The organism is Lewinellaceae bacterium (genome assembly GCA_020636135.1).
Taxonomy (GTDB): Bacteria; Bacteroidota; Bacteroidia; order Chitinophagales; family Saprospiraceae; genus JAGQXC01.
The window spans coordinates 1-57671 of record JACJYK010000001.1; the positions used below are offsets into that span (position 1 = coordinate 1).

At 46.1% G+C, this 57671-nt stretch carries 39 protein-coding genes; 33 read left to right on the plus strand and 6 right to left on the minus strand.

Annotated elements, in window-relative coordinates; translation table 11 throughout:
- Positions 1 to 263: 263 nt before the first annotated feature.
- The 28 genes from H6570_00005 to H6570_00140 all read left to right on the plus strand — a co-directional run bounded on the left by H6570_00005 (position 264) and on the right by H6570_00140 (position 45436).
- A complete protein-coding gene (locus H6570_00005) occupies positions 264 to 1055 on the plus strand; it encodes a GHKL domain-containing protein (GenBank protein MCB9317632.1) in 792 nt (263 codons plus the stop codon).
- Between the two features lie 125 nt (positions 1056 to 1180).
- Positions 1181 to 4897, plus strand: coding sequence for a GHKL domain-containing protein (locus H6570_00010; GenBank protein MCB9317633.1), 3717 nt, complete (start codon positions 1181 to 1183; stop codon positions 4895 to 4897).
- Between the two features lie 711 nt (positions 4898 to 5608).
- Positions 5609 to 6904, plus strand: a complete 1296-nt coding sequence (locus tag H6570_00015) for a GHKL domain-containing protein (protein ID MCB9317634.1) — start codon at positions 5609 to 5611, stop codon at positions 6902 to 6904.
- Between the two features lie 1034 nt (positions 6905 to 7938).
- The gene (locus H6570_00020) at positions 7939 to 9246 is read left to right on the plus strand and encodes a hypothetical protein (protein MCB9317635.1); all 1308 of its coding nucleotides are present in this window, start codon (positions 7939 to 7941) and stop codon (positions 9244 to 9246) included.
- 54 nt (positions 9247 to 9300) lie between these two features.
- The gene (locus H6570_00025; protein MCB9317636.1) at positions 9301 to 10983 is read left to right on the plus strand and encodes a hypothetical protein; all 1683 of its coding nucleotides are present in this window, start codon (positions 9301 to 9303) and stop codon (positions 10981 to 10983) included.
- A gap of 2957 nt (positions 10984 to 13940) precedes the next feature.
- The gene (locus tag H6570_00030) at positions 13941 to 14933 is read left to right on the plus strand and encodes a GHKL domain-containing protein (GenBank protein MCB9317637.1); all 993 of its coding nucleotides are present in this window, start codon (positions 13941 to 13943) and stop codon (positions 14931 to 14933) included.
- A 63-nt stretch (positions 14934 to 14996) separates the two neighbouring features.
- Entirely contained in the window at positions 14997 to 18497 is a 3501-nt protein-coding gene (locus H6570_00035; protein ID MCB9317638.1) for a hypothetical protein, read from the plus strand.
- A 156-nt stretch (positions 18498 to 18653) separates the two neighbouring features.
- Positions 18654 to 21269, plus strand: coding sequence for an SUMF1/EgtB/PvdO family nonheme iron enzyme (locus H6570_00040; protein ID MCB9317639.1), 2616 nt, complete (start codon positions 18654 to 18656; stop codon positions 21267 to 21269).
- Positions 21270 to 21421: 152 nt separating this feature from the next.
- A complete protein-coding gene (locus H6570_00045) occupies positions 21422 to 22159 on the plus strand; it encodes a hypothetical protein (protein MCB9317640.1) in 738 nt (245 codons plus the stop codon).
- Positions 22160 to 22192: 33 nt separating this feature from the next.
- Entirely contained in the window at positions 22193 to 22834 is a 642-nt protein-coding gene (locus tag H6570_00050; protein ID MCB9317641.1) for a hypothetical protein, read from the plus strand.
- Positions 22831 to 24108, plus strand: coding sequence for a HAMP domain-containing histidine kinase (locus H6570_00055; protein MCB9317642.1), 1278 nt, complete (start codon positions 22831 to 22833; stop codon positions 24106 to 24108). The genes H6570_00050 and H6570_00055 overlap by 4 nt, the downstream gene beginning before the upstream one ends.
- 97 nt (positions 24109 to 24205) lie before the next feature.
- Entirely contained in the window at positions 24206 to 25507 is a 1302-nt protein-coding gene (locus H6570_00060) for a Zn-dependent hydrolase (GenBank protein ID MCB9317643.1), read from the plus strand.
- 70 nt (positions 25508 to 25577) lie between these two features.
- Positions 25578 to 26345, plus strand: coding sequence for a prolyl oligopeptidase family serine peptidase (locus H6570_00065; GenBank protein ID MCB9317644.1), 768 nt, complete (start codon positions 25578 to 25580; stop codon positions 26343 to 26345).
- Between the two features lie 22 nt (positions 26346 to 26367).
- Positions 26368 to 27507 carry an FIST C-terminal domain-containing protein gene (locus H6570_00070; protein MCB9317645.1) on the plus strand — a complete coding sequence of 380 codons (1140 nt, stop codon included), beginning with the start codon at positions 26368 to 26370 and terminating at the stop codon, positions 27505 to 27507.
- Positions 27508 to 27587: 80 nt separating this feature from the next.
- Complete coding sequence (locus tag H6570_00075) at positions 27588 to 28751, plus strand: FIST C-terminal domain-containing protein (GenBank protein MCB9317646.1); 1164 nt, start codon at positions 27588 to 27590, stop codon at positions 28749 to 28751.
- A gap of 7 nt (positions 28752 to 28758) precedes the next feature.
- Positions 28759 to 29520 carry an SDR family oxidoreductase gene (locus tag H6570_00080; protein ID MCB9317647.1) on the plus strand — a complete coding sequence of 254 codons (762 nt, stop codon included), beginning with the start codon at positions 28759 to 28761 and terminating at the stop codon, positions 29518 to 29520.
- 68 nt (positions 29521 to 29588) lie between these two features.
- Positions 29589 to 30476, plus strand: a complete 888-nt coding sequence (locus H6570_00085) for a dienelactone hydrolase family protein (GenBank protein ID MCB9317648.1) — start codon at positions 29589 to 29591, stop codon at positions 30474 to 30476.
- 1247 nt (positions 30477 to 31723) lie between these two features.
- A complete protein-coding gene (locus H6570_00090; GenBank protein ID MCB9317649.1) occupies positions 31724 to 34885 on the plus strand; it encodes a glycosyl hydrolase in 3162 nt (1053 codons plus the stop codon).
- A 65-nt stretch (positions 34886 to 34950) separates the two neighbouring features.
- A complete protein-coding gene (locus H6570_00095) occupies positions 34951 to 35829 on the plus strand; it encodes a sugar phosphate isomerase/epimerase (protein MCB9317650.1) in 879 nt (292 codons plus the stop codon).
- Positions 35830 to 35916: 87 nt separating this feature from the next.
- Positions 35917 to 36960 carry a two-component sensor histidine kinase gene (locus H6570_00100; GenBank protein MCB9317651.1) on the plus strand — a complete coding sequence of 348 codons (1044 nt, stop codon included), beginning with the start codon at positions 35917 to 35919 and terminating at the stop codon, positions 36958 to 36960.
- Positions 36961 to 36966: 6 nt separating this feature from the next.
- Positions 36967 to 37338 carry a response regulator gene (locus H6570_00105; protein MCB9317652.1) on the plus strand — a complete coding sequence of 124 codons (372 nt, stop codon included), beginning with the start codon at positions 36967 to 36969 and terminating at the stop codon, positions 37336 to 37338.
- A gap of 2 nt (positions 37339 to 37340) precedes the next feature.
- A complete protein-coding gene (locus H6570_00110) occupies positions 37341 to 38381 on the plus strand; it encodes a response regulator (protein ID MCB9317653.1) in 1041 nt (346 codons plus the stop codon).
- A gap of 192 nt (positions 38382 to 38573) precedes the next feature.
- Positions 38574 to 41264 carry a bifunctional acetate--CoA ligase family protein/GNAT family N-acetyltransferase gene (locus tag H6570_00115; protein MCB9317654.1) on the plus strand — a complete coding sequence of 897 codons (2691 nt, stop codon included), beginning with the start codon at positions 38574 to 38576 and terminating at the stop codon, positions 41262 to 41264.
- Between the two features lie 145 nt (positions 41265 to 41409).
- Positions 41410 to 41994, plus strand: a complete 585-nt coding sequence (locus H6570_00120; GenBank protein ID MCB9317655.1) for a hypothetical protein — start codon at positions 41410 to 41412, stop codon at positions 41992 to 41994.
- 82 nt (positions 41995 to 42076) lie between these two features.
- Positions 42077 to 42655: a DUF502 domain-containing protein gene (locus H6570_00125; protein MCB9317656.1), complete on the plus strand. Its 579-nt coding sequence runs from the start codon at positions 42077 to 42079 to the stop codon at positions 42653 to 42655.
- A gap of 45 nt (positions 42656 to 42700) precedes the next feature.
- A complete protein-coding gene (locus H6570_00130) occupies positions 42701 to 43060 on the plus strand; it encodes a GIY-YIG nuclease family protein (protein ID MCB9317657.1) in 360 nt (119 codons plus the stop codon).
- 127 nt (positions 43061 to 43187) lie between these two features.
- Positions 43188 to 43700 (plus strand): gluconate 2-dehydrogenase subunit 3 family protein, encoded by a 513-nt coding sequence (locus H6570_00135; protein MCB9317658.1) that lies wholly within the window; start codon positions 43188 to 43190, stop codon positions 43698 to 43700.
- A gap of 35 nt (positions 43701 to 43735) precedes the next feature.
- Positions 43736 to 45436 carry a GMC family oxidoreductase gene (locus tag H6570_00140; GenBank protein ID MCB9317659.1) on the plus strand — a complete coding sequence of 567 codons (1701 nt, stop codon included), beginning with the start codon at positions 43736 to 43738 and terminating at the stop codon, positions 45434 to 45436.
- 58 nt (positions 45437 to 45494) lie between these two features.
- Here H6570_00140 and H6570_00145 read toward each other — a convergent pair whose 3' ends face one another.
- From H6570_00145 to H6570_00165, 5 genes are all read right to left on the minus strand, one after another.
- Positions 45495 to 48554 carry a glycoside hydrolase gene (locus H6570_00145; GenBank protein ID MCB9317660.1) on the minus strand — a complete coding sequence of 1020 codons (3060 nt, stop codon included), beginning with the start codon at positions 48552 to 48554 and terminating at the stop codon, positions 45495 to 45497.
- Between the two features lie 235 nt (positions 48555 to 48789).
- Complete coding sequence (locus tag H6570_00150; GenBank protein MCB9317661.1) at positions 48790 to 49029, minus strand: hypothetical protein; 240 nt, start codon at positions 49027 to 49029, stop codon at positions 48790 to 48792.
- Entirely contained in the window at positions 49029 to 50036 is a 1008-nt protein-coding gene (locus H6570_00155; GenBank protein ID MCB9317662.1) for an FAD binding domain-containing protein, read from the minus strand. The genes H6570_00150 and H6570_00155 overlap by 1 nt, the downstream gene beginning before the upstream one ends.
- A 10-nt stretch (positions 50037 to 50046) precedes the next feature.
- Entirely contained in the window at positions 50047 to 52371 is a 2325-nt protein-coding gene (locus H6570_00160) for a xanthine dehydrogenase family protein molybdopterin-binding subunit (GenBank protein ID MCB9317663.1), read from the minus strand.
- 1 nt (position 52372) lies between these two features.
- On the minus strand, positions 52373 to 53005 hold the full coding sequence (locus H6570_00165) for a (2Fe-2S)-binding protein (GenBank protein ID MCB9317664.1): 633 nt from the start codon (positions 53003 to 53005) through the stop codon (positions 52373 to 52375).
- Positions 53006 to 53160: 155 nt separating this feature from the next.
- Here H6570_00165 and H6570_00170 point away from each other — a divergent pair, with 155 nt between their 5' ends.
- The 5 genes from H6570_00170 to H6570_00190 all read left to right on the plus strand — a co-directional run bounded on the left by H6570_00170 (position 53161) and on the right by H6570_00190 (position 57206).
- Positions 53161 to 53823 carry an epimerase gene (locus tag H6570_00170; protein MCB9317665.1) on the plus strand — a complete coding sequence of 221 codons (663 nt, stop codon included), beginning with the start codon at positions 53161 to 53163 and terminating at the stop codon, positions 53821 to 53823.
- Positions 53824 to 54030: 207 nt separating this feature from the next.
- Complete coding sequence (locus tag H6570_00175; GenBank protein ID MCB9317666.1) at positions 54031 to 54753, plus strand: ABC transporter permease; 723 nt, start codon at positions 54031 to 54033, stop codon at positions 54751 to 54753.
- 59 nt (positions 54754 to 54812) lie between these two features.
- The gene (locus H6570_00180; protein MCB9317667.1) at positions 54813 to 55541 is read left to right on the plus strand and encodes an ATP-binding cassette domain-containing protein; all 729 of its coding nucleotides are present in this window, start codon (positions 54813 to 54815) and stop codon (positions 55539 to 55541) included.
- On the plus strand, positions 55538 to 56560 hold the full coding sequence (locus H6570_00185) for an MCE family protein (GenBank protein ID MCB9317668.1): 1023 nt from the start codon (positions 55538 to 55540) through the stop codon (positions 56558 to 56560). The genes H6570_00180 and H6570_00185 overlap by 4 nt, the downstream gene beginning before the upstream one ends.
- A gap of 58 nt (positions 56561 to 56618) precedes the next feature.
- A complete protein-coding gene (locus H6570_00190) occupies positions 56619 to 57206 on the plus strand; it encodes a hypothetical protein (GenBank protein ID MCB9317669.1) in 588 nt (195 codons plus the stop codon).
- A 24-nt stretch (positions 57207 to 57230) separates the two neighbouring features.
- On the opposite strand, the gene H6570_00195 is transcribed toward H6570_00190, so the two are convergent.
- Positions 57231 to 57635, minus strand: coding sequence for an SRPBCC family protein (locus H6570_00195; protein ID MCB9317670.1), 405 nt, complete (start codon positions 57633 to 57635; stop codon positions 57231 to 57233).
- Positions 57636 to 57671: the final 36 nt, after the last annotated feature.

The window sequence follows — 57671 nt, forward strand, 5'->3', positions numbered from 1 at the left end:
AACGGGACAGCACACTGAAATACCTGGAGTTGGCATTCACTACACGAGACAGTCTAAGCCAGGAGAAAATAGCAAACCTAACTCAGTACCAGAATATCTCTTTTGGTGAACAATTACGACTCGAAGAATTGGAAAAGGGAAAGCTACTAACCCAAAACAGGATAAGATTTTATTCACTATTTGCCGGGTTGATTTTTATTCTGATTGTGGCACTTATTCTTTACCGCAATGCCCGTCAGAAACAAAAAGCCAACACCATCTTGATGACCACACTACATGAATTAAAAGCAACCCAATCCCAACTCATCCAGTCCGAGAAGATGGCCTCCCTGGGTGAGCTCACAGCCGGTATCGCGCATGAGATCCAGAATCCCTTGAATTTTGTGAATAATTTCTCAGAGGTGAATACGGAACTCCTTGAAGAGCTCCTGAGTGAAAGGACTAAGGAAAAAGATGAAAGGGACGAAACGGTGGAAAGTGATTTACTCCAGGATATCCGGGAGAATGAGCTCAAGATCAACCTGCATGGTAAACGTGCAGACGCCATTGTAAAAAGTATGCTGCAGCATTCCCGTACCAGTTCGGCTGAAAAAGAACTGACGGATATAAATGCATTGTGCGATGAATATTTGCGATTATCCTACCATGGGATGCGGGCCAGGGATAAATCGTTTAATGCCGATTTCAAAACGGATTTCGATGAGAGCTTGCCGAAAATAAAAGTGATACCGCAAGATATCGGAAGAGTGGTGCTGAATATTTTCAATAATGCCTTCCAGGCGATTCAGGATGTAGAAAACCCAACCGTTTCGGTTTCAACAAAATTACTGGATAACCGGATTGAAATCCGCATCACCGATAATGGTCCCGGAATTCCGGAAAATATCAGAGACAAGATCTTCCAGCCTTTCTTCACCACCAAGCCTACCGGGCAGGGGACCGGATTGGGATTAAGTTTGAGCTATGACATTGTGAAGGCACACGGGGGATCGATCGGGGTGAAAAGTCACGAAGGCAAGGGTAGCGTATTTACCATCCAATTACCTCTTTCCTGAATCATTACCTTCTACCGGTTCGGAGTGGATGACGAGACAGCCCGAGTGAAAGTGATGGTTATCAGTACTATTTACGATATTGTATCAGCAGAGGAGTGATCTAAATGCAAAAGCAATTAAAAAGGTTGGCAACGGTTCTACAGTTTATCTTCCAACAGACAAGTCACAGGTATGGCATCCTGTTGCCTTTATTATTTTTATTTATTTCGATATTAAGTTCTGCACAGGAAAGTAATCTCTTCTTTAAGAAATACGGTGTGCCTGATGGACTGCCTGAAGGAAATATCCAGGATATCCTCCTGGATGATCAGGGATTTGTCTGGTTTGGTACACAAGCCGGGCTGGTGAAATACGACGGTTATGAATTTCAGGTATTCAAAGGCAAGCTGGATAAATCAGATACCTCAGGGGCCTATCTTTCCGGTTGTAATGGTGGAGTCATCAAAAGCCGGGACGGTAAAATTTGGATCGGTACCGAAGATGGCGTAATCACCTCTTACGATCCGGTCATGGAGAAGTTTTCCAACTATTATCCATTAGATAAAAAGGGGGGGTACGCTTCTATTCTCTTTGATGATCCCCGGGGCAATATCTGGTTTAAGGCCTATGAACCCAATTCGGATAACTTTCATTTTGGTTGTTTACATCCTGAATCGGGTAAATTCAGTTTCTATCCGGACCTGGCCGATGGAAATTATTCCCGTTATGGTTCCTACAGTTATGGGGAAGACCATGCGGTGGCCGATTATGGTTTATGGATGCTTGATAAAAGAAAAAATTTATGTTTTCTGGATACGGTGACTGACCAGTTTGAAGTCATTCTTCTGGTAGGTGAAGCACTGACAGCTGCAGGCCTTACGGATACCATTCATTTTATCACCAGAGGACTTGGCGCTTCCTTGCTCCTTACCGGTGATCTTGGATTTTATGTCTTTGATATGCAACAAAGAAGTATAAGCAAAGCATACCTGAACAGTGAAAAATCAAAGAGCCGCCTGGTTGCCGAATGGCCCGTGTTTGCCATTCAGGACTACCATGGTAACTACTGGGTCTCCCATTGGGGAGGAATTCTGTCAAAGGTGGATGGCGCATCGGATCAGGTGACTACCTATCGCTATGGCGACGGAATGCTGACGTATGATCAGGGGCCTCCTGAGATCAATTATTTTCTGCCTATGTTTGATGATTCTACAGGTAGCTGGTTTCAATGTGTTACCCCAAACAGGACCAGGACATTTTTTCTTTATTACGACCTGGCGACAAATGCATTTCGTTATTACGATAGCAAATTCAATAACCGGGAAAATCCTCCTTTACCGGGTAATGTGTTTTTCCCTAACCTCAAGGACCGGACGGGTCTTTGGTGGATAGGGGCAAAGCCCGGGTTGTTTAAACAGGCTCCTAAAAACCATCAGATGGACCTGTTTCGATTTGATTACGAGGACCCCAATACCCTGCCGGATGACGATATCAAAGCGGTATTTGAAGACAGCAATAACAGGTTATGGATAGGTACAGCAAAGGGAGCGGCTATCTACCGGCCAGAACAACTAAATTTCCTGCGTATTCAGCACAAGGCTACCGATCCCGGCACGCTGAGTAATGATTTGATCACAACGATTCATGAAGATTCCCAGGGTGGGGTTTGGATTGGTACGGATAACGGGTTAAATCTATGGCAGGAAAAAAGTCATCGGTTTGAGCGGTTTTTCGTCGAAAAAGATGGCAGGAATCCTTGCCAGTATATTTACACCGACCCATCGGGTCGGCTTTGGGTGGCGATGAATAAGGAGGGCCTGATGGAATTAGCCCCTGGCACAGGTAAGCTGATAAAAAAGCTGTCTCCGGTATGGAATCCACGAAGGGGTACGCGGGATTTAGTTGCCGCTATTTTCCAGGATTCCAGGCAAAAACTATGGGTGGGTACCCGGTGGGACGGACTCTTTTGCCTCAATGAAGAAGAAAACGGATTCATACCGTATAAAAATGTACCTGGAGATTCCAATTCCCTCGGTTCAAATATGATTCGAATCATAACGGAGGATAGCAAAGGTCGCCTCTGGTTCGGAATCAATATAGGTGGTTTGAATCAATTTTTACCTGACGAAAATCGATTCATTAAAATGTCTTCCGAAGTTCGAATAGGTTCTATACAGACTTTTGCCTACGACCAGAAAGGTTCGTTATGGTTAGGCACCTACTCCGGTGTGGGATTGACCAATTTTGATGATGCAACAGGGGATTTTGTTTATTATGGGGACGAAAAAGGGCTCCTGCACAATGATATCGTTTCCGTGGGACCCAATCTGGGTCTGGCGGTAGACCGATCCGGAAAATTCTATATTCCTACCCAGAGAGGATTATCCATTTTTGATCCTGAAACCAAAACATTTTACTCCTATTATGAAAAGGATGGTTTTCAGCCATATAGCTTAGACTACTACGAAATCAAAAGAAAAAATGGAGAGATTTGGATAGGAGGGAATTTTGGACTGAATCGCATCGTGCCGGAAAACTTATTTGGCCGCGACGCTACAACGGGAGATGTGGTTCTTACAAAAATGACCATCAATGACTCATCGTATTCCCAGCCTGACGGTGCTATTTTTAGCAAAGCCGTGTCCTATACCGATGCCATCAGGCTCAAGCATTGGCAAAAGGATATCACCTTTGAATATGTCTATTTGCATTATTTGCGGTCAGAAGATAATCTGTATTCCTGGATACTGGAAAACTACAATGATACCTGGTCGGCGCCATCAACTTTAAGGAAAGCGACCTTAACCAATCTTTCTCCCGGCACCTATATTTTTAAGGTGAAGGCCGCCAATGCCGATGGTGTCTGGATGAATGAGGAAGATGCCAGGGCCATCAAGATCACTATTGCTCCTCCCTGGTGGCGAACCTGGTTGGCGTATGGAATTTACGCATTGCTATTGTTATTGCTCGGAAGGCGCATTCTTTTGTATCAGCAAGCCAAAGCCATGAGGTTGGAGCGGGAAAAAACCCAAGCCCGCGAGTTGGAACAGGCCAGACAGATTGAAAAAGCCTATACCGAATTGGAGCAAACGCATGAAAATCTGAAATCCACCCAGGCTCAGCTCATCCAGTCTGAAAAAATGGCATCACTGGGAGAACTGACCGCTGGCATCGCACATGAGATTCAAAACCCGCTGAATTTTGTCAATAACTTTTCGGAGGTGAGTCAGGAGCTTTTGGATGAATTGCAGGAAGAAGTCAAAGAAGGTAATCTGGAAGAAGTTGTTGCGATTACATCTGATTTGAAAAGTAATCTGGAAAAGATCAATCATCACGGGAAACGAGCGGATGCCATTGTCAAAAGTATGCTGCAGCATTCCCGCATCAGTTCCGGGGATAAGGAGCCTACCGATATCAATGCATTGTGTGACGAATACTTGCGGTTAGCTTATCACGGAATGCGGGCTAAAGACCAGAGCTTTAATGCTGAGTATAAAACAGAATTCGATCCCAACCTGCCCAAAATCAAGGTGGTCCCTCAGGATATCGGAAGAGTGGTGCTGAATATCTTCAACAATGCCTTCCAGGCGATTCAGGATGTAGAAAACCCTGCCGTTTCGGTTTCAACAAAATTACTGGATAAGCAAATTGAAATCCGCATCGCCGACAATGGCTCCGGCATCCCCGATTCCATCAAAGACAAGATCTTCCAGCCCTTCTTCACCACGAAACCTACCGGACAGGGAACGGGATTGGGATTGAGTCTGAGCTATGATATTGTGAGAGCACATGGAGGTGAAATAAAAGTAAATACAAAAGGAAATAAAGGAACTGAATTTGTGATTCAAATGCCCCTCAATTAGGTTAAGGTTATAAAACAAATTTTGAAAAAAAGCAAAAGATTAAAAATGAAAACATTTCATTTTATCTTATTAGTCTTCCTTATTCAGGTAAAACATGCAAATTCGCAGGAACCCGTTAGGGACAGTTTATTCAAAGCATTGCAACAGGCAGTTGATGATTCATCAAAATATAAAATTCAGGCTCTTTTAGCTGATTTTTATGTTGAGGTTGACAGGGATTCGTCAATTTATTTTTCAGATGCATGCATTGATTTGGCAATAAAAAATCAAATGTTCTTAAATGCGGCTGCTTCTCTAAGTGAAAAAGGGCATGCATTGACTCATCTGGATAAATATTCCGAAGCCTTTACCTGTTTCACAGATGCAATTAAAATTGCGAATAATAATTTATATAATGGTAAAAAATGGAAAAGCGATAATAACACTATTTCAGGCGAAAGAGAACGTTACCTGGTTCTTACGAAAGTGTACCAGGATTTTGCAAATTTAATGGCCAGCACCGATAACAATGAAAAATCAATGGAATTACTGCTGACTGCAAAAAGCATAGCTGAAAAGAATAATTTTCCTGCCAATTTGGGCTATATCAACCTGGACCTGGGTCATAAATATCTTAATCAGAATATCATTGATACAGCATGGCAGTTGGAAAGACAGGCCATGCAATTGTTAACAGAAGCGGGGGACAGCAAGCCTTTAGGATATTGTAATATGCTGATTGGTATGATTTCGCTCAAAATGAATCATATCGATTCGGCACTTTTTTATTTCAGAAAAAGTATTGCTATCAGTTCCTATTTTAATAATCTTACCAATTTGAATGGTACATTCAGACAAATGACCTCCTTTTATTTAAATGTACAAAAGGAACCCGATTCTGCAATTCTCTATGCAAATCGAAGAATATTGCTTCATGGCGAAGGAAATTTGGGAGAAATATTTTTTGACCTTGCAGAAGCATATAAACTGAAAGACAATAAAGACAGTGTTATAAAATACCAAACACTGGCTATAATAGAAAAAGACAAGGACTTTAGTCGGAGAAGTATTGCGTTGAATAATCTGAAAAACGGTGTAATTAATGAACAGGAAAAATCGATGAAACTTAAAGAAAGGGAAGCAGAATACAGAAGTCGATTACGATTTACTTTAATTGCAAGCTGCCTCGGTATAGTTGGTCTGGTTTCAGTTATCTTATATAGAAATAATTTAAAAAAACAAAGAGTCAATAAGAAGTTAGAAACAACATTATCCCATTTGAAGTCGACACAGGCCCAGCTCATCCAGTCTGAAAAAATGGCATCACTGGGAGAACTGACCGCTGGCATCGCCCATGAGATCCAAAACCCGCTGAATTTTGTCAATAACTTTTCAGAGGTCAGTCAGGAGCTTCTGGATGAATTGCAGGAAGAAGTCAAAGAGGGTGATCTGGAAGAAGTTGCTGCGATTACTTCTGATTTAAAAAGTAATCTGGAAAAGATCAATCATCACGGGAAACGAGCGGATGCCATTGTCAAAAGTATGCTGCAGCATTCCCGCATCAGTTCCGGGGATAAGGAGCCTACCGATATCAATGCATTGTGTGACGAATACTTGCGGTTAGCTTATCATGGAATGCGGGCGAAAGACAAGAGTTTCAATGCAGGGTATAAACTGGAACTGGACGAAAACCTGCCTTTATTAAAAGTAGTTCCTCAGGACATAGGACGGGTCCTTTTAAACCTGATCAACAATGCTTTTCAGGCTGTGACCGATGTTGAAAAACCTGAAGTGGTTGTCTCCACCCAAAAGCTGCTGGATAAAATTGAAATCAAAGTATCCGACAATGGCTCTGGCATTCCTGACAATATCAAAGACAAAATTTTCCAGCCTTTCTTTACGACCAAGCCGACGGGGCAGGGAACTGGGCTTGGATTGAGTCTGAGCTACGATATTGTGAAGGCGCATGGAGGAGAAATAAAAGTGGAAACAGGAGATGGCGGTGGAACTGCGTTCAGTATTTTTTAAAGCCAAATCTTTAGTGCATGAAGCTATTCCTCACACTACTCTTCTCCATAATGGCAGCCTGCCTATACAGCCAAAGTAAAGTCACTTTTATTGTAAATGAAGAAACACGGATAAAACACGATTCGATTTTCCTGGCAGGCACATTTAATAACTGGGATGCAAATGCAAACCCCAGGTATTTATTAAAGCCATACGGTAACAATAAAAAAGCCATTACGATTGATGTACCAAATGGAGCGATAGAATATAAGTTTCACAGGGGTAACTGGGCCTCCGTAGAAAAGGCTTTTAATTTTGATGAAATTCCCAACCGGATCATTAATATTGAACATGATACCACGCTGGAGGATAAAATAATGGAATGGCAGGATGAGTTCCTGGTAAATAAATGGTTTGCCATCAGCAACTCAACTGAAGATTCAACGCTGCTCTTTAACTACGCTGCACTCGCCAATACGTATCCTTATTATGCCGACTTTTATAACGCTGATTCTGCTATCTATTACGCCGGTAAAGCGAAAGAAGTCTTTGATAAAATAAAATCATCCGGAAAGTATAAAGATTGGTTTAAGGATGATAATAAAATTTATTTCCTTTTTAATATGCAGGAAGTAAATGCTACCATATTCCATACAGCCGGCAATTATTCGAAGTCACTTGAGATCCGCCTCGACAATCTTTCTTTAGCCGAAGGCTCAGCATTAGCATACATGAAATCGGATGCGCTACGTTCGCTGGCAATATTGTATGCCTCCATGAAGGATTATAACAGGATGCTGGATTGCGGGTTAAAAATGGATACCGTATTAGCTGGCATGGATGGTAGTAAGTCTAATTGGTACACCTATTACATCTATAGCACAAACTATACAATAGCGAGCGCCTATTTTAAACTCAATAAACCTACCGAGGCTTTGTTTTATGCAAAAAAACTCGAAAGACTAAATATGAATGTGGCAACTGAGTTGTATGCTTTAAGAACCCAGCTCCTGCTTGGCGATATTTATGCTTTGCTTGATGATAGCAAGGCTGCCATGAATAAATACGATTCCATTTTATTGGATATTCCTGAAACAATCCATCATTTCGGGGCATTAGCATGGCTGGGCAAGGCTAAACTATATCAAAAAAATAACCAAACAGATTCAGCACTTATTTATGCTCAAAAGGCATACATGTTTTTTAAAACGAATAATATCGATGCTCTTATTTCCAGCGGCTGGGGCGAAAACTCAAACTATTACCTGTCTGAGATCAGCCCTTTGGTGGCTAACTTATTTTCCGCCACAGGGTATCCCGATAGCGCATATAAATATTTGCAATTGTATGTTTCTCTAAAAGATACCTTATTTAATAATGAAAAAGCTACCCAGTTCCAGGCCATCATTTTAAATGAAACATCGAGGCAACAGAAGGAGGCTATTGAAAAAAGCTATTTGCAAAAGCAATTTCAAAGTCAGCTTAAAGTATATGGCCTCATTGCCTGTATACTGTTTTTTGTGGTGTTGGCATTCACTCAATTTAGAAATATCAAACAGAAACAAAAAGTTAATAGCTCACTCAAAACAGCTTTAAAAGAATTGAAGTCTACGCAAAGCCAGCTTATACAATCCGAAAAGATGGCTTCACTTGGAGAGCTTACAACAGGCATTGCACACGAGATACAAAACCCATTAAACTTCGTCAATAATTTTTCTGAACTAAGCAATGAGTTAATCGATGAATTGAATGAAGAATTGGATAAGGGTGATGTGGATGAAGCAAAAGCAATAAGCAGTGACATAAAAACCAATCTTGAAAAGATCAATCATCATGGTAAGCGGGCAGACGCCATCGTAAAAGGGATGCTGCAGCATTCAAGAAAAAGTGAGGGGAAAAAAGAACCCACCGATATCAATGCATTGTGCAATGAATATGTACGTCTGGCATACCATAGTTTGCGGGCCAGGGATAAATCCTTTAATGCTGATTTAAAAACGGATTTCGACGAGAGCTTACCGAAAATAAATGTGATCCCTCAGGATATTGGCCGGGTGCTATTAAACATCATCAATAATGGTTTTCAAGCCGTTCAGGGCACGAAAGACCCGACCTTGTTGGTTTCAACAAAACGTGCCGGGGACCATATTGAAATAAAAATAACCGACAACGGTCCCGGCATCCCTGACTCCATCAAAGACAAGATCTTTCAGCCTTTCTTCACCACCAAACCGACCGGCCAGGGAACTGGGCTGGGATTGAGTCTGAGCTATGATATTGTGAAAGCACACGGGGGAGAACTTAAGGTTACATCGATTACTGGAGAGGGAGCAACTTTCACGGTGTCGCTGCCGGTGTGGTAAAGTTCCTACCGGTTTGTGGCCAAATGCATAACTTCAGAAAAAACGAAAACAACGATGAATTACCGTCTTCTCTTACCTGTGCTGTTATTCCTGATGTTCGGCTGCCAGCCCGTGAGTCAGGATCAAACTTCAGAATCAGAATCTTCCAAATACGAAGGCCTGGTGAACCTCTTTCAGGAATGGAGAAGCTTTGAAAAACCGCCATTATTGGAAGGCGCGCCGGATTATTCAGCTGCAACTTTTGCTCGGCGGCGCCCTGCATTTGAACAATTGCGGCAACGGCTCATGGTGATGAATGACACATCCTGGCCGGTTGCCCAGCAAGTGGATTGGAACATCGTCCGGGCCGAAATGAACGGCTATGACTTTAATGACCGCATTCTTCAACCATGGGTTCGTGATCCTGCTTTTTATAAATCGGTCTGGATGGAACGCAGCGATGTACCTGCCCACGAAGGCCCCACGCATCACGCAATCACTGAACTGTGGACGTACGTATTTCCCCTTACTACCGAAGAAAAAGAACGCTTGATTCATGACCTGCAAGTAATCCCACCCCTCAATAAACAGGCCATGCAAAACCTCTCCGGTAATGCCAGAGACCTGTGGGTCACCGGTATCCGCGATATTCGTACCCAGGCCGCCGACCTCCAGACCATCCTGGGTCTCCCCGGTGTGACAGGGGATGATGAATTGGTAACGGCGATTCAAAATGCGAACACCTCCACCCTGGAATTGGTGAGCTGGCTGGAAGGCGAGGCTCCTATGAAAAACGGTCCCTCAGGCATCGGTAAAGAAAATTATACCTGGTACCAGCAAAATGTCCACCTGGTTCCGCTCACCTGGAACGACGAAGTGATCCTGTTAAAGCGGGAACTTGCCCGGGCATGGTCAGCCTTGAAGCTGGAAGAACACCGCAACCGGGATTTGCCCCAGTTGCAGGCCGTAAATTCCCCGGAAGCTTATGATTCCCTGGCTGAACAAGGTGTCCGCAGCCTGATGGATTTTCTGGAGAAAGAGGATATTGTTACAGTTAAGGATTATTTTGAACCAGCTATACGGGAGCATTTGGGCTCGTTTGTACCGGCGGAGGAACGCAATTTCTTTTTGATCACTGCCCACCATGATCCCCGGCCGCTCTTTTCTCATTTTTACCACTGGTTTGAGCTCGCCCGCATGGATACCGAACCCCATCCAAGTGTGATTCGTCGCGGACCGTTGCTTTACAATATTTTCGATTCCCGTAATGAAGGCACGGCCACTGCGGTCGAAGAACTATTCATGCAGGCCGGGCTTTACGATGATTCACCTCGCACCCGCGAGATTGTATACATTATGATCGCCCAGCGCGCTGCCCGGGGCCTTGGCTCCCTCTATGCGCAGGCCAACGAAATGACCATGGAAGAAGCCGGCGGCATCCATTCCGAATATACGCCGCGGGGCTGGATGAAGACCGAGAAGGAGTTGCGCATTTTTGAGCAACATTTGTATCTCCGTCAGCCGGGTTATGGCACCAGCTACATCACCGGTAAATATTTATTGGAAAACACCCTGGCACAATTTGCCCGTAAGCAGGAGGCTATCGGTGAGCCCTTCCAGTTAAAAGACTTTTTCGACCGCCTGAATGCTATAGGTAATATTCCGATATGGTTAGGATCCTGGGAAATGACTGGAGATAGGACAGACGTCAATCAGCTTTTGAATGGAAATCAAAACGAAACCATTCCATTGAAGTAAGGCATAAAGGTGAGGTGTCCGACAACCTGAACCTTGCTTTGCTCGGATTGGCTTTTCAATAAATTCAATGCATTCATGAATGTAACGAATCAATCACAGACTCTGGTTTTGCAGCTTACTGGTATATCTAGCTAATAAATTTTATCTTCAGCAAGGATAGGTCGGAACGCCAATCAAAACACCCTGCCACAAAAAACCAATCAGATGCACTGGCTTAATGCCCGATACATTCCAATTGATATTTATCGTTTAACCGGCATTCCCTGGCTTCCAGTCATTGCTCAGGACCTGAAATATGGCAGCTTGCATCACAGGTGGTTGGGATGGATTCCTCAGGGAAAAGCCTTTATCATCCATTTACCTAAACTTAGATACTATTTCAACACGAATTGAACCGGGTAATTATGACCAGTTATAAACGCCATTTCTTTTTATTCCTTTCTTTGATTGTATTGCTGTCCTGTAATAGAACATCTGATCTACCCGATGCTTCGGTTGAAATACAAGTAAACCAACGGGCCAAACCATTCACTTTTTCAGAAGAAAAGGAGATCGTGTGGGAAGAAGTGGATCCCAAGACCATTCAACCACCCAAATCCTATCCGCTTGATTTGGACAAACTTCCAGTACGGCCGTTTTCCATGCCCCAATACCAACCGTTGCGAAAGCCGTTGGAAGCGCATCTTCTCGATTGGGACAATATTCCCAATCAAGCCATTGTATTTGACTCCGCCAGTATACAGCCATTTATATTAACTGTAACTGAGATCCCAGGACCAGTCATCAAAGAAATCGATCCATTTAATCCACAAGAAGATCTGACGTCAGGTTTCATTAATTTTTCTGTTTCTGAAGGTCTACCGGATGTAACCGTCCTGGATATTATCTCTGATGGGGCTAACGGGCAATGGCTTGCTACCACAACTTCACTGTGTCATTTTGATGGTGAACGCTTGCACATTTATCCATATACGGCGATCGAGTCCCTGCTGTTGGATGAAGAGGGCCGAATCTGGACAGTCAGTGATAAACAAGGCATAAATATCCTGGATATTGCCAACAATAGGGCCTATCACTACGCTTCCGAAGAAAACTATATGGAAATATTTATGGATCATGAAGGCCTGTATTGGGTGGTTTCCTCCAGTAATTCTGGTATTTTTCAAATTGATTATAACGCATCTACAATCAAACAGTATCCGCTAAATATAAAGCAATCTGTCACCGGACTTACGGATAAGGAAAACAATATTTGGATTGGCACCCAAGATAAAATAGTGGTAATTGACCAAAGCAGATCCTATTATAAAACACTGGAATGGGATGATTTCAATATCAACTGGATAACCGGTCTGTACGAAGATAAAAATGCAAACATTTGGGCCACAAATTGGGGTGGAGGTAACATAGCCAAAATAAATATAGCTAAAGACTCTGTCTACTACTTAAGGGAATTCACAGGTGGTACCGATCTATCCGGTCAATTTATTGAAGACACCTCGCAAAATCTTTATATCTCTCGAAATAATATGTTGAGCATCCTCAATCCAGAGGAGACAATGATCAAAAAAGTACCAATAAATTCAGCAGTGATTAGTACCTGGCAAATATGTCCGCTCTACATCGATGACCGAAATGTACTTTGGATCGGCACCGACGGCAGAGGCATTTTATTGAAAGATCTGAATGACCTGGATATCCAATACCTGGATAAATCGAATGGTTTAATGAATCTCGAAACATGGGAAATCATGGAGAGTTCATCAGGTGAGACCTGGCTGGGAGGTTATATTGGTATAGATATTATTTCAAAAGATAAAAGCCAAATTAAGACGATTACCCGTAGCATGTTACGGGCCTCAAATAACGATGACATTCAATTTTTCAAAGAACTTAACGATGGTATTTATTGTGTTGGGGCGGGAGTTGGATTTGATTTGATTAATACTCGTCAAAAAAAACTTACACGCTATTCGAATGAGCAACAAATCGACTCTGGGATTAATGATCTAATGATTGATGCGCATGGTCTTTACTGGTTAGCCCTCAATAAAGGTCTTTACCAATTTGACCTGAATCATGGAACGCTTAAGATAATTAATGAAAAAGGAGGTCAAATACCTGGTAATAAGGTTGAAAATGTAATTGCGGATGCATTTTCGCAGTATTGGTTGGCTACTACGGAAGGCCTGGTCGTCATCGATCCGACCAGGAATACTATAAAACATCTCACAAAAAAAGAAGGCTTGATTGGAAACGATATTATGGACATCATTTTAGTTGAGAATGATATCCTGTGGGTAGCGACAACGAAGGGATTATCAATCATTAATATCAAGGATCAGCTCATAACGAATTACGGTGATGAAAGCCTTCATTCCTCGGAGCTTTGGGACTTGGTAGAAGGAAAAGATCAGATGTATGTAGGTTCGACGAATGGTCTTATGGTCATGAGTAAAGAGCCTCTGGAAAATGGAGATTATTCCATTTATGATCTTGGGCCATCTCAGGGTTTTTTACGCCCGGATTACCATCAAAAATCAAGCACAAGGACTAAAAGTGGTGAGGTATGGATGGTAGCCGGTCCAAATCCTAAAGTAGTCGTTTTTAATGACAAGGATCCGGTGCCTGGATCAGGTCATGAGGTTCATATTACCGGAGTCTCCATATTGGATAAGGCCTTTAATTTTAGTGATTCGTTGTCAGCTTCCTCCGGATACGATTCCAGGATCAATTGGACAGCGTTAAAATATCCATACAATATTCCCATTGGCTTGCAACTGCCCAGTGACCATAACTCCATTAGCTTTAGTTATGCCACCAATGATCTATTTAACCAGGACAAAATAAACTACAGATATCAGTTAACAGGGAGCGACAAGGACTGGATTTACGCGAAGAGCAATCCCAAAACGCTCAACTATTATAATTTAAGTCCCGGCGACTACACGTTTAAAGTGAGTGTAAATGAATTCAATGGTTCCTGGAGTAAACCAGCAGAATTCACTTTCGAGATTCTGCCCCCCTGGTGGCTAACGTGGTGGGCATATATTTTGTATGGCATCCTGTTATCCGGGTTGATTACACTTATAGTAAATTACCGTTCGAGGATATTAAAAGAAAAAAATAAACAGCTGGAAAAGACGATCGCTGAAAGGACCAAAACATTACGTGAGACCATCGAAAATTTGAAATCAACCCAATCACAGCTAGTCCATTCTGAGAAAATGGCCTCGCTGGGTGAGCTAACTGCCGGAATTGCCCATGAAATTCAGAATCCTTTGAATTTCGTGAATAATTTTTCGGAAATCAACTCGGAGTTGATTGAAGAACAAATAGAAGCACTTGAGAAGGGTCATCTGGAGCACGTCAAATCACTTGCTGATGAAATTGCCGCGAATGAACAAAAAATAATTCACCATGGGAAAAGGGCGGATTCTATTGTAAAATCCATGCTGCTGCACTCCAGGAACAGCTCAGGTGAAAAGGAACTGACGGATATTAATGCGCTTTGTGAAGAATATTTGCGGTTGGCTTATCACGGTATTCGTGCTAAACACAAATCTTTTAATGCCGCGCTTAAAACAAATTTTGATTCCAGTTTGCCGAACATAAAGGTGGTGCCCCAAGATATTGGAAGAGTCGTTTTGAACATCATCAATAACGCCTTTCAGGCAATACATGATGTAGAAAATCCATCAATTTCAATTTCAACGAAAAGGTCGGATGGTCAGATCGAAATTAGGATTACAGACAACGGACCTGGAATTCCAGATAATATCAAGGACAAGATCTTCCAGCCCTTCTTCACCACCAAACCGACGGGTCAAGGGACGGGGCTGGGATTAAGTCTGGCGTATGATATCGTAAAGGCACATGGAGGGATGATCACTGTAGAGAGTCACCCAGGTGAGGGGAGTGTGTTCGTATTACAACTGCCAATAGTATAAGTATATGAAATGAAAATTCATTTCCTGATCTTGACTTTGATAATAAGCTCACTTTTATCCTGCATGAAAAATCAACATGTACAGGATATTGCCGGGCCGGGGTATGCCAGGAAATTAACGGGCGTCCTCAATCCGGTAAACAATCCTCCAGAAGCATTTTTATTGACAGGATCACGTGCACCTAAAAGAATTACAGCGGGAAAGCCTACCGTAACCTCGAATCCAAATGCAGATGGCCTGGGTGATCCGGATTTTACCATTTATAATACGTTAGACGGCCTGGGGCTTGATTTCGTGCAAAATGCCCTTCTGGATAAAAAAGGCAATTTATGGTTTAGCACCCAGGGAGCCGGATGCAGCAGATATGACGGGAATAAATTTACCACTTACGCCGCAGTAAACGGTCTGGACAATGGTGTTTACAGTATGGTTGAGGATACTGCCGGAAACATCTGGACCAGCTCAGGAAATTCCGGGAACGTAAATATTCTGTATAAATACAATGGATCGAAATTTATTTCTTCGGCTTTTCCTGATAATGGCAATATAACCATGTATGCAGACCACGTGGGAAATATGTGGGTGGGTACGGATTCCGGAGTATATAAATGCAAATACGGAAATCAGGATTCACTTTCAATTATTGTTCATCTAACGACTGCTGATGGGTTGGCAGATGATCAGGTTAATTGTATCCTCGAAGACCGGAAAGGGAATATTTGGTTGGGAACAATGGGTGGACTGAGTAAATACATTGGAAGCGAGTTTATTAATTATTCCGAAAAACAAGGACTGCTCAATAACCGCATTAACTGTCTTACGGAAGATTTAGATGGTAATATCTGGATAGGTTCGGATATTGGTATCAGTAAGCTGACTGAAAGCGGGATTACCAATTATACGGTGGAAAATGGATTGGTTGATGACCAGATTAATGTTATTGCAGCTGATTCCTATGGAGCGATCTGGATTGGTACAGGGAATGGATTGAGCAAATGTGTTCAACAGGAAAATGACTATACCCCATTGTTTACCAACTATACTCATGCGAACGGGCTGGCAGTTGATGCAATAACTACTCTTACTGAAGATCCATCTGGAAATATGTGGATAGGCACCCGAAATGGTGGTGTTTGCAAATACAATCGCAACTTCCTGACTAAATATTCGAAATCGCTCGGCCTCGGTGGCAGGCAAATCATGGCGGTTAATCAGGATAAGGATGGTCATTACTGGATAGGAACAATCGGTGGTGGCGTGTTTAAATACGATGGACACCATTTTTTCAATTATAATACCAGACAAGGGCTTGCTTCCGGAGATGTATTCAGCATCTTGTTGGATCATGACGGAAATCTGTGGTTTGGTTGCTTAGGCTCGATCAGCAAATTCGATGGGAAGACTTTTACGAATTATACCTCTGATCAGGGACTGCCGGAATGGTCGGGAATCCTGAATAGCATTCAGGACAAGCAGGGCAATCTGTGGTTTACCACCTGGAATGGCACCTATAAATTTGATGGAAATAGTTTCAGGCACTTCAGCACCGGGCAGGGATTGGTTACCAATCAGACCGTATCGGTTATTCAGGATCAAAATGGAAATATGTGGTTTGGTGGTGAAGGCCTTAGTAAATGGAATCCAAAGACCGTTTTGAATTACTCTGCAGCATCCGGAATGCCATGCCCTGAGATGCCTTCATTGTGCGAAGATGCGTCCGGGAATATCTGGACCGGAACCTATGGAAAAGGACTTTGTCGAATCAATAATGATTCCATCACAGTTTATACAACTACCATGGGCCTGGGTGATAATACCATTTATTCATTAAGAAGGGATACGATCAAGCACCGTATCTGGATGGGGACCAATTCCGGACTGGTCATGATGAATGAAAATGATCCGGGGAAAAATACTGGCCAGATTCAATTCGAAAATTTCAATCCGTCGACTGGTTTTGATATCAAGGATTTTGCGTTCAAATTTTCCTTGTTTGTCGACAAGGGTGGAGTTATATGGGGAGGAACCGGAGATGGTAAACTTATCCGTTTTGATTATGAAAAATTAAATCCGGCGCGAAATGATTACCTGGTGCAGCTGCAAAATATAGCAGTCGATAATGATGACATCTGCTGGAATTTCCTGGCAAATGCCCGGGGATTAGATATCGGTGCAGATAGTTTGGCCATTCAAAATGAAATGGTTACGACCTTTGGGAAAGTATTGTCCGGAGAAGAATCCCAACAGATGCTGGATAAATATCATAAGTTACAATTTGATGGTATTTCCTCATTTTATCCCATACCCCAGCATCTAATTCTTCCTTACAACAGGAATAACCTGCGGATTGATTTTGCTGCCATCGAGCCGGGATTTGCAGGCCGGATGAAATATCAGTATAAGCTGCAAGGCTACGATGATGCCTGGAGTCCACTAAGTGATCGGACGAGTGCAAGCTTTGGCCATATCAGTGAAGGCACCTATACATTTATTGTACAAGCGGTCAATCCTGCCGGGGTATGGTCTGAGACCAGTTATGCATTTACGGTTTTACCTCCCTGGTACCGTGCCTGGTGGTCTTATCTGATTTATTTAATCGCATTTCTTACGTTGCTGTGGACTTTTATAGAGTGGAGGATAAGTGCATTAAGAAAAGAAAAAGCATCCCTGGAAGAAAAAGTGGAGCGACGAACCCATGAATTACGGGAGGAAAAGGAAAAAGTAGAAAATGCATTAGCCGAGCTTAAAACCGCACAGGTACAATTGATCCAGTCTGAGAAAATGGCTTCCATGGGAGAGCTTACTGCGGGTATCGCGCATGAAATCCAGAATCCACTGAATTTTGTCAATAATTTCTCGGAGGTGAATAAGGAAATGATCGATGAGTTATTGGAAGAAAGGACAAAGGAAAAAGGAGAAAGAAATGAAAATCTGGAAAATGAAATACTACAGGATATCCGGGAGAATGAGCTCAAAATCAACCTGCACGGCAAGCGCGCGGATTCGATCGTGAAAAGCATGCTGCAGCATTCCCGGACCAGTTCAGGTGAAAAAGAGTTAACCGATATTAATGCGTTGTGTGATGAATATGTACGGCTGGCCTATCATGGCATGCGAGCCAGGGATAAATCCTTTAGCGCGGAATATCGACTTGATCTGGATCCTGATTTATCAAAGATCCGGGTTGTTCCCCAGGATTTTGGCCGGGTGTTGCTGAATATCATCAATAATGGATTTCAGGCCTGTACTGAGCGAAGTTTAAGGGCAACTTCCGACGAAGCCCTGGCGAAGGGGGATACAAATTACCATCCCGAAGTTACCATATCAACCAAACAACTTGGTGAACATATTGAAATAAGAATAGCCGACAATGGCTCCGGTATTCCGGATCAAATAAAATCCAAGATCTTCCAGCCATTCTTTACGACCAAACCGACCGGTCAGGGGACCGGACTGGGGTTGAGCCTGAGTTATGACATTATCCAGGCTCATGGAGGGGAGATCGAAGTTGAAAGCGAGAAAGAGCAGGGAACCAGTTTCATTGTGCGTTTACCTGTTATCTGAATTAATTGGATTATAGGATGGTCAAATATTAGGTGAAAACTGAAAATACAAGACGATAATCGGAAAGGTCACATGATGAGCAGGATGAGTCAGATGCAGAGAAAATCAGCGGTTAATAAATATCTTAATGTAAAATTGATTAGTCAGGATTAGCGTATGGCACCAATTCGTCAACTGGCCGCAATACTTTTCGCCGATATTATGGGGTTCACCGCCCTGATGGGGGACGATGAGGTTTTAGCCTTGTCACTCCGCGATAAATTGAAAGGAAAGCTTGAGGCGGAAGCCCGGGAACACAATGGCCGGATTGTAAAATTCATGGGAGACGGTGCACTGTGCAGTTTTACCAGTGCCAGTGAAGCGGTGCGGGCGGCGATTGCTGTCCAGAGAGTCATGCTACAGGAGCCGAAAGTGCCGGTGCGCATCGGTATCCACCAGGCTGACGTGGTCTTTGAGGAAGCCGATGTGCATGGAGATGGTGTCAATATTGCCTCACGCCTGGAATCGCTGGCCGTTCCCGGAAGCATCCTGATCTCATCCAAGGTCGTGGATGACATCAAGAATCAAAAAGACATTCAGGCGGTCTCCTTAGGCCTCTATTCGCTGAAGAATGTACGGGAGCCCATGGAGATCTTTGCCATCAGCAATCCGGGGCTGGAAGTCCCGGTGGGGAAAGTATTGCAAGGGAAAGCCGAAAAATACAAGGAGCAAAAACCGGTCGGGAAACGCATTCTGACCGGAAGTAAAATAGGAATTCCTCTGATCATCATTGCCCTGGCAGCGTGGCTGATCGTTACCCCGCGGCTTAAAAAGCAGGATGCCCGGTATGAGCTAATACCCGCCATCCAGGATGAATTAAGCTTGAATTACATTCCTTCGGTAAAAGCCTTTGACCTGGCCCGTGAGGCCAAACAGATCATCCCGGATGATTCCCTATTGACTGACTTATGGCAGACCATTGCCACGACCCTAACCATTGAAACAGATCCTCCCGGAGCCGAACTGTTCTGGAAGGATTATTCGACACCGGACGCCGAATGGCGTTCAGCGGGGATCACACCTCTGGTTGATGTACAATTGCCAAGGGCTTACCTCCGCGTAGAATTCAGAAAGCAGGGGTATCAAACGCTGGAATATGCCGGCCCGGGTTTTTTAAGCAACCTAAAGCCGGATCTGACCCACCTCAAGCTGGATGCAACGGGGAGCATTCCCGAGCAAATGGCGCGGATTCCCGGGCGGACCGTTTACTTTGATTTGCCCAGTCTGCAGAATGTCGAAGGGAAATTGGTTCCGGAGTTCTTAATGGATAAGTATGAAGTAACTAACAGCCAATATAAAGCCTTCGTTGACGCAGGAGGTTATACCAATCCTGCCTACTGGACCGAACCTATTCTGGTGGATGGTAAAGAGATAACGATCGATGAAGCCGTAAAACTATTTGTCGATCGAACCGGGAGACCGGGACCCGCCGGTTGGGAAGGCGGGATCTATCCGGCAGGACTGGAAAATCATCCGGTCACTGGAGTGTCCTGGTATGAAGCGGCTGCCTATGCGGTGTATGTCCATAAAAAATTGCCCACCATCTATGAGTGGTCCCGGGCGGCTGCTACTGCCCGAACGGAGTTTATGGTGCCGCTGAGCAATTTCAATGGCGTATCGACGGTCGAAGTGGGATCGCTTCCTGGCTACAGTACCTTCGGATTGTACGACATGGCCGGCAATGCCCGTGAATGGTGCTCCAATGCCACCGGCAGCAATGATCAACGCTTTGTCCTGGGAGGCGGGTGGAATGATCCTTCCTACGCCTTCAACGACAGTTACACCCAGAATGCACTGGACCGGAGCGTATCCAACGGGTTCCGTTGTGTGATAGAATTGCAGGATGACCCGGACCGCTTTGGGTTGAACCAACCCATACATGGTGATTATCGGGATTACCGCAAAGAAAAACCAGTGGACAATGCCACCTTTTCTATCTACCTGACCCAGTTTGCCTACGATAAAGATCCGTTGAATGCCCGGGTTGAAGCCAGCTATGACCGGGAATTCTGGACCATTGAAAAGGTTTCTTTTGATGCCGGATATGGTGATGAGCGAATGGAGGCGTACGTTTATTTACCCAAAAACTTTAAGCCTCCCTATCAGACCATTCTGTTATTTCCCGGTTCCAATGCCCTGTACACTTCCGAATACAATGTGGACAGTTACATCGGATGGTATGATTTTTTTCTTAAAAGTGGTCGGGCATACGTGGAGCCGATCTTTAAAAGCACCTACAACCGGCGCGATAAGCTGAATTCCCGTTTACCTCAGGAGACCGTCCAGTACAAAGACCATGTGATCATGTGGCGGAAAGATTTGGGCCGGGCCATCGATTACCTCGAAACCAGGCCGGATATCGATACAGATAAGCTGGCGTTCTATGGCATCAGCTGGGGGGGATTTGTGGGGGGCATTTTACCAGCGGTGGAGAAAAGGATCAAAGTAGTCATGCTGAATGTAGGCGGAATGGCCATGACCAAAACATTTCCTGAAGTGGATCAGATCAATTTTCTGCCCCGGATTACCCAGCCGGTGCTGATGGTCAATGGCAAACACGATATGTATTTCCCGGTGGAGTCCGCCCAATTACCCATGTTCGATTTGCTTGGTACTCCGGCCAGGGATAAGAAGATCAACATTTACGATTCTGGGCATCTGACACCCCGTATTGAGGTCTTGAAAGCAACCCTTAACTGGCTGGATCATTATTTTGGTCCGGTCGAAAAATAAGGGAATGGTTCGTTCAATTAAAAATATAAGAATATAAGAATAGCAACTATGGCCTCAATTGCTAATCGGTTGTTCCTTGTCTGAATAAAATGAAAATTATTCAAATGATTTAATTAATTTCCATAATCCATTCACCTCTATAATTTAGGGCTATGAGTATGTTCGATGAAAAAGAAGGTATCTTTGCCAATCCGGTGGATTCTAACACAATTTCTGTAATTACCAATGACTTTGTAACGGAATCCACCAGGTTAAAATCTACAAAAGGTTTATCGTTGCCTCCGGAAACCGAGGCCATTTCAATTCAAGGATTTCGTAAACGCATCCACGCTCTGGAAGCCGCGCATCAAGATATGACCCATATTTCCTTGTTCTATGGATTGGATGCAATGAAAAATTTTACGCTGGTACTGGGCGGAGTGGCTCACCAGGGCGCTTCATTCAGGCACTTTAGTGAGACGAGTCCTTCAACGAAGATGGGATCATTCTGTTCAAATCCCTCAGAATCGGCGATTCAGTGCAGTCACTTCAGAAATGAATTTAATGTAATTTATGGAGTCAATGAATACGCCCGCGGGACCTTCATGCGAATTAAGCAAGCCAATTATGCGCAAGGAAATAATACCATTCATAAAGTCCTTGACGCCTTTGAGCAGGATGGGTGTGACTTATTCACCATCTCCTTTGGTTTTATGGAACCTGATAAAAGTGAACGCGTCGCAAAACCTGAAGAAACAGGCGGTAAAGGGTTGATATGTTATCATATGATTTTTAAGGGTAAAAAGTCAAAACAGCCCTCATTTACATCCCGGCATCTCTTTTCAACCTACGATAATGAAAAAGGATACAGTGGACCAAAACCGGTTTGCCCACCCCATGCCTGCAATTAACTTTTTTTTTCAAGCAATACTATTTTACAAACCATGAAGCTCATAGACCTTGCTGGTTTCCTGGTTTATTTTTGTACGTATCTGGTGGTGCTTCCGGTTGGTATCGGAACTATTTTTTATCGAAAATTATCCAGGCCATTGAAAGTCCTTTATTGTAATTTAATTATTGTTCTTTTTTTGGACCTGGTTTTGTTAACGATCGGAGGACGATTGGGCAATGGATTACTTTATCTATTTTCTTTGGTTGATCTGATGATGATGACCTGGGTTTTTACGAGCTTGATCCGCTCCAATTCCTACAAGATAATTTTTCGCGGAAGTGCATTGTTGTTGGGTATGTATGGATTGATTGATGCTCTCTATTTTTCCGGTTTACATGTTAATGGGTATAGCAATGGCATTATCAAATTATTTATTGCGATTCTGGTGATGTATTATTTGTCCCAACTTTTGTTGGAAGATGTAGAATTCAGACTTAAGGATATGCCCATGTTTTGGGTAAGCTTGGGAGCCATACTTTATAATGGTTTTGGCTTTTTTGATGTTTTTAGCTCTCCGATTATTAATTATTCGCAAAGCTTTTATTTACAATACGAGATCATCTGGTCTGTAGCTACAATCTTTATGTATATTGCCTATAGCTGGGCATTCAGGATAAGTGATCGGAAGCTATGAAGTTGCGTATACTATTTTTAGTGATCGTACTGACTGCCAGGATGAATGCCTTGGTTGGACAGGATCAGACCTCCATTTTAGGGTCCGTACGTGTTGGAAATGGACTCCACCAAAACGATTTTATCCAATTGCCAATTCATAACCAGAAGCCGCCGTCCTTATCTTACGATCAAAATTATTTAATGTTCAATTTCGACCCAGGATCCCAAGGGGGATCGGATACATTATTTTATTTTCTGGAGGGTTTGGACTACAATTGGATTTATTGTGTGCAATGCCGTCAGGTGGCTTATTCCCACCTGGATGGGGGCGATTTTGTCTTACATGCAAAATTTGGAAAGCAAGGTACTGTTGTTATTTATCCATTTCGAATTGAAGGAAACGTCTGGCACCGTTGGTGGTTTATGCCGCTGTTATTGTTGGTGTTGTTGGGTATCCTCGGAATGATGGGTTACTTCGCATTACTGTATCGGCTAAGACAAAAAATAAGACAAGAGCAATTGGTGCATCGTGAGAAATTATCCTCCATGGTCGATCTTACTTCCGGTATAGCTCATGAATTGCAAAATCCGTTGAATTTTGTCAATAATTTTTCCGAGCTAAGCGGTGAACTGATACAGGAAGCGATACGTGAATTTGCAAATGGTGATGCGTTAGAAGCAACGGAAATATTGGCAGATGTCGCTATGAATTTGCAAAAAATTCATGAACATGGTCAACGTGCCAGCGGTATTGTCACCAGTATGTTGGAGCATGCCAAGCCCACATCCGGTAGCAGGACCAACACAGATATTAATAAACTTTGTGATGATTATTTTCGGATAGCCTTGCATGCCTGTACGGAAAATGGCAAGCAGCTGACCACACCACAGATCGATATTCAACGTATTGTCCAGTTTGATCCCCGGGTACCGCCTATACCAATTGTGCCTCAGGATATTGGACGGGTTTTGCAGAATATTTTCAACAATGCGTGCTATGAACTAAAAAAACAGGGACAACTGCCAGGTGCATCAATGCCATTTATAAAACTGGTAACCCAGAAATTGGAGGACCGGGTGATCATCCGAATCGAAGACAATGGCCGGGGTATTCCAACTGAAATCAAAGACAAGATCTTTCAGCCTTTCTTCACCACCAAACCTACAGGCCAGGGGACTGGGCTGGGATTGAGCCTGAGCTATGATATCGTCAAAGCGCATGGAGGTGAACTGAAAGTTGAAAGTAAAGAAGGTGAAGGAACAGCTTTTATTATCCGGTTACCCATTGTTTGACCGGCAACAACCTTTCATCGATGAACAAACTATTGCCGACTGGCCAAAGCTTTAGCAAACAATCACTTAACTTGGAGAACAAAGAAAATCGGGATTCATGAATAAGTTAAATGGGACGATTGCAATTTTGTTATTCGTCCTGAGTGGACACACGATTATAGCTCAAACCGATGTGCTTGCACTACGAGTGAACCAGGACCGGATCGAACGGCGAATTCACGAACTGGCTCAATTTGGCCGGGACTCCACCGGTCATGGTTACCGGGTAGCCTATACCTCAGGAGACATCGCCGGCAGAGCCTGGTATATGGAACAGATGAGCCAGGCAGGTCTGGATGTTTCGATCGATGCTGCCGGCAACCTGGTCGGCAAGCGGGCTGGTATGAATCCCGGATTGAAACCCATTGCCTTTGGCTCCCACATCGACATGGTACCCGATGGTGGTAATTACGATGGTTGTGTCGGTTCGATCTCGGCACTGGAAGTCATGGATGTATTGAAGGAAAACAACCTGAAGACCAATCATCCATTGGAGATACTGATCTTTTCAAATGAGGAAGGAGCTACCTACGGAAGTAGTTTTATGGCTGGACACCTCCATTCGGAGGTCCTAAATAATGTCAGTCAAAGCGGACTTAACCTTTACGATGGCATCAAGGCCATCGGTGGAGATCCTGACCACATTCAGAATGCTGTACGCCAGAAAGGAGACCTGGCTGCCTTTCTGGAACTGCACATCGAGCAGGGTGCTTTTCTGGAGCGGGATCAGATCCAGATTGGAGTGGTCAGCGGTATAGTAGGCATACTGCAGTGGGACGTCACCATTACCGGCATGGCCAATCATGCCGGCACGACACCCATGAATTTGCGCCATGATGCCCTGCTGGCGGCGGCTAAATACATTCAATCCGTAAATGATGTAATAACCAGTCACGAAGGTACTCAAGTAGGTACGGTGGGCAAGATTTCAGTCCAGCCGGGAGCCTACAATGTCATTCCGGGGCAGGTCATCACCAGCCTGGAAATCCGTGATCTGAGCTCGGATAAGATCATGATGCTGTTTCATGAAATCGAAGGCCGGGCAGCGGAAATAGCAAAATCATCCGGTGTGTCCATCACCTTCAAAAAAGTCATCGGCACTACTCCGGCATTGACAGATAAAGGCATTCAGGATAAGATCATTGCATCTGCCCAAAAATTAAACCTTACGTATCAGGTCATGCCCAGTGGCGCCGGGCATGATTCGCAGGAAATCGCTACCATCGCACCGGTGGGGATGATCTTTGTGCCCAGTGTGAAAGGCATCAGCCACTCTCCGGATGAGTACACCAAACCGGAGGACATGGCCAATGGCGCCAATGTGCTGTTGCAAACGATTCTTGCCTTGGACAGGAAGTAAGTCAGGTTGGCTGCCTCAAGAAGGAAGATTTTAATAATTTTCATTAGCTTAAAGTCTAAACCAAAATCATATGAAAAATCTAGTCATCCGCATGCTGATGGCATACATTTTATTTATTTTCCTATTGCCGCATGCAACAACTCAAACCACCCAACGCTTTAGTAAACAAATGTTTATCGATCAGGGGGATACCCTCCCATACCGACTTTTATACCCGGATGCGAACCCGCACCGAAAATACCCCCTGGTCATATTTTTACATGGCTCCGGAGAACGCGGCAATGATAACGAAGCGCAACTCCAGTGGGGGGTGATGCAGTTTGCTACGGATGATAACATGATGCTGCATCCGGCAGTGGTTATCGCGCCACAATGTCCCAAAGGTGTGACCTGGTCTAATTTTGACCGGAGCACCATGCAGCTTAATCCGGAACCTTCGCAACCCATGCGATTGCTTCTGGGCCTGATTCAGAAGATGATCCAAACCATGCCGGTGGATACCAACCGCATTTATATCACCGGATTATCCATGGGTGGATTTGGCACCTTTGATGCACTTACCCGTCATCCGGAACTCTTTGCCGCTGCGGTACCGGTTTGTGGAGGAGGTGATCCTTCCAAAGCCGCTTCGATAGTTAATGTTCCAATCTGGATTTTTCACGGGGCGGATGATCCGTCTGTCAATGTCGGGTTGTCGCAGGCGATGCTGAAGGCATTGACCGATGCAGGCGCCAGGCCAGGTTATACCCAGTACCCGGAAGTAGGACATTTCTCCTGGATTGAAGCCTATCGCGATCCCATGATGCTGGAATGGTTGTTTCGTCAGCAGAAAAATTAATTCAAAACGATACGTAAAGCCTATGAAAGCTAAATCCATTCAAGGTAGATCCTATCAGGAAACAAAGAGATTATTCAATGAGAGCATGCTGGATGGATTTCGTCCGACACTGGCTATTGTTTTTACCTCATTGAAAGAGGATTGGCAATTAATTCAGGAATTACTGAATGAAAACAAAATTGCCCTGTTTGGCACCAGCTCGAACGGCGAATTTATTGGCGAACAGTATGAAATAGGTTCTACAGCCATGCTCTTGCTGGATATGCCTGCCGCTTATTTTAAGCTGGAAATGGAAGATGTGGATGATACGAATACGGCTGAGGTGGCTCGCGGAATTGGTGAATCCGGATTAGCTACATTTACGAATCCCGGATTTATCATCTCCGGATCCTCTACCTCGATCCGGGCAGAAGAGATCATCCATGGCTTGGTTGATGCCTGTGGGATTGAAGTGAACATCGTAGGAGGAAACTCCTCTTCGGATAGTATGCAGGGAGGATTCCTGTTCAATAATACCAGGCGCAGTGACAAAGGCATATTGGCGTTAATCCTGGATCAGGATAAGATTCGCATGGAAGGAGAGGCTATTTCCGGCTGGAAGCCGATGGGTACTGAAAAAACCATCACTGCATGCGAAGGCAACTGGATTAAAACGCTTGACCACAAACCAGCTCTAGGTATGTTACTTAAGTACATGGGTGTGGAAATAGACTTCACGGATGAAATTGATCTTTACAATAAGATCGGTTCCATCTATCCGGTTCAAATCCAGGGCGATGATGGGACCGCACGCATCATACCTCCTTTGTTTTTTAATGAAGAGGAAGGTTCTTTCATGCTGGCCGCCGGACCAGTCCAAAAAGGAGCAAAAGTCAAATTTTCATTGCCACCAGACCTTGACGTTGTGGATGCGGTAGTAAATACTGCCCGTCAACTTAAAGAGCAGAGTCTGAACGAAGCGGACGCCCTGATCATTTTTTCCTGTATTGGCAGGCTGAATACCCTTGGTCCATTCATCAATGACGAAATCAAAGGCCTGACCGATGTTTGGGAAATACCGTCGATTGGTTTTTTCACATTTGGGGAATATGGCCGGGCGAAAAATGGATTACCTACGTTTCATGGTACAACCGTCAGTTGGGTGGCCTTAAAAGAAAACTAAGCATTTGATCCACGAAAATGTCCAACCAATTGATTAATACAGGGACAACAATACCTTTACACCGAAACCAGATTTAATCCATGACCGCAAAAACCATTCGGGGAAACTCCGAAACAGAAATCAGGGAAGCACTAAGTCAAACCCTGTCGGACGGATTCGCGCCTTCGCTCGCCATCATATTTATCTCCATTAAACAGGACCGGGATGCAATTATCCAGCTGCTGAAGGAAAAAGGTATGGATGTCGTCGGGGCTACTTCTTCCGGTGAATTTATTGAAGGTCATCAGAGTGAGGGGGAGGTGGTAATCATGCTTGTGGACATTCCCAGGGAAGATTATACCATTTTATTTCGGGAAACGGCAGGGAAAGAACTCACAGAGGTGGTCCAACAAGCAGCAAATGTTGCGTTGTCCAGATTTAAAGACCCGGCTTATATCGCGGTTACGACCTGCCTTAACGCCAGGGGAGAACTGTTTGATGGTGCCCAGTTTGTGCATACGCTGGAAGATTGTCATGAAGGACAAACGGACATTTTCGGAGGTATGGCTGGAGCGGATGGTGAGCTTATTCCTTCCTTGGTGTTTACCGGGGAACAATCGACTGATGAAGGTTTTGCATTACTGGTTCTTGATAAAAGCAAAATTGATCTGTATGGAGTGGCCATCTCCGGATGGAAACCGTTGGGCAGGATACGAACGGTGACCAAATGCGAAGATGGATGGCTCTATACCATTGATGACCAGCCGGCCCTGGACATGTACTTGCGTTATCTGGGTGAGTCGCTGGATCAGAAGGATGAAGAGACTAATGTATTCGTGGAAAATATCTCTTTATTCCATCCATTTCTGTGTCTTGACGACGTTGATCCGGTATTAAGGACACCTATGTTTGTAGATCGGGAAAAAAATGCCATCTCCATGGATTATCCCATCCCCGAGGGTGGAACCTTTCAATTTACCTTGCCACCGGATTTTGATATCGTTGAATCGGTTATTAATCAAGCACAAAACATGCAGGAAGCTGTCGGAGTCCAGGCTGATGCCTTACTGGTATTTTCCTGTATGGGAAGACTCAGCGCCCTGGGTCCGATGGCCTCGCAGGAAAATGACGGACTTCATGAGATCTGGCAGGCTCCTATGGCTGGATTCTTCACCTATGGTGAATATGGAAAAGACAATTCCGGTAAAAACAAAATGCATTCTACGACCTGCAGTTGGGTGGCCTTAAAGGAAAAAAACCAATAAGCATTTATTGAAGCTTAAAAATAAAACGTTCATCATTACCGGCGCCACCAGTGGTATGGGAAAAGCGACTGCGCTGCTGTTTGCCCGGGAAGGGGCAAATCTCATCCTTAGTGGCCGGGATATCGACAGAGGGGAATCCCTGGTTCATGAAATTCAGGAGAAGGCTGCAGAGGTCCACTTTATACCTGGTGATGTCGGGGAAATGGACGTCAACCGGAGGTTGGTCGTACATGCAATCAGTTCATATGGGCAGCTGGATGGATTGGTCTGTCATGCCGGAGAACTGGGATTAGGTTCCATCACGGATCTGGACATTGATACCTGGCACAGGACCTTCCGGACCAATGTGGACGCAGTATTTTATCTGTTGAAAGCTGCTCTCCCGGAATTATTAAAACGAGAACGGGCCAGCGTGGTGATCAACGGCTCGATCGCCGCCTTTAAGTCATTTCCCAATCACCCGGCCTACTGCGCATCGAAAGCCGCCCTGGTTGCTCTGGCACGTCAGGCAGCTGTGGATTATGGCCCGGGGGTACGGGTAAACAGTATCTGTCCGGGACCAGTGGATACTCCTTTGATCCATGCTTCCGCAGTTGCTTTTCCGGATCCTGTGCAAGCTGTAGCCGATGCTGGCAAGAACACCATCATGCAGCGGCTGGGTCAGCCCGAAGACATCGCCCGTCTGGCACTCTTTCTGGCTTCCGATGATGCCAGTTGGATCACCGGATCGTGTTATGTGATCGACGGAGGTATTTTAGCCAAAGGATAGGGATCCCGGATGGATTGGCATTTTTCCTTGAAATGACTTAATTTGGATTAAACCAATTGACTGTTGCTATGAAAGAAATAAAGAAAGAAGACATCAATCAGGAGGTCTTTGACCTGTACGACCAGTATGCACATAATCTGCTGGGTCGCAGGGAATTTGTCGATAAACTCTCCACCTATGCGGTAGGAGGACTGACTTTGCCCATGCTCCTGGATTACATCATGCCCAACTACCGGGACAAAGTGCAGGTGGCGGCGGATGATCCACGACTGAAAACAGAAACCATCATCTACAACTCTCCGAAGGGAGCAGGAGAAATGAGTGGCCAGCTATCACGTCCGGCGGACCACGAACATCCATTGCCCGGTATTGTCGTCGTGCATGAAAACCGGGGATTGAATCCGCATATCGCCGATGTGGGCCGACGTGCTGCTGCAGCAGGATTTATTTCGCTGGCACCCGATGCCTTGTATCCGTTGGGTGGTTATCCGGGGACGGATGACGAGGGGAGGACCTTGCAACAAAAAAGGGACCGCAATGAGATGCTTGAGGACTTCATTGCCGCCTTCAATTATCTCCATGATCATCCGGAATGTGATGGCAATGTTGGAGCCGTTGGTTTTTGTTTTGGAGGTTGGATTGTCAATATGATGGCCGTTCGGATCCCGGAACTAAAAGCTGCAGTACCATTTTATGGCGGACAGCCAGCTGCAGAAGATGTCCCTGCCATCCAAGCTCCGTTGCTGTTGCAGTATGCTGGCCTGGATGAGCGCGTCAATGCCGGGTGGCCAGCCTATGAGGCAGCCCTTAAGGCGAATGACAAGGAATACCAGGTGTATATTTATCCGGATACCAATCACGGTTTTCACAACGACACCACCCCACGCTACGATGAAGCAGCTGCCAAACTTGCCTGGGAAAGGACCATCGCATTCTTTAAGGAGAAGCTGAAGTAGGTCAGAATAAATGTGTCGTGCCTACAGCACTTGATGGTAAACAAGATTACCTCCAGGGATTAAAATCCCTGGCAATGAGATGTGTCGAGCCTCTGGCTCTGGCTTATGCCAGTATTAAAAGAATCCTACCCAATACGGATGAGAAGCAATGCGCTTCAAGCCCTATTAAGATTCAGGCTACAAATGGGGTAGCCACGAAACATTCATTTGCCCCGTACTGGTAGTAAACTTCACCATGGATGGAGATCCATGGGATCGGGATATCAGTGTTAATCCGGTGAATTTTAACAGGGATCAAAATGTGTCGTGCCAACAGCACTTGATGGTAAACAAGATTACCTCCAGGGATTAAAATCCCTGGCAATGAGATGTGTCGAGCCGCTGGCTCTCAGGCTTATGCCAGTATTAAAAGAATCCTACCCAATACGGATGAGAAACAATGCTCTTCAAGCCCTATTAAGGTTCAGGCTACAAGTGGCGTAGTCACGAAACATTCAGTTGCCCCGCACGGATGTGGCAGGCTCACCATGGATGGAGATCCATAGGATCGGGATATCAGTGTTAATCCGGTGAATTTTAACAGGGATCAAAATGGGTCGTGCCTACAGCACTTGATGGTAAACAAGATTACCTCCAGGGATTAAAATCCCTGGCAATGAGATGTGTCGAGCCTCTGGCTCTGGCTTATGCCAGTATTAAAAGAAACCTACCTATACGGATGAGAAGCAATGCGCTTCAAGCCCTATTTAGATTCAGGCTCCAAGTGGCGTAGCCACGAAACATTCATTTGCCCCGTACTGGTAGTAAACTTCACCATGGATGGAGATTCATGGGATCGGGATATCAGTGTTAATCCGGTGAATTTTAAAAGGGATCAAAATGGGTCGTGCCTACGGCACTTGATGGTAAACAAGATTTCCTTCAGGGATTAAAATCCCTGGCAATGGGATGTGTCGAGCCTCTGGCTCTCAGGCTTAAAGCCAGCATAAAAAGTAATCTACCCAATAGGAATGAGAAGCAATGCGCTTCAAGCCAAATTAAGATTCAGGTTCCAAGTGGCGTAGTCACGAAACATTCAGTTGCACCGTACTGGTAGTAAACTTCACCATGGATGGAGATCCATAGGATTAGCGCATAAATGCTAAATAGACTGAGGTTTTCTCCATTGATGTTGATCTCAGGGATGAAAGGGATCAACAGAAACCGTATTTTACAACTTCTTTGATCAAGTGAAATTTTGCTTTCCTATGAAAAAGATGTTGACAGCTTACCTGCTGGTGGGAATCGCTGCTTTAGGCGGTGCCCAGACGATGGATAGTAAAGATGGAAAATCCAGCCTCGAGACCTATTTTAAAACGGTAAAATGGCGCTGCATAGGACCCTTCAGGGGTGGGCGCTCCAACGGTTCCTGTGGAGTACCCGGCGATCCACTTACCTATTATATGGGCACCACCGGGGGAGGTCTCTGGAAGACGGAAGATGCCGGGCAGTTATGGCAAAACATCAGCGATGGTTATTTTAAGACAGCATCCGTCGGTGCAGTGGCGGTAGCACCAAGCAATCCTAATATCGTCTATGTCGGTATGGGTGAGCATGCGGTCCGCGGGGTGATGACCTCTTACGGTGACGGCGTCTATAAATCAATTGATGCCGGTAAGACCTGGCAGCACCTGGGACTGGAGAAAACCGAGCACATTGCCCGGGTGCGGATCCATCCTACCAATCCGGACATCGTTTATGTGGCTGCTCAGGGTCAGTTGCATGGTAGCAATAAAGAACGAGGCGTCTTCAAATCCACCGATGGTGGAAAAACCTGGACCAATGTCCTGTTTGTCAACGATCAAACCGGCTGTGTCGAGTTGTCCATGGATGCCCATAATCCGGAGGTGCTGTATGCGGCCATGTGGGAGCATGAACGGCTGCCCTGGCAGGTGATTTCCGGTGGATCAGGTGATGGACTATATAAATCAACCGATGGTGGAGCCCACTGGGAGAAAATCCAGGAAGGGTTACCCAAAGCATTGGGTAAAATGGCTGTTGCCGTGAGTCCGGCCAATTCCGACCGGGTGTATGCCGTAGTGGAAAGCGATACCGGAGACGATAAAAACGGAGGACTTTTTGTTTCGACGAATGCAGGTAAAAGCTGGTCCCGGGTCAGTGATGACCACCGGCTGACCCAGCGGGCCTGGTATTACATCGAGGTGTTTCCGGACCCACAGGATGAATACACCGTTTATGTGATGAGCGCTCCGGCGTTGCGGTCCATCGATGGAGGAAAGACCTGGGAAACGCTCGGAGGAACACACGGTGACTTCCACGACCTGTGGATCAACCCAGACAATCCCAAAAACATGGTCATCTCCAACGATGGAGGAGCTGCCATCTCCTTCAATCGCGGAGCCTCCTGGTCTACCCAGGATAATATGCCAACCGCCCAATTTTATCGCATCAACACCGACAATTTATTTCCGTACAATATTTACGGTGGACAGCAGGATAATACCAGCGTCAAAATAGCCAGCCGGAATTTTGGCTGGGATGGCATCAATCAGCGCGTCTGGAGTTATTCCGCCGGCGGCGAATCTGCCTTCCTGGCATTCGATCCGGATGACCCCAAAGCCGTAATGGGTGGTAGCTACCTCGGCAGCATTGAAGTGATCTATCCGGATGCCGGCGCCGGTACCAACATCATGGCTGCTCCCATCCAGTATCTGGGCAGGGAGACGAAGGATATGAAATACCGGTTTAACTGGAATGCACCGATTATCTGGTCTCAACATGAGCCAAATACATTTTACCACGGAGCCCAAATGGTGTTAAGGACCAGGGATTTTGGCAAAACCTGGGACGAAGCATCACCTGATCTGACCCGCAATGAAAAGGAAAAGCAAGGCAAGGGAGGGGCACCTTATACCAATGAAGCGGTAGGTGCTGAAAATTACGGGACGCTGAGCTACATCATGGAATCTCCGAAAGAAGCTGGTGTCATCTACACCGGTAGTGACGATGGCATGGTTTACCTGACCCGTGATGGCTGTGCGCATTGGCAAAATGTGACACCGGAGGGATTGAAGGAATGCCTGATCAATGCCATTGAGGTCTCGCCTCACGATCCTGCTACGGCTTACATTGCCACTACGCGCTATAAATTAAATGACCACACGCCGGGCCTTTATAAAACAACCAATTACGGTAAGTCCTGGACCAACATCAGCAGTGGTATTCCTTACGGTGCTTATACCCGGGTGGTGAGGGAAGACCCGGTACGGAAGGATCTATTGTATGCCGGTACCGAAACGGGGATTTACATTTCCTGGAATGGAGGTAAAGATTGGAAGCCACTCCAGTTAAATTTACCGGTCACTCCGATCACCGATCTGAAGATCAGTCACGGGGACCTGATCGCTGCCACGATGGGTCGTTCGTTTTGGATCCTGGATGACATTACCCTGTTTGAACAATATCAGGACCGTGCAGATCAGACCATGGTGTTTCACCCAAGGGATGCCTACTTAACCAATGGTTACAGTCCTTTAAATCAAACTTCAGAAGACTTTACCGGCCTGGACAACCTGGAAGGTATCAATCCGGCTAATGGGGTAGTAGTCTATTATCAGCTACCAGCGGATTCACTGGATGTTTCGCTGGAATTTAAAGACAAAAATGGTAAAACGATCCATGCGTATTCATCTAATGCTAAAGGGTTCAAACCATGGGATGGCGGGCCCAGGCCAGATCCTTCCCCTTCAGCCAATAAAGGATTGAACCGTTTTGTCTGGAACATGCGGTATCCAACAATGCCTGGTGTAAAGGACGTTTATATTGAGTCCAGTTATGCTGGTCACAAGGTTATTCCTGGGTCGTACGAAGTGGTTTTAAATGTTAAAGGGAAGGAATACAAGTCTGATTTTACCATACTGAAAAACCCAAAATACCCGACTGATCAGGCAACGTATGTGACTTACGACAGTGTGATGAATTATATGGAAGGCCAGGTCACGGACATGCATAACATGATCAACAACCTGCATAGCCTTCAGAATCAGCTCTCGACAGCTTTGGGCGACATACCGGACGGCGCAGCGCAAGGTGCGCTTAAAGAGGAAGGCAAAGCACTGATTCAAAAAATAAAAACCTGGGATGAAGCAATGGTGCAACGTAAATCCAAGGCGTACGACGATGTAGATAACTTTGAGAATAAATTCACGGCTAACTATCTTTTTGTACTAAATCATACAGAAAGCGATATTCCGGTGGTGACACAGCCGGATCGCGATCGTATGCACGAACTGGATATGCAATGGATGACACTGAAATCACAGGGAAATGAATTGCTTGAAAAAGATATTCCAGCGTTTAATCAGAAGTTGTGGCAGGCAGGAGTGGGGGCATTGCGCATTGAAAAATAGCTATCTTATAACCTGGATAAATGAAGTATAACCGATTTAAACAATTAAGTAAAATGTCAATTATTATGAAAAAAGGGTCAGGCATATTGTTTGTATTTCTGACTTTATTGGCCTGCAATCCTTCAGCCAACCAACAGGAATCAACGGAGGAGGCGACATCTGCTTCCCCACTGTTCACCGGACCGCTGGGAATTCAAATGTATTCCTATCGCAACTATTATCCAACCGACATGGCCGGAACCCTGGACCGTATCAAAGAACTGGGTTTGACCGAGGTAGAAGGGGATGGCGGCCAGATTGCACCGGCGGAATTCAAAAAGATGTGTGATGAGCGGGGTATCAGCATTCCTGCCACCGGAGCGGACTTTGGAGAACTGGAAAAAGACCCCATGGCTGTCGTTCAGAAAGCCAAAGCTCTTGGATCAAAGTTTGTCATGTGTGCCTGGGTGCCTCACAATGGTGATTTTACACTGGCTGATGCCCAAAAAGCAGTGGAGGTGTTTAATGCATCCGGTAAAGTTTTGCACGATAATGGGTTGACGCTTTGCTATCATGCGCATGGTTATGAATTTCAACCGTATGAAAATGGAACGCTACTGGATTACATCATTCAGAATACCGATCCTCAGTACGTCTCTTTTGAGATGGACATATTCTGGGTTCAGTTTGGTGGCGGTGATCCGGTAGCCTTGATGCAAAAATATGGTGACCGCTGGAAGTTGCTCCACCTCAAAGACATGAAAAAGGGCACCGTAAAAGATTTGTCCGGTGGTACTTCAGAAGAAAACAATGTTGTAATCGGTACCGGTGAATTGGACATGCCCGGAATCATGAAAGAAGCCAAACGTATTGGTGTGGTGCATTATTTCATTGAGGATGAAAGCAGCGAGGTCCTTGAACAGGTGCCTCTCAGCATCACTTATCTCAGAAGCCTGACCGAATGAAGCTCGTCGTCCTGATAAACCACCATTCTGTCTGGTACAATACAAAACTGGCGTTCATCAAATCCTGATTAAGGCATTGAAACACCGATGAATTCAAATCTTACTTCATTATTAAAACAATTCCAAAGCCTTGAAGAGGTGGATCCCGCCCAAAAAGAGGAGATGCTGAGCCTGTTAAAAAAATTGCAAAAAGATGTTGAAATTCTGGAGTTCAAGCTGGATCGTACTGAAAAGGTAAAACAAACGACTGCAGTATTGCTTGAAGAAACAATCGAAGAACTCCAGCGAAAAAGTAAAGCCGTCGAAGATGTAAACCAGGCTCTCCGTAATTCTTTGGACGAGTTAAAAAATACGCAGAATCAGCTTGTCCATTCGGAAAAAATGGCAGCGCTTGGTGAGTTAACTGCAGGGATAGCGCATGAAATTCAGAATCCATTGAATTTTGTCAACAATTTTTCGGAAATCAATCAGGAGCTGGTATCAGAATTAATCGAGTTAATAAACCAACAGGATTGGGATGAGGTTAAATTGGTGGTAAAAGATATTGCCGAAAATGAAGAAAAGATTAAGCATCATGGCAGGCGTGCAGAGAATATTGTTAAATCCATGTTGCAACATTCCCGTAAAAGTACCGGGGTGGCGGAAGTATTTGACCTCAACCAGTTAATTGACGAATATTTCCGGCTGGCTTATCACGGCATGCGAGCTAAAGACAAGTCGTTTCAAGTCCGAATGACCATGAAACTTGACGAATCCCTTCCTTCTATCAATGCCGTTAAACAGGATGTTGGTCGTGTTGTTTTGAATCTGATCACCAATGCCTTCCATGCGATCGCAGAGCGGGTACAACTTGGAGAGGACCATTACGTTCCCTTTGTGGAAGTAAGAACCAAGGATATGGGAGAAGTGATCAGAGTGCAGGTGATCGATAATGGATCCGGAATGACGGATGAGATAAAAGATAAAATTTTTCAACCATTTTATACCACAAAACCGGCTGGGCAGGGTACAGGTCTTGGTCTTTCCATCAGCCATGATATTATTAAGGCACACAGAGGGCAGATCGAAGTGAATAGTCAGGTTGGTCAGGGTACCACATTTACATTTATAATTCCCAAAAACAAAAATTAGTTAATCATGAAAGTCCTGGTAGTTGATGATGAACGTGATGTTCAGGTTTTATTCGAACAGCGATTTCGTAAGGAAATTCGCAATGGTGATTTCCAATTTGTATTTGCATTTTCTGGTGAAGAAGCGTTAACTTATATGAATGAACACGGACACGAAGCAGTCCTTATCCTGTCCGATATCAATATGCCAGGAATAAGTGGTCTTGAATTATTGAGGCAAATCAAACAACAATACAGTGCACCACCACCGGTGGTAATGATGATTACAGCCTATGGAGATGAGGAGAATTACAATACAGCAATGCAATTAGGAGCTGATGATTTTTTGACCAAGCCATTGGATTTTAGTATCCTAAAGGAAAAACTAAAGGAAATCTGAATATGGTTAAGATATTAGTGGTCGACGATGAAGCGGATCTGGAAGTTTTGATCAAACAGAAATTCCGCAAAAAAATACGGGAAAATGCCTATGATTTCGTGTTTGCCATGAATGGCCTGCAAGCCCTGGCTCAATTGGAAGTACACGAAGATATTGATCTTGTTCTAAGCGACATCAACATGCCTGAAATGGATGGCCTCACCTTGCTGTCCAAACTGGCTGAAAAACACAGCTTGTTAAAATCGGTTATTGTTTCAGCTTATGGTGATATGGAAAACATACGCACTGCGATGAATTTGGGTGCCTTCGATTTTGTTACGAAGCCCGTCAATTTCCAGGATCTGGAAGTGACCATTGAAAAGACGATCCGGCATGTCGAACAATTAAAAGAAACCATGCGCGCCATCAAGGAGAACAATATCCTTAAAATGTACGTGGACGAGACGGTACTCAATTTTATGGGTACCAAGGAGTATGAAAAATCACTGCTGGCCAATGAAACAGTGGAGGCGGCGGTGGTATTTATTGACATCTGTAGCTTTACATCGATCAGCGAACACGAGTCTCCCGACCGTGTTGTCAAATTACTAAATAGCTATTTTGACATAATCGTTAAAGAAATCCTTGCCCAAGGTGGGCTCATTGACAAATTTATTGGCGATGCGGTGATGGCCGTATTCAAGGGTGAGTATCACCTGGATCGAGCTATTGACGCCTCTCTTGCTGTTCGGGATAAAATCGAAAAATTACCCATTGAGGCGACAGAAATGAACTTTAAACCCCATGTATCCATTGGGGTCAATGCCGGGGAAATGGTATCGGGTAATATCGGATCTGCCAGCCTGCGGCGACTGGACTATACGGTCATCGGTGACGCTGTCAATACGGCACAGCGACTGCAGTCCGCAGCCAGCCAGGGTCAGATCATCATCAGCGAGCAGTCCTATGAAAAAATTAAGGAGTCCTTCCATTGCGAGCGAATTGGTGAAGCCAAGTTAAAGAACAAGGGAGATCTGGTGGTCATATACCAGGTGATGGAATAAATGATTCCATGAGGGCTCGTATCCTTTGCCGGGAACTTCGGACTGTATAGCGAAGACCGGATGACCCAGGAATCAAAGTAATTACACGTAGAGTTTTAAAAGTACAGATCAGGCCATCTCATGACCTAAATTACTTGATCCTGTGCTGAACGTGCCGTACTTTTGCGCCGAAATCAAACTGCATTACTCAACATGGAAGGAATTTTCAATCCTAAGGCCATTGCTGTCATTGGAGCATCCAATACGCCCGGCAGTGTCGGCCACGCCCTGATCAAAAATTTGATCGGGTCAGGATATTTGGGCACCGTCTACCCCATCAATTTCAAGCATAAGTCGGTCTATGGTGTACGTAGCTATGCCAGTATCAAGGAAACCAGGGATCAGATCGACCTGGCGATCATCGCCACACCTGCTGCTTCGGTACCCGGGTTGGTGGAAGAATGTGGCCAGGCAGGTGTGAAAGGAATCGTCATCATCTCTGCCGGATTTCTCGAAGTGGGTGACAACGGCAAGAAGATGGTAGACAATATTCTGGCTATCGCACGGAAATACAATATTCGCATCATCGGACCCAACTGCCTGGGCTTCATCAAGCCTTCCCTGCACCTGAATGCCAGCTTTGCCAATAAAATGGCACTGCCCGGTAAGATTGCATTCATCAGCCAGAGTGGTGCCTTATGCACGGCTATCCTGGACTGGTCAGTGGAGCAAAATGTGGGATTTAGCCACTTTGTATCGATCGGGTCGATGGTTGATGTGGGATTTCATGATCTGATCGACTATTTTGGCCGTGATCCGCATACGAACAGCATCGTCATATACATGGAGTCGCTGACGCACGCGCGTAAATTCATGAGTGCAGCCCGTGCTTTTGCGCGGACAAAGCCGATCATTGTCCTCAAAGCCGGAAAGAGCTCTGCCGGAGCAAAAGTTGCCTTGAGCCATACAGGTACATTAGCCGGCAACGATCAATCGTTTGCTGCTGCCTTCAAACGGGCCGGGATCATCTCAGTGAATACCATCCAGGAGTTGTTTAATGCAGCCCAGACCCTGTCCATGCAACCTCGTCCGGGTGGCAAAAAATTAGCCATTGTGACCAATGCCGGTGGTCCCGGAGTGCTTGCTACCGACCACCTGATTCAGCTTGGAGGACAGCTTGCAGAACTGGCTGATCATTCCATCGAACAGCTTAATTCAGTACTTCCGGCAGCCTGGAGTCATCGCAACCCGGTGGATGTACTGGGAGATGCCGGTGCTGAACAATACGGGAGGGCTCTGGAAGTATGCCTGCAGGATAAGGATGTCGACGGTGCATTGGTCATTCTTACCCCGCAAGCCATGACCAAGGCGGATGAGATCGCAGACCGGATCGTGGAAGTGGCGAAGAAGACGAAGAAGACTGTCCTGGCATCCTGGATGGGAGAGAGGGATGTAGCGGAAGGCCGCGAAATTCTGGAGGCCGGTCATATCCCTAACTTCCGGATACCGGAGGATGCGGTCAATACTTTCATGAACATGTACAGTTATACCCGTAACATCGAGGAATTGTACGAAACGCCGAAGTCTATACCCGACCGGTTTACACCGGATACCGCATCCAATAAGAAGCTGGTCAAGGAAGTCCTCAAATCAGGCCGGAGTGCCCTGACGGAGCGAGAAGCAAAGACATTCCTGGAGCGCTACCAGATACCCATCACAAAATCCAAAGTGGCCAAAACGGAAGCGGAAGCCGTGAAAACTGCCGAGTCGATCGGGTTTCCCGTTGTCATGAAAATTGTATCGCCGGATATTCTGCACAAAACGAATATCGGGGGAGTACAGCTGAATATCAAGAATAAGCAGGATGTACAGCGTGCTTACAATGAGATTATGGAAGGTGCCAAACGTGCCTTTCCAGACGCTGACATTGAAGGGGTACTGGTAGAGCAGATGGTTCATAAACGTTACGAACTGATCATCGGTTCTAAAAAAGACCCCTTGTTCGGACCGGTAGTCGTCTTCGGTATGGGTGGTGTTGCCGTGGAGGTGTTCAAAGACATCAATGTAGGTTTACCCCCGCTGAATATGGCATTGGCTCAACGGTTGATTGAAGACACGAAGATCTATGAGTTGCTCAAGGGATTTCGCGGTATGCCGGCGGTGGATATCAATGCCATCCAGTTTGTCCTGTACAAATTTGCCTACATGCTGATCGACTTCCCGGAAATCAAGGAAGTAGACATCAACCCGTTTGCCGTTGATGAGCATGGCGGTGTCGTACTGGATGCCAAGATCGTTCTGGATAAAGACTACAAATTTGATCCGAAGAATCCGTACGCACACCTGGTGATATCTCCGTATCCCAAGGAATTGGTGTACGAGTACAAATCGCGTGATGGGAAAGTGTTTAATATCCGTCCCATCGTACCAGAAGATGAGCTGATGGAACGGGAACTCTTTAAGCACATGTCCAAACAGAGCCAGTATTACCGGTTCTTCGGGTACATACCGGATGTGAGCCACGATCTGTTGACCCGGTTTACCCAAATTGACTATGACCGGGAAATTGCACTGGTAGCAGTCCTGGGTGAGGAAGGCAAGGATCAAAAGATTGCCGGTGTGGTGCGGTTGGTTTCCGATGCCAATAATGATCGCGCTGAATTTGCGATTGTCGTGGGTGATCCCTGGCAAGGTTTGGGTCTTGGCAACGAATTGGCAGACCGGATCATGGATATTGCCAAACAGCGCGGCATCCGGGAGGTTTACGCCAATGTATTGAATGCGAACACGATCATGCTGCATATGTTCCGGCGCAGAGGATTCCGTATTGAAACTGTTGACCAGGAATCTTCGCTGGCCTCCTATGCATTTCAGACTGAAGAAATCGAAGAAACAGTCGCTTAACTACGTTAAAAGGTTATCAATCGATAAAAGCCCACCGACACCAAATCCGGGTAGCGGTGGGCTTCTTTTTTAATGCAATTTTGGGTGTATTCATCTTAAGCAGAGGCCGTATATTTGATTGTAATAACCATTACCATCGCCAGCCATGAAAATTTCCCGAAGTGCCGAATTAAGCGAAATGGCTTATGATCTGGGTATGGACTTCGAGGCGAAGCCTTCCTTCCCGGACATAAAATTGCTGAGTGCTTTTAAGCTCTTTAAGTATGGTCACTCCAAAAAGATAACCAACCAATTTCAAAAATCCGATGAGCAGCTGGAAAGCAAAGCACAGATCTTTGATTATCAATACACCATCCAGGCTGGCAATACTCCGGTTACAAAAAAACAAACTGTATTCTTTATTCAGTCGAAACAACTCGAGCTGCCTATTTTTTATTTGAGACCGGAGACCTGGATAGACCGGATAAAGCAATACCTGGGCTGGGAAGATATTGACTTCGTACATTTTCCGGATTTTTCAAAAAAATATTACCTCTCCGGTGAAATGGAAGATATGGTTCGGGACCTCTTTAAAGATGACGTGCTACATTATTTTACATTGCGGGACGGCTGGCATGTCGAAGGAATCGGCTTTTTTTTAATTATTTACCGGGAAGGAAAACTCCTGAATCCGGATTCCATTCGCACCATCAATAAAATAGGTAAAGACGTATTTCAGCTGTTTAAATGAGCAGATTGTTTTCCCCGGTCCGAAGAGTAAAATTCCTGATAAATCTTTCAACCGGCAATTGGTTTCATAACGAAATTGACACATGAAAAAACTGATCAATTATTTTTTCCAGGGCCTGGTCTTTATAGCACCGCTGGCGATTACGGGTTACATCATTTACATGGTATTTGATGTTACGGATCAATTTTCACGCGATTTGATCAGCCGGTTTTTTGATGTACATATTCCCGGGGCTGGTGTATTAACTATGATTTTATTTCTGGTGTTGATCGGCTATTTGGGCCAGACGATCGTAGCACGCCCGTTGATTAATCTGGTGCAGAATTTTATCTCCAGGACTCCTATTTTAAGGGATATTTATTCGGCGTTGAAGGATTTCATTGCCGCATTCGTAGGTAAGGAGCGGAAATTCAACATCCCTGTTCTGGTTTTGGTAAACCCGGTCACTCAACTGGAGAAGCTTGGTTTCCTTACGGAACAGGACCTGAGTGTGCTGGAATTGAAGGATAAAGTGGCCGTCTATTTTCCGCATTCCTATAATTTCTCAGGAGAATTATTCATTGTCCCGAGAGAGCAGGTCAGAGTGCTTGATTTGCCTGCCGGTGAAGTTATGAAGTTTGTGGTTTCAGGTGGAGTGTCCGGTTTATCGAAACACGAGTGAAGACCTGTGGGAGCGCTCCGACAAAAAAATTCGTTACATTGCAGGATGAAGTCACGCAAGGAGCTTAAGCAAGCCTATGCCCAGATGAAGCACCCCATTGGGGTATTCCAGATCAAGAACATCGCGAATGGGAAAATATTTATCGGGAGTTCGGTAAATCTATCGGCGATGTGGAACCGCCTGCGAATGCAATTAAAATCAGGGACCCATACCAATAAAGCCTTGCAGGAAGATTGGGATCATTTGGGCGAAGATCAGTTTTTGTATGAGGTGTTGGAAGAGATACCACAGAATGAAGAGAAGGACTATAGTCGCGATCTCGACGCACTGGAAACCATGTACCTTGAATCCTTGCAGCCATTTAGTCCCCGTGGCTATAATCGACCTCCCCGGCGTGAATCTTAATTTGTCCGAATGGTGTCTTGATCCATATTGATTGTTTGTAAATAGTGAAATAAACCCCAAATGATCATGGATGCAAGGGGACGAATAAAACCATAATTGTCTGTATATTCGGGAAAATACCTGGTTGATGAAACGGAGAAAAGCTTTGCAATTTGTGGCGATAGGTACAGCCAGCATAGCCTTGTGGCCCTCCTGCAAGATGGGCGGGCCAAAAGCAGTAGAAGGGCTGGGGCTAGATGCAGATCAAGAGGCTCTGGTTGATCAGTTTGCAACTGCAATACTTCCGGTAGAGGGGTTACCGGTGGAGACACCAGAAAAAAGGATTGATTTTATTACTACCATGTTGCGTGATTGTACCAGCCCGGATGAGCGCAGCCAATTTAAGAATGGGGTTAATGAACTTCAGGAATATATCCAAAATACTTTTCAGAAACCATTTGATCATTTAAGTGCTTCTGATAAGGAAACGGCATTTTCACATTTGCAAGATGGAGATGGAATTTCCGCAAACCTGAAAGTATTATATTCGAAAACCAGGTCCTGGAGCATTCAGCATTTTACCACATCCTCCTATTTCCTGAATACCTACACGGATTTTCAGTTTGTTCCGGGTCACTTTTATGGTTGTGTTCCCGTATAGCGGAAATAATGCGAAATAAATAATCTTAATTTAACATGGCAGATAATACGGATCATCATTTTGATGCGATCGTCATCGGCGCAGGGATGACAGGTGGATGGGCAGCAAAGGAATTGTGTGAGCAGGGGATAAAAACTTTATTACTGGAGCGGGGCCGTAATGTTGAGCACATCAAAGACTATCCTACCACCAATATGCAGCCATGGGAATTTCCGCACCGGGGAGCTATTCCGTATGAGGTTACACAGGCAAATCCGGTAGTCAGCCGTTGTTATGCATTTCGCGAAGATGCAGCGCATTTTTTTGTAAAAGATACCGAGCACCCTTATATCCAGGACAAGCCATTCGACTGGATCCGTGGTTATCAGGTGGGTGGAAAATCCATCATGTGGGCCAGACAGGTACAGAGATGGAGCAATTTTGATTTTGAAGGACCGGCCCGAGATGGATTTGCGGTCGACTGGCCTATCCGTTATCAGGATCTGGATCCCTGGTATACCCGCGTGGAACAATTTATCGGTGTTTCGGGGAACAAAGATGGTCTGGATGTATTGCCTGACGGTGACTTCCTGCCTCCATTTGAGATGTCCTGTGTGGAGACCCATTTTCAGAATGTGATCGCCAACAATTATCAGGACCGACACCTGATCTACGCTCGTTGTGCGCATATAACCGAAATGCGTGATGTTTTTCGCGAACAGGGAAGAACCCTCTGCCAGGGTCGTAATCTCTGTCAGCGTGGATGCCCTTATGGCGGGTATTTTAATGCCAACTCTACGTTGATACCATGGGCTCAACGAACCGGCAATCTGACCTTGCGTCCTCATTCCGTCGTACATTCCATCATTTATGATGATGCAACCGGTAAAGCGACCGGTGTGCGGGTGGTGGATGCTGAGACTAAAGAAACAACCGAGTATTTTGCCCGGGTGATCTTTGTGACAGCGGCAACCCTGAATTCGAATTTGATCTTATTAAATTCCCAGTCCGAACGGTTTCCGGATGGATTGGGGAATGACAGTGGAGTATTGGGCAAATATGTTGCATTTCACAACTACCGTGCGAGTATCCGGGGCGTTTACGAAGGCCACCAGGACTTCAGGACGGACGGAGGAAGACCTACTTCCGGATATATCCCGCGTTTCCGCAATGTTTACCGGCAGGAAACCGATTTCCTGCGGGGTTATGCCACATCATTTTATTCAGGAAGGGGCCGGGCAATAGATTATAATGGAAACGGACAGGGTCTACGGGATAATCTGACCCGCCAGGCTGGTTATGGTCCCTGGTATGTTAGTGCCGGAATGATGGGAGAGACGATACCCAAAGAAACGAATAAGGTGACCCTTGACGCTATTGAAAAGGACCCTTGGGGCATCCCACAACTACGCATCGATATCGCGCATGATGACAACGATGAGAAAATGATTGCCGACTTCTTCGAGCAATTCACTGAGATGTTTGGCAAGGCAGGTTTTGACTCCATCGTTACCCGGGATACCAAGCAGGCTCCGGGTCTGGATATCCACGAAATGGGTGGTGTGCGGATGGGGCGTGACCCTGAAACATCCATGTTGAATGAATGGAATCAGCTGCACAAATGCCCTAATGTTTTCGTGACCGACGGTTCCTGCATGACGTCCGTATCCACGCAAAACCCTTCATTGACCTTCATGGCACTGACGGCACGAGCTGCCAACCATGCGATCAAGTTGTTGAAGGACAATGCAATCTGAACAGGATATAACACCGGCATAGGTTCCTTCCTGTGATGCGTCAATCACTGGAACCTGTTCAGCCTTTGGCCTGATCGTAACGCTTCTTCAACAAGGCCAACGTTTCTTCCAGTTGATCCACAGCCATTAAAACGGATTGGCTTGGCCGGGCATCCATGGATTGCATCACTGCCAATAGATACAAGCATTTGTTTTGGAATCCGACCAGGTCTTCCTTCTCCGGGTCTCCGGCAAAAGCGCCGCCATATACAAAATCCTGATCGTCGGGCTCTCCTCTGCCGCGCAATGCCATCACGGTTTCCTTTTGAGCGGAAGATGGATTCCTGGTAAGCCAATCGTCCAGGCTTTGAGCCATTTGGTGTGCTTCCGCCTGGTATTGATAGCATCGCATTGAATAATCGGACTGATACCGGATGTCGGCTTCGGGAACTTTTACCCTTGGGTCAAGGGAAACATTGATCATTTGCTCCATCGCTTTACCATCCACCGTAAGCCTCACCGTATAATCACCGGGAGCTGCCCATGGCCCCGGAGGACTGCTGGGAGTGTTATGATAGACAGCGGATATCGTATAACCTCTTTCCACACCTGCCGGTGGATTATGGTGAATATCCCATACGAAGCGGTGCTCCCCGGCAGTGGTGCCCAACGATTGTGATGGCCGGATCCAGTAGGTCGGGAAAGGTAACCTCGTAGAGTCCAGTTGTTCAGGGATATCCCGGCTGGAATAGGTGCGAACTGTATTTCCATTCAGATCGAGGATATCCAGCGTGACTACACTGGCAGCGCTGCTTAAATAATAATCGATGATCGCTCCGTCAGGTGGATTTTGACCGGTCGGCTCTTCCGGCGGCAGTGGTGTATCGGAAAAAACATTGTCGCGGACGCGTAACGCAGGAGCTGGTTTATACAAATAGCTGGTATTGCTGTTGTGATTGGTCAGTTGACGGAGTGGGCTGACGTCGTCCAGCACCCAAATGGATCTTCCATGGGTACCGATGACCAGGTCGCGGTCATGTACTACCAGATCCCGAATGGAGCTGGAAGGCAGGTTCTGTTGCAGGGATTGCCAGTGGTCACCATCATCGATAGAAAAATAGACGGTACGTTCACTGCCCGCATACAGTAATCCGGGTTGAACCGGATCTTCGCGAACCACATTTACCGGGCCCATAGCCGGCATGCCGGAAGTTATTTCTTTCCAGGTCTTCCCGCCATCGTGGGTGCGGTAAATATGAGGTTTCATGTCATCTTTACGAATGGCGTTTACAGCTATATATGCGGTGTTTGCATCAAAGTGGCTGGCATCGATCTGAGCAATTTTATCCCAGGAACTCAATGCAGGCGGCGTGACATCCTGCCAATGTGCTCCTCCATCACGGGTCACGTGTACCAGGCCGTCATCGGTTCCGGCCCAGATGGTTGCAACATCCACGGGGGAAGGGCCTACAGCATAGATCACCCCACGGCGGCGCATGTCCTGCAGATCGGGTGTCCTAAAGTCGCCGATGCTTTCCGGCACCTCCGGTCGCTCGCGGCTGAGGTCCGGGCTGATGATTTCCCAGTCATCGCCCCCGGAAGTTGTCTTCCACAATACATTGGTTGCAAAAAGCAACATGCGGGGATCCGCCGGATGGAATAATAAGGGCATGGTACGCAGGGTGCGGTACTTACCGGATCGCAGCGCTTCCGGGCCGACCCATTGGGACTGTCCGGTCTTTTTGTTGAATTTTATAACCCGGCCTCCATAGATGAGTTCCGGATGCAATGGATCAGCAGCCACGTAGGCATATTCATCGGAGCCTACACCCATAAAATCACGGAATGACAGTTGTCCTCCGTTACCTCTGCTGGCTACTCCGATAGCGCCACTTTCCTGCTGGCCACCATAGATCCAGTAGGGGAATTGGTTGTCGGTGGCCACATGATATAATTGAGCAGTAGGCTGGTTGTACCAGGAACTCCACGTGCGACCACCGTTAACGGTGATGGTAGCACCCTGGTCAGCCGCAAAAAGCATGATTTCGGGATGGATCGGGTTGATCCAGATGCGGTGATAATCGTCGCCTCCGGGGGCACCCTTGAATGAAGACCAGGTTTTGCCACCGTCGGTAGACCGGTATGATGCCACATTGGCGATGTAAAGGGTATTGGGTTGTTGTGGATGAATTTTTATCTCGGCGAAATCACTGCCTCGTCCCCACAGGCGCCGGTCATTGGTGACAAACGCCCACGTATCGCCGCCGTCCATGCTTTTATATACTCCGCCTTTCTCACGGGAATCTACCGTGGCATACAAAATTTTCGGGTTGCTGTGGCTGATGGCTACGCCAATGCGACCCAATCCTTCGTCCGCGCCAGGTAATCCTTTACCCACGGGCTTCCAGGATGAGCCGCCATCGGTAGAGCGGTACAACCCACTGGCCTTCCCGGAAAAGCCTGCATTTTCCCAGGGACCTTCGCGATGCTCCCACAGGGATGCATACAGACGTTTTGGGTTTTTCGGATCAAATTCGACCTGGATGGCGCCGGTGTTTTGGTTGATATACAAGACCTTCTCCCAGGATTTACCACCATCCAGCGTGCGGAAAATACCTCGCTCTTCATTTGGACCGTAAGGGTGGCCCAATCCAGCAACAAATACGATATCGGGATTGGTGGGATTGACTATGATCCGGCCCACCTGCTGAATGTCACCAAGGCCTATGTGCTGCCAGTGCTTTCCTCCGTCGGTTGACTTGAAGATGCCGTCACCGACACTCAAATCCGGACGGTGCAAGCCTTCACCTGTTCCCACGTAGAGAATATCCGGATTTTTGGGATAAACTGCCAGGTCTCCTACGGATCCGGTCGCTTCCTGATCAAAAATGGGCTGCCAGGTACGTCCGTAATCATCGGTCTTCCAGACTCCCCCATTGTTAACCCCAATGAAGAATAAGTTCGGTTGAGATTCAACACCTACAGCTCCGACGGTCCTGCCTGCCCGGAATGGCCCGATCAAACGGTATTTAAGACCCTGATATGCCGCCTCGGGCACTGCCTGTGCAAAGGCCGTTATGGTATTTATCGTCAGCCACAGGAAAACGAGACCCGAAGGACGAACGAAACATTTTATCATGTCTCTCAGGTGGGTAAAGGGAGTCATTGAAGATCTCATAAAGCAATAAAATTGATTTGGAGTTGTAAGTTACGCAACGGTATTAACCTGCAAGTTGAAGAGCCCGATTTATTTGGAATAGTGGATTGAGTAGTTCGAATTGAGTTGTCAGTATTGAGTAGCCTGTCTCGTCCTGGAAATAGTTGACAGATTAAGAAATGGAAGAGGTGGCGGTAATATCCCATCACCTCTTTATTTATTGTTCCATTTTTTCTTCACCGGGTATCCGGGGCGGTTGATAACATGAACGGCCGGGCAGACATTTGTGCGGAGCGATCAGATCGTTATCGGGGCCAATACCCCCATGGCCTTTCACGCACCAGAAGATGGTGTTGGAATCATCGATCAAATACCATGGATGTTCTCCACCTTCCATCATGCCATACGGATTCTTGGCCCTCAAATGTCTGCAAAAAACTGGATTCTCCGGAGTCATCAACTGGCATTCAAAATGGCTTCCTGTATGATGTTAATGAATAAAGGCACCTTATATCCGTTTTTCGCCAGAGGCCGGGCGCGTTCCATGGCCAGTGTAGCTGCTTCCAGAGCTACTTCACTGGTGATCTGGTTGCCGGCGAGAGCGCCTTCAGCACGCATGGACCGCAGTGGTACAGGCGATGCGGCCCCCAGTGCGATAGCAGCGCGTTTACAGGTTTTGCCATTCATTTCCAGGACGATAGCTACGTCTGCGATGGACCAATCGTGAGATTCCCGGGCTCCCTGTTTGATGTAGGCAGCTATGGTTCCTGAAGCCGGTTTGGCCAGACGGACATGCGTGATGAGTTCATCGGCTTCCAGGATGGTCTCCCGTAACGGGTCCTCTCCCGGGGCTACAAAAAAGTCCGCTATCGGTATTTCTTTGGTTTCCTTTTTGCTGTTGACGATCACCACCCGGGCGTCATAGGCCATCAAAGCCGTCGAGACGGATGAAGCATGGACGCTTACACAGGAACCGTTATTCAGGATGGCGTGATTTTCATTTTCGCCATTTTTAGCAAAGCAGCGATCACCTCCTTTACGGAAACAGGGATGGTCGTAGGAGCGAAAATACCAGCAGCGTGTACGCTGGGCGATATTTCCTCCTAGCGTTGCCATATTCCGCAGTTGGGGAGTTGCTGCCTCACCTGCAGCTTGTGCCAAAGCGATATAGTGCTTGCGAATATCCTCATTTGCTGCTATCTCCGCCAGGGTGCTGTTGGCGCCTACCCGGAGACCATCGTTGTTGGAGAACTCGATTTTGTCCAGGTCTGGTAACTCCCGGATATTGATGATGGTGCGGGGTTGAAGCAATCCTTCCTTCATCAGGTCGAGGAGATCTGTACCTCCAGCCTTGAGGATCGCAGCCTTCTCGGTCTGACGATAGATCTCATTGGATGCAGTTGAGTTGACCTGGGTCAGGGCATCTTCAATGGACTTAGCGTTATACCAACTGAAGTTGTTCATAGTTGACGATTTATTGGTCTAGGTGGTTCAATGCTTTTAATATCCTCGCCGGCGTGATGGGGATCTCGTACATGCGCATCCCGATGGCATTATAGACCGCGTTTGCTACAGCTGCGGCGGTTGCAATGTTCGCAGGCTCTCCGATACCATAGGCATCGGTCGATGAAAGCGCGGGATATTCCTCCACGATAATCGGTTCAATGGCCGGGATCTCCATGGAGTAGGCGATCTGATAGCGATCCACATCCGGATTCATCATATGGCCGGTTGCCTCATCCATCACGCGGTCCTCATAGAGGGCATATGAAACGCCCTGGATGATACCACCGTTGATCTGGCTTTCGATTTGTGTCAGATTGATTGGCCGGCCGCAGCTGTGCGCAGCGACAATCCGGTCCACCTTAACCATTCCGGTATCGGTATTCACCGTTACTTCAGCAAACTGGACGGACCCCAGGTGGCCGTGTGCCAAACCCCAGGGTTGCGCAAAGCCACCGTAATCATCCGAGCGGCTGGCGCTGGCCGTAATCTGGCCGGTACGCATTTGCTTCAAAGCCTCTTTGAGAGAAACTTTTTTCGACGAGTCATCCCGGTGAAGGACCATTCCTTCTTTCGCTACCAGTTTCGAAGGATCGGTTTGCCATTGCTGAGCGATTTGCTTAAACAGCTCCATTTTAGCCTTGTATGCGGCATTGCGTGTCGGAGGGGTGATGGATCCGGTGACTTTACTACCTCCTGAACCAGGAGCATCCGGGAAAATGGTATCACCGATGCGAACAATGATATCCGATGTTTTCAAACCAAACTCCTCTGCGACTATCTGCGCCATGATGGTTTTGGTCCCGGTGCCGATATCCTGCACTCCTGAACGTACTTCAACCGCTCCATCGCGATAGATCTTCACCTCTACAGTAGCATCCAAATCAACAAAGCGCGGCCAAGTCGATTGTGCTACACCCAGGCCTTTGCGAATCGTGCCGGTGGAAGCTCCGGCCGGTTTCCAGCGGGACCAGTCGAATTGTTTGGCTCCGCGCTGACGCAATACTTTCCGGACCTCACTTTTGTCGATGGTGTCCCTTAAGGACAATGGGTTAAGGTTCAGTTTTTCAGCCAGCTCGTCCATGGCTTGTTCGACGCCAAATGCACCCTGGACATTACCGGGGGCCCTCCAGGCAGCTCCTGGACCGGCAAAGGTGAGTACATCGTATTGCTCGGTAGCAAAATTCGGGCATTCATACAGGATCTGTGCAACGCGGCCAACGCCGGCACCCAGTGCTACCCCTGCCGTTCCGTAGGACCGTTGCTGAATGGCGGTCAGGGTGCCATCTTTTTTAGCTCCGATTTTCAGGTAATGGATGGAATTGGGGCGGTTACCGGCCATGAGGTGTTCTTCTTTTCGCTCCAGCATCAGCCAGACCGGCCGGCTTGTTTTTTGGGACAGGATGGCCGCGATGGGGCCATAGGGACTGGTGCTGTGTTTTGCACCAAATCCGCCACCCATAAATTCACAGATGACCCGGACCCTGCTTTTCGGCAGGTCAAAATAATCAGCCAGTTCATCGCGTACGTCTTTGGTGCTTTGGGTGGATGCATAGACGGTCATTCCTTCCGGCTTCCAGTCGATCACCACTCCATGCGTTTCCAACGGTACGTGGGTTTGTACCTGGGTGCGATACGTTTGTTCGACGATGACATCTGCCTGTGAAAATCCGGTATCCAGATCTCCACGTGGTCCGCCAAAAAAACTGGAAGTGGAAGGTCCCCGCAGGTTTCCTTCCCCCATACTTCCGTCGTGAACCACCCCGACATCACCTCCGTCTGCCTGTCTTGCAATTGGGGCGTCAAAAACCAGCGGTGATTCAGGCTTCATTGCTTTCTCCACATCGATGACGAAGGGTTTTTCCAGATAATCCACCAGTATCAATCGTGCAGCCTGACGGGCGATATCCAGCGTATCGGCTGCCACGGCAGCTACTGGCTGGCCTACGTATTTTACGTCGGGATAGGAATTGTCTTCATTACGGATGATGTGCACAGCGTGTACGCCGGGCATTTTTTCTGCGTTCTGTGCGTCGATATTACGGATAGAAGCATGAGGCACTTTGGCCGTTAGTATCTTAGCATACAGCATACCCGGCAGCCGGATGTCTGAAGTGTATTTTGCTTCACCAGTGACTTTGGCGCGGGCATCTACACGGATTCTGCGTTTGCCCACTTCCTGCAATTGATCATTGACCGGCCATGCTGGCGGTTCGTCAGCAGGAATCTCACGTTCGATTTCGGTGAGATTATGATCCGGGATACCGTAGGGGAATTTTTCTTTTCTGGTGTCCATATCATTTCATTTTATCCGCTGCGGCCAGCGTGGCTTTAAAAACATGAGGATAAGTGCCACAACGGCAGAGATTGCCGCGGGTGGCTTTTTTAACATCCTCCAGCGTTGGATTTGGGTTTTCCTTCAATAAGTGGGCACAGGTCATGATCATACCGGGTGTGCAGTAACCGCACTGACTTGCATCGTGCTCAATGAATGCCTCCTGAACCGGATGCAAAACACTGCCCGGAGCCAGGCCTTCTATCGTGGTCACTTTGCGGTCCCCTACATCTATAGCCAGCGTCATACACGAATTGACCGGTTTTCCGTCAAGCCATACCGTACAGGCTGAGCAGGAGCCGCGATCACATACCACTTTCGTTCCGGTCAGTCCGGCATGGTCCCGCAGTGCGGAAGCCAGGGTCGTACGGGGCTCGATGGTTAAGTGTTCCATCTGACCATTGATTTGCATCTGAACCGTGACGGCATCCGGGCCCATAAAGGCACCGGTCTCGGAGGCTGAATGAAATTCTGCGGCTAATAATCCGGTATTCAGCAATACCGAACCCGCGGTCGTTATACCCGCCCCGCGCAGGAATTTGCGACGGGTAAAACCATTGGAATCGGGCTTCTTGGAATCTTCTTTCATCTGCATAAATTATTACCACATGAGAACAGTTAAATTACTAAAAAAAACAAGAAAAGTAAATGGTTATAGCCATGAAGAAACCCTATTAAGAATGGTTCTAAAATGATATTTTTCGCGATCTTTTATCTTCATTAATTATTCCTGAAATTCAAGAAAAACGCATGGCATTACGGGTATTCATCACCGGAAGTACAGGGATGATCGGCCAGTCAGTTCTGCGGGAATGTCTGGCAAGTCAGGACATTGAACGCGTGCTGGTCATCAACCGGCGACCGTTGGGGATTTTCCATCCGAAACTGGAAGAGGTGATCCACAATGATCCTGGGAATATCGAGGTTTTATTACCCAGATTGAATGGTTTTGATGCCTGTTATTATTGCCTTGGCGTTTCTTCGGCCGGTATGAAGGAGGAAGCCTATTCCCGCATTACCTATGATTATACCATCCACTGTGCCGGCGTTTGCCTGAAAGCTAACCCCAACATGGTATTTTGTTATGTATCCGGTGCCGGTACCGATCGAACCGAAAAGGGACGAACGATGTGGGCACTCGTAAAAGGTCGCACAGAAAATGCCCTGCTGGCGATGCCATTTCATGCCGTTTACCTGTTCCGCCCCGGGTATGTCCAGCCGATGAAAGGCATAAAGTCCCGGACACCCCTGTACAATGCCTTATACGCCATCTTCAAACCCTTGTATCCGCTTCTGAAGCACCTGCCCCGGTGGGTTACCAGTACCGAGCAAATCGGCAAAGCCATGATCCGGGTTACCCTGGATGGGTACAACCGCCCGGTGTTGGAAAGCCGCGATATTAACGCTGTTTGATAGGATCCTCTTTAAGCCATTATCGTTTGGCAGGTATAGCATGTGATCATACCTGAATGCGATCTACATCATCGACATCCATGATTCAATAGGCTACTATTAGCAAAAGGATAGTAGTCTGTGAACCAAAACACGAAATATCAGGAGAATCAAGGATGGCATTTCATTTACCTCAAAGTGGTACAATTCTTCGAGGAAATAGGTGAGATGGCTTTGTTTACAGGCAGGTTTTTCCGCACCTTTTGGCAGCCGCCATTTGAATGGCGTGAGTTCCTGAACCAATCCTATAATCTGGGTAACAAGTCCTTATTCCTGGTTTCGCTCACTGGATTTATCATGGGATTGGTGCTGGACTTACAGTCGCGTCCCACCATGATCGAATTCGGAGCTGTATCCTGGATGCCTTCCATGGTAGGTATTACCATTGTCCGGGAAATGGGCCCTATGGTTACAGCATTGATCTGTGCGGGTAAGATCGGTTCCAGCATTGGTGCCGAGCTGGGTTCGATGCGGGTGACGGAACAGATTGATGCCATGGAAGTCTCCGGTACCAACCCTTTCAAGTATCTGGTGGTAACGCGGGTGCTTGCTGCAACCTTGATGGTGCCACTGCTGGTCATTGTAGGGGATGCCTGTTCGCTGGGCGGTTCATTTTTGGTGGAACATCTGAAAGGAAATGTGTCCTTTCATTTGTATTTCAACCAGGTATTCGAAGGGCTGGAGATGGGTGATATTGTACCCTCAACCATCAAAACATTCTTCTTCGGTGCGGCCATTGGTGTGGTAGGTTGTTACAAGGGATATACCTCCAGGAAGGGGACAGCCGGCGTAGGTAAAGCTTCCAATTCTGCGGTGGTGGTCGCTTCTGTATTGGTGTTTGTGCTGGACTTTATCGCCGTTTTGATTGCTGACTTATTTTACGAGTTGTGATGAATGCATTGGCAGATGTACCGGGTCAAACATTTGATCAGCATACAGGTCCTCCCGGCATGTTGCTGGAAGTCGATGATGTCTGCAAATCATTCGGGGCGTTAAAGGTGCTGGATGGCTTCTCCATGCAGCTCTTTTCCGGAGAAAATGTGGCCATTGTAGGCAAGTCCGGCTCCGGCAAGTCGGTTTTGTTGAAATGCATCATCGGATTGCTTCCTTACGACAGTGGTGACATCCGGGTCCTGGGTTACGATGTATCCCAGCTCAATCAAAGGCAACTGGACGGACTACGCACAGAAGTCGGTTTTTTATTTCAGGGAAGCGCTCTGTATGACTCCATGACCGTACGGGAAAATCTGCAATTTCCTCTCCGTCGCCATCGCAAAAAAATGAAGGACGTGGTTGAGGAAGATTTGATTCGCGAGACCCTGGCCAGCGTAGGCCTTGAACACACGGTGGATTTATTGCCGGAAGAACTTTCCGGAGGCATGCAACGCCGTATTGCGCTGGCCAGGACTTTAATCCTCCGGCCCCAGATCATCCTGTATGATGAACCGACGACAGGTCTGGACCCGATCACCTCGCGGGAGATCATTGAGCTTATTCTGGAAGTACAGAAGCAATACGGCGCTGCCTCAATGATCATCACGCATGATATGCAATGTGTCCGGTTGGCATCAGACCGCTTGATCATCCTGCACGAGGGAAAGAACTATGCGACCGGAACCTATGAAGAACTGAAAGGAAAAAATGATCCGATAATTCAAGCATTTTTGGGAACATCATGAAAACAGAAAATAAGCATGTAGCCCGGCTCGGGTTTTTTGTCATTATTTCCGTGGCTTTATTTGTACTTGGATTTTATCTGGTTGGCAACAATCAGAATATGTTTGGAAAGACATTTTTAATTTCCACTGATTTCCATAATGTCAACGGATTAAAGAAAGGAAATTTGGTACGCTTTAATGGCATCGATGTCGGATCCATATCAGAAATTGATATTCTTAATGATTCAACATTAAAAGTCATTATGCGCATAGAAAAAAAAGTGCAGCCATTTATTAAAAAGGATGCCACGGCAAGCATTGGGTCCGAAGGTCTGGTCGGAAATGTATTGGTAAATATATCCCCCGGTGTAAGTGGACTTGCCATTGAAGATGGCGATGTCATTCAAGCCTACAGCAGGGTAGATACCGAAGCACTCTTAAGCTCACTGGGAAATACCAATGAAAATATTGCAATCATATCGAAGAATTTACTCGACATCACTGAGAAGATGAATTCTGGCCAGGGAATTATTGCGAATTTATTGGATAATGAAACCATGAGTGCAGATCTTGCCGCCACCCTGCATCACTTGCGACAAACTGTGTTGATCCTGGAGTCCTCCACAGAGCAAATCAATGATCTTTTTGCTACCATAAATACGGGGCATGGGATGGCAGGTCAGCTCTTGAAAGACACGGTGTTGGTGCCAAATCTGGTCCGGTCATCGGAAAGACTGGACACGGCGATGATCGGATTAAACCAGCTTCTTGACAAGACGGATCCTATCCTGTCCAATTTGTTGTCCACCAGTAAAAAGCTGAACGATGCATCTGCCCATATGGATGACCTGATCCAGTCCGTTGATCGTGGTGAAGGCACAGTTTCTGCCTTGTTGCATGACGACCAGTTGCGCGAAGATTTGAAACAAACCATGTCCAATTTAAACGAGGGGACCAAGCGCTTCAGTGAGGATATGGAAGCGCTGAAGCGTAATGTATTTTTCCGTAAGTATTTTAAGGAACAGAGCAAAAAAAATTAAATAGGTAAGCACAAACTATAGTATAAACTTGACTAACTTTCAGTATAAATAGCTGCCTATGTTAAAATTGTTAGTTCTCCTGGTCACAATCCTTTCGGCACTACCTGTGACAGCACAATACGATTATTCCCATCCTGATTTCATCCCCAAAATGGATCAACATTTTCCCGGTGGAGACAGTGCATTTTTGGATTTAGTCTATCATAATATTCAGTATCCGCCGGAGGCTCGACAGAGAGGCACGATGGCCACCCTTTTGGTTTCACTTTACATCAATGCAAAGGGAGGTCTGGACAGTTTGAAATTCCTGAATCCGGTTCCTATTGGTGATGGCATTGAAGAGGAAGTATTGCGAATCCTCAAATTAACCCATAAGCGCTGGATTAACTGCGGTGATGGTTTTCATTTTGATTGCTCGTTTGTATTTAAATTTGAAAGTGAGGAGTTATTGCATGGTGATATAAGCATTATAGCCTTTGCAGTAAATGCAAAATTGCCAAGGACAGATCTGATAAAATCGTTTGATAAATTGCTGAAAAGAGGAAATAAGTCCAACGAGGTCAAAGAGATGGTGACCTTACTAATAAAAATGTATCCTGACAATCAGCAATACCTGGAACTATACCGCCAGCTTGAAATTCATTGATGGGATAAAGGTATATGGAAAAATTTACGATGCATGGTCGATATTTTCAAATAATATCGCGTGTTGTTTTCTGAAAATTGGATTGACAATAAATGCCACCGGGACCGGAGAGCGGGTATGGATGGTCTCCTTGACCTCACAACGGGTGTCATCGCCGGTAAGGGTAATGTCCAGGAATAGGTGTGCTATGCCGGAAATAACAGCGTGGTAATGGATCCACATCTTTTGTTCATCGGATTTAACCGTGAGTGGATATTTTGTTTTGAAGGGTATAGGTCCGAAATTCATCCTCTCAAAAACCAGGTATTTATTATCACTGAGGACCTTGATCCGCTCGATGACCGGGTGTACCTCTGCAAAGCGATTCATATCTGCCAGATAAGAAAAGACTTGCCGGGGGCTTTTGGATACATGAAATGTTAGCTGCATTGCACGGAATGATTTTTACAGTACCCCAAAATTACC

Excerpts from the sequence above, each read along its gene's own strand:
- H6570_00125 (MCB9317656.1), top strand. The coding sequence starts at position 42,077 with ATGAAAAAACTGATCAATTATTTTTTCCAGGGCCTGGTCTTTATAGCA.
- H6570_00090 (MCB9317649.1), top strand. The coding sequence starts at position 31,724 with ATGAAAAAGATGTTGACAGCTTACCTGCTGGTGGGAATCGCTGCTTTA.
- H6570_00170 (MCB9317665.1), top strand. The coding sequence starts at position 53,161 with ATGGCATTACGGGTATTCATCACCGGAAGTACAGGGATGATCGGCCAG.
- H6570_00145 (MCB9317660.1), bottom strand. The coding sequence starts at position 48,554 with ATGATAAAATGTTTCGTTCGTCCTTCGGGTCTCGTTTTCCTGTGGCTG.
- H6570_00120 (MCB9317655.1), top strand. The coding sequence starts at position 41,410 with ATGAAAATTTCCCGAAGTGCCGAATTAAGCGAAATGGCTTATGATCTG.
- H6570_00070 (MCB9317645.1), top strand. The coding sequence starts at position 26,368 with ATGAAAGCTAAATCCATTCAAGGTAGATCCTATCAGGAAACAAAGAGA.
- H6570_00155 (MCB9317662.1), bottom strand. The coding sequence starts at position 50,036 with ATGAACAACTTCAGTTGGTATAACGCTAAGTCCATTGAAGATGCCCTG.
- H6570_00045 (MCB9317640.1), top strand. The coding sequence starts at position 21,422 with ATGAGTATGTTCGATGAAAAAGAAGGTATCTTTGCCAATCCGGTGGAT.
- H6570_00135 (MCB9317658.1), top strand. The coding sequence starts at position 43,188 with ATGAAACGGAGAAAAGCTTTGCAATTTGTGGCGATAGGTACAGCCAGC.
- H6570_00195 (MCB9317670.1), bottom strand. The coding sequence starts at position 57,635 with ATGCAGCTAACATTTCATGTATCCAAAAGCCCCCGGCAAGTCTTTTCT.
- H6570_00185 (MCB9317668.1), top strand. The coding sequence starts at position 55,538 with ATGAAAACAGAAAATAAGCATGTAGCCCGGCTCGGGTTTTTTGTCATT.
- H6570_00085 (MCB9317648.1), top strand. The coding sequence starts at position 29,589 with ATGAAAGAAATAAAGAAAGAAGACATCAATCAGGAGGTCTTTGACCTG.
- H6570_00050 (MCB9317641.1), top strand. The coding sequence starts at position 22,193 with ATGAAGCTCATAGACCTTGCTGGTTTCCTGGTTTATTTTTGTACGTAT.
- H6570_00020 (MCB9317635.1), top strand. The coding sequence starts at position 7,939 with ATGAATAAATACGATTCCATTTTATTGGATATTCCTGAAACAATCCAT.
- H6570_00015 (MCB9317634.1), top strand. The coding sequence starts at position 5,609 with ATGCTGATTGGTATGATTTCGCTCAAAATGAATCATATCGATTCGGCA.
- H6570_00025 (MCB9317636.1), top strand. The coding sequence starts at position 9,301 with ATGAATTACCGTCTTCTCTTACCTGTGCTGTTATTCCTGATGTTCGGC.
- H6570_00105 (MCB9317652.1), top strand. The coding sequence starts at position 36,967 with ATGAAAGTCCTGGTAGTTGATGATGAACGTGATGTTCAGGTTTTATTC.
- H6570_00005 (MCB9317632.1), top strand. The coding sequence starts at position 264 with ATGACCACACTACATGAATTAAAAGCAACCCAATCCCAACTCATCCAG.
- H6570_00100 (MCB9317651.1), top strand. The coding sequence starts at position 35,917 with ATGAATTCAAATCTTACTTCATTATTAAAACAATTCCAAAGCCTTGAA.
- H6570_00065 (MCB9317644.1), top strand. The coding sequence starts at position 25,578 with ATGAAAAATCTAGTCATCCGCATGCTGATGGCATACATTTTATTTATT.
- H6570_00060 (MCB9317643.1), top strand. The coding sequence starts at position 24,206 with ATGAATAAGTTAAATGGGACGATTGCAATTTTGTTATTCGTCCTGAGT.
- H6570_00035 (MCB9317638.1), top strand. The coding sequence starts at position 14,997 with ATGAAAAATCAACATGTACAGGATATTGCCGGGCCGGGGTATGCCAGG.
- H6570_00130 (MCB9317657.1), top strand. The coding sequence starts at position 42,701 with ATGAAGTCACGCAAGGAGCTTAAGCAAGCCTATGCCCAGATGAAGCAC.
- H6570_00190 (MCB9317669.1), top strand. The coding sequence starts at position 56,619 with ATGTTAAAATTGTTAGTTCTCCTGGTCACAATCCTTTCGGCACTACCT.
- H6570_00160 (MCB9317663.1), bottom strand. The coding sequence starts at position 52,371 with ATGGACACCAGAAAAGAAAAATTCCCCTACGGTATCCCGGATCATAAT.
- H6570_00165 (MCB9317664.1), bottom strand. The coding sequence starts at position 53,005 with ATGCAGATGAAAGAAGATTCCAAGAAGCCCGATTCCAATGGTTTTACC.
- H6570_00175 (MCB9317666.1), top strand. The coding sequence starts at position 54,031 with ATGGCTTTGTTTACAGGCAGGTTTTTCCGCACCTTTTGGCAGCCGCCA.
- H6570_00055 (MCB9317642.1), top strand. The coding sequence starts at position 22,831 with ATGAAGTTGCGTATACTATTTTTAGTGATCGTACTGACTGCCAGGATG.
- H6570_00075 (MCB9317646.1), top strand. The coding sequence starts at position 27,588 with ATGACCGCAAAAACCATTCGGGGAAACTCCGAAACAGAAATCAGGGAA.
- H6570_00180 (MCB9317667.1), top strand. The coding sequence starts at position 54,813 with ATGTTGCTGGAAGTCGATGATGTCTGCAAATCATTCGGGGCGTTAAAG.
- H6570_00140 (MCB9317659.1), top strand. The coding sequence starts at position 43,736 with ATGGCAGATAATACGGATCATCATTTTGATGCGATCGTCATCGGCGCA.
- H6570_00040 (MCB9317639.1), top strand. The coding sequence starts at position 18,654 with ATGGCACCAATTCGTCAACTGGCCGCAATACTTTTCGCCGATATTATG.
- H6570_00095 (MCB9317650.1), top strand. The coding sequence starts at position 34,951 with ATGAAAAAAGGGTCAGGCATATTGTTTGTATTTCTGACTTTATTGGCC.
- H6570_00115 (MCB9317654.1), top strand. The coding sequence starts at position 38,574 with ATGGAAGGAATTTTCAATCCTAAGGCCATTGCTGTCATTGGAGCATCC.
- H6570_00110 (MCB9317653.1), top strand. The coding sequence starts at position 37,341 with ATGGTTAAGATATTAGTGGTCGACGATGAAGCGGATCTGGAAGTTTTG.
- H6570_00150 (MCB9317661.1), bottom strand. The coding sequence starts at position 49,029 with ATGACTCCGGAGAATCCAGTTTTTTGCAGACATTTGAGGGCCAAGAAT.